The sequence below is a fragment of the Rhodococcus sp. YH3-3 genome (genome assembly GCF_001653035.1).
Lineage (GTDB): Bacteria > Actinomycetota > Actinomycetes > Mycobacteriales > Mycobacteriaceae > Rhodococcus_F > Rhodococcus_F qingshengii.
Window position 1 is genome coordinate 2,501,561 of the sequence record NZ_BCWH01000002.1, and the last position, 57,671, is coordinate 2,559,231.

The following is a 57,671-nucleotide window of genomic DNA, read 5'->3' on the forward strand; positions in this document are numbered from 1 at the left end:
GCCGTCGGCGCCGTTGGCTCCGTTGTCCTCGGCCCAATCGACGTCGAAGAAATGCGCGTACTCCGACGACTGCCCGTGCGTGAGAACGTCCCACCACCAAGCATTTTCGCGAGGTTTGGCGACACCGACATGGTTGGGGACCAGATCGACGATCAGGCCCATCCCACGTGATCGAACGGCGCGCGAGAGCTCCACCAGGGCCTCGCGGCCACCAAGTCCTTCGGACACGGTTGTCGGATCGGTGACGTCGTAGCCGTGCGTCGATCCGGACGTCGCAGTGAGGATGGGGGAGAGATAGAGATGTGAGACCCCCAATGCCTCGAAGTAGTCCACCTGTGCGGCCGCATCACGAAGAGTGAATGCATCCGGTCGCAACTGCAGTCGGTAGGTGCTGGTTATCGGGGCCATGTGCACGTCTCCCTCAAGCGGTTCTGCGAAGTACCGTCAATGCTCGCGCTTTTACATCCAATGTTGTTCCGGCTTTGATCACGGTATCGCTCTCACCGGTGGGGACCGAGGTGTCCAGTACGACGGTCCACTCCGACGCGTAGTCCGCGTTGGGGGTGGAGAATTCGAGATCTTCGTAGTGGGCGTTGAAGCAGAGAAGGAACGAATCTCCCGTGACGCGCTCGCCGCGGTAGTTCGGTTCCGGGATCGCGTCACCGTTGAGAAAGACAGCCAACGACTTGCCGAAACCGCTGTCCCAGTCGGCCGGAGTCATCTCTTCGCCAGACGGCGTGAGCCAGGCGATGTCGCGACTCTGGTCGCCGCTTCGAATAGGTCGCCCCTCGAAGAATCGACGACGCCGGAAGACCGGGTTCTTGGCGCGCAAGGCAATTGCGCGCTTGGTGAACTCGACGAGGTCGGCGTTGGTTTCCGCGAGAGTCCAATCCATCCATGACAGTTCCGAATCCTGGCAGTAAACGTTGTTGTTACCCTGCTGAGTTCGGCCCATCTCGTCGCCGTGAGCAAGCATCGGGGTGCCCTGGCTGAGCATCAGCGTAGCCAGTATGTTTCGGCTCTGACGTCCACGCAGTTCGAGGATTTCCGGGTCGTCGGTGGGGCCTTCGACCCCGCAGTTCCACGATCGGTTGTGCGATTCGCCGTCGTTGTTGTTCTCACCGTTGGCTTCGTTGTGCTTCTCGTTGTACGAGACGAGGTCGTGCAGGGTGAAACCGTCGTGAGCGATGACGAAGTTGATGCTCGCGCCAGGGCGACGTCCGGTGGCCTCGTAGAGATCAGAGGATCCGGTGAGACGGGAGGCGAACTCCCCCAGCGTTGCCGGCTCACCACGCCAGTAGTCGCGGACGGTGTCGCGGTATTTGCCGTTCCATTCGGTCCACAGGCCGGGGAAGTTGCCGACCTGGTAACCGCCTTCGCCGACGTCCCACGGTTCGGCGATCAGCTTCACCTGACTGACGATCGGATCCTGTTGCACGAGATCGAAGAAGGCCGAAAGGCGGTCCACGTCGTGCAGTTCACGGGCGAGTGTCGAGGCGAGGTCGAAGCGGAAACCGTCGACGTGCATCTCCGTGACCCAGTACCGCAGAGAGTCCATGATCAATTGCAGCGTATGCGGATGACGGGCGTTGAGGCTGTTGCCCGTTCCGGTGTAGTCCATGTAGTGCTCTTCGTCGCCGTCGACCAGGCGGTAGTAGGCGGCATTGTCGATTCCGCGGAAGCTGATGGTCGGCCCCATGTGATTGCCCTCGGCGGTGTGGTTGTAGACCACGTCGAGGATCACTTCGATACCCGCCTGGTGGAAGCTGCGCACCATGGCTTTGAATTCCGCTACGGCCGCATCGGGTTTCGTGGCCGAGGAGTAGTCGGTGTGTGGAGCGAGAAAGCCGAAGGTGTTGTAACCCCAGTAGTTTCGCAGACCTTGGTCGAGAAGCACCTGATCGTGCATGAACTGGTGGACCGGCATCAGTTCGATCGCCGTGACACCCAGATCGGTGAGGTGCTCGATGATCACCGGATGAGCGAGCCCCGCGTACGTGCCGCGCAATTCCTCCGGAACTCCGGGATGCGTCGCGGTCATACCCTTGACGTGCGCTTCGTAGATGACCGTCTCGTGATATGGACGCTTCGGCGAGTGGTCGGACGCCCAATCGAAGAACGGGTTGATGACGACGGTCGACATCGTATGGCCGAGCGAATCATGTTGGGGGAAAGGGATGGTGGCGGGTTCGTCGACGAGTGGTTCCGGCTCGAAGGGTTCGGGCTCGAGGATCTCGTCCGATTCCTGATCGCCCGTGGGCGAGTCGTCTTCGAGGCCCACCTCGTCCGATTCGGCTTCCGAACTCGTTTCGTCGGTAGCCTCTTGCGGCTCCACGGCGGGAGATTCGTCGTCTCCTGAAGGTTCGGGGTCCGCCGCCGATTCGACGTCGTACGAGAACAGCGAACGGTCTCCGTCGAAGTCTCCGTCGAACGCTTTTCCGTACGGGTCCAGCAGGAGCTTGCTCGGATCGCATCGCAGACCCGCAGCCGGATCGTACGGCCCGTGTACGCGGTAGCCGTATCGCTGGCCGGGGGATACCGACGGAAGGTACGCATGCCAGACGTAACCGTCGACCTCGTCCATCCGAATGCGGGTTTCGGTTCCGTCCTTGGCGATCAGGCACAGCTCGACGGCCTCGGCGACCTCGGAGAAGAGCGAGAAATTGGTCCCCGCGCCGTCGTAGGTGGCACCGAGTGGGTACGCACTGCCAGGCCATACCGGGATGGGAGTGGCTGAGGTCTCGCTCGGCGGTTGATCCATGAATCAGACCCTATCGGGTGCAGCCGATCGAATCTCGTCGACTGTCTACGGTGCCGATCACCGTTTCGCCTGGCTGCGGGCGGTTGCAAGCATTCCGGCTGTGATCTGTTCCACCTCTGCCTCCGAACACAGGTACGGAGGCATCGCGTATACGAGGTTGCGGAACGGCCGGAGCCAGACGCCGGCGTCGACGGCTGCATCGGTCGCGCTCTGCATGTCGACCGGCTGTTCGAGTTCGATCACTCCGATTCCGCCTTTGACGCGGACGTCGACGACCCCGGGAATTGTGACGGCTTCGGCGAGGCCTCGAGCGAGGCCACGTTCGAGGGTTGCGACGTCACGCCGCCAGTCCATCGCAAGCAGAAGTTCGGTCGACGCCACCGCGACGGCGCACGCGAGTGGATTGCCCATGAAGGTGGGGCCGTGCATCAGCCCGCCGCCCTCACCTGCAGTGATGGTCTCCGCGATCTCCGTGGTGCACAGCGTTGCCGCCAGACTCATGTACCCGCCGGTCAGTGCCTTGCCGACGCACATGACGTCGGGACTGACGCCGGCGTGATCGGCGGCGAACAATTCTCCGGTGCGTCCGAATCCGGTCGCGATCTCGTCGAAGACCAGGAGGACTTGGTACTTGTCGCAGAGGTTACGCAGGTCGATCAGGTACGCGGGATCGTGGAAACGCATTCCGCCGGCGCCTTGAACCACCGGTTCCACGATCACCGCTGCGAGGTCCTCGTGATGCTCGGCCAAGAGCGATTCCAACTCCTGCACGTATTCGGGGAGATAGCCCGCCGGGGGAGCCTGCGCGAAGACCTGAGGGCGCAGGACGTCGGTCCAGAGAGAATGCATGCCGCCGTCGGGATCGCAGACGCTCATGGGGGTGAAGGTGTCACCGTGGTATCCGCCGCGCCAGGTCATCAAACGATTCTTCGACGGCTTTCCGAGGCTCCGCCAGTACTGCAGGCACATCTTCACTGCGACTTCGACGGCCACCGAACCGGAGTCGGAGAGGAACACCTTGTCGAGGTGAGGTGGTGTGATGTCGACGAGCAGCCGCCCGAGGCGAGCGGCGGGTTCGTGCGTCAGTCCACCGAACATGACATGGCTCATCTTGCCGAGCTGCCGTGCGGCGGCGGTGTCGAGCACGGGATTGCGGTAGCCGTGAATGGCGGCCCACCACGAGCTCATCCCGTCGACCAATCGGCGGCCGTCGGAGAGCGTCAGGGTAGCCCCCTGCGCAGAGTCGACGATCAGCGGACGAGTCGACGCGGGAAACGATCCGTACGGATGCCAGAGGACATCGGCATCGATGGCGGAGACGTCATGGGGATCAAGTCCGGTTGTGAGCACGGATGCACCCTAACCATTGAGTTGAACGGTGTTCAAGTATGGTCGGAAAAGTGAACACCTCGCTGAATTGGCTGACGGCCGTCGAAGCGGACCGCAGGGCCGCTGGACTGCGTCGCGAACTCCGTCCTCGCACGGTCGACTCCCCGTTGATCGACCTGGCGTCGAACGATTACCTCGGACTCGTGCGGCACCCCGATGTGATCGAGGGTGCCGCGGCGGCTCTGCGCCGTTGGGGCGCGGGCGCCACGGGCTCGCGTCTGGTCACCGGCACCACCACCGAACACGAATTGCTCGAAGTCGAACTGGCCGAGTTCGTCGGGGCGGACTCCGGACTTGTCTTCTCCTCCGGTTACACAGCCAATCTCGGCGCGGTGACGGCGCTCTCGGGTCCAGGGTCGTTGATCGTCTCCGATGCGGGATCGCATGCCTCGCTGGTGGATGCCTGCCGCCTGTCACGTGCTCGGGTCGCCGTTGCTCCGCATTCGGACGTGGGCTTTCTCGCCGACACGTTGCGCAGCAGAGTGGAAGAGCGAGCGCTGGTCGTCACCGATTCGGTCTTCAGTGCCGACGGAGACCTCGCGCCACTGCGGCAGATGCATCAGGTGTGCCGCGAGTACGGGGCGATCCTGTTGGTCGACGAGGCGCATGGCATCGGTGTGCGCGGTGCCGGTGGACGTGGACTCGTCCACGAGTCGGGCCTGGCCGGTGAACCCGACGTCGTCGTGACGGCAACACTGTCCAAGTCGCTCGCCAGCCAGGGCGGAGTTGTGCTCGGTGACAACAAGATCCGCGCGCATCTCATCGACGCGGCAAGAACGTTCATCTTCGACACCGGTCTCGCACCGGCCGCCGTAGGCGCGGCCAGGGCTGCACTCGCCGTACTCCAGCGTGAGCCGACGCGAGCGCTCGACGTCCTGGCCCGGGCATCCGAGTTGGCGGACGTCACCGGTGCTCCGTCGCCTGAATCTGCTGTCGTCTCAGTCGTTCTCGGTGATCCGCAGCGGGCGTTCGATGCCGCGTCGGCGTGCCGGGATCAGGGGTTGCATGTCGGTTGCTTCCGCCCGCCGTCGGTTCCGGAAGGAACGTCACGGCTGCGTCTGACCGCACGAGCGACGCTGTCCGCATCCGAGATGGAGCAGATCGCTCTCGTACTGCGCGAAGTATTGGCCGGAGCCCGAGCATGAGCATTTTCCTGGTGACCGGAACGTCGACCGACGTCGGAAAAACAGTGGTGACAGCCGCATTGGCATCGGTGGCCTTGCAGTCGGGCAAGTCGGTTGCAGTGCTCAAACCGGCCCAGACCGGCGTCGACGTGGACGGTGCGGGTGATCTGGCCGAGATCGAGCGTCTGACCGGCGGCGGCGTGACGCTGGTCGAGTTGGCGCGGTATCCCGAACCTTTGGCGCCGGATACTGCTGCCCGTCGAAGTGGTCTGCCGTTGTTGGCGCTCGACGAAGTAGCCCGAGTTGCTCGCGACCTGGACACCACCCACGACTTGACCCTGATCGAAGGCGCCGGCGGCTTGCTGGTCCGCTTGGGCGTCGACGGGTTCACCGCTCGCGATCTTGCCGCGGCTCTGGCAGTGCCAGTGGTGCTGGTGGTTGCGTCCGGCCTGGGCACGCTCAATCACACCGCACTGACCGTGGAAGCCCTACGTGCATCCGGCGTGGACTGCGCCGGGTTGGTGATCGGTTCGTGGCCGCAGGAACCGGACCTCGCCGAGAGATGCAATCGCGAGGATCTGGTTTCGGTCAGCGGTGTTCCCCTTCTCGGGGTAATGCCTGCCGGAAGTGGAGGCGCGAGTGTCCGAGAGTTTGCTCGCACCGCTTCGATCACGCTCGGTGAACTTCATTTGACCAACTGACGACGTAACATCCGATTTGTCCGCATCGATAGCCAAGGCACAGTGGGGCGCCTTGGGTTTCGACGTCCCTCGCGTACGATTCCGGTCGGTATATTTCGACGGGTGTCTTGCGGCGACCCTGCATCCGGGGCGCCTTGGTCACCGACAGTGGTTGTCGAATTGTGAGTAGGTCAGTCGAATGTAGGTGGTGAGCACGGTCGAAAAGTCGTTGTCGTCATCGGCCGTACGTCGCGCACTGCTTATCGGCGTAGTCGTCTTCGTCTCGTGCCTGGTCGGAATTCTGAGCCGTCTGCCGGGCACGCTTGCAGTCTTCTGGCCGGCGAACGCGCTGCTACTCGGGATCCTCTTTCGGTCGCCGCGTTCCGCCACACTGCTCACCTGGATCTGCGTCGTAGTCGGTTATGTCGGAGCCGACCTGATCACCGGTGGGGCATGGGAGTCCACGGTGTGGCTCAACGCGGCCAACATCGTCGGGGTTGCGAGCGGCTTCTACGCCTTTCGCTGGGTCGACAGTGAGGACCGTCGACTGACCAGTATTCAGTCCGTCGGCTATCTCGTGTCGATGACTGTCGCCGCCGCGTCGATGGCGGCGCTCGTGGGCGGTATCGCGAACCGCGTGCTGTTCGGCGGGCAGTGGTGGGACGGCTGGTTGCTCTGGTTCTCGAGTGAGTTCGTCAACTACATGACCATCGTCCCCTTGGTGCTGACATTCCCTTCGCTTCGACGAGTGGATCGAGAACCGAAAGCTGTTGCCACGCTTGTGCGTCGATCATTCGTTCCGACGGCGCTGCTGGCCGTCTGCATCATCTTGGAGTGGGTGATAGGCGGTGCCGGAGCGATCGCGTTTGCCATGCCGGCGCTGGTGACTGCAGCCTTGCTCACCAATGTATTTGTCACGTCGGTGCTCACCGCTGTGTCAACTGCCTGGACGTTGGTACTGACGGCCGACGGCCATCTCGGATTGTCCAGCGAGGGCGTCTCGCCGGTCAGCGCGTCGGTCCAGATCGGATTGTCGCTGCTGGCGGTAGCGCCGATCGCGGTGGCCTGTGTGATCCTCGAGCGTCGCCGCGCCCTCGAGGCACTCACCCAGGCCGTCACCCACGACGATCTCACCGGTGCGTTGCGCCGGGACGAATTCTTGCGGCGAGGCGGCAGCGTGACGGGTGCGACCGATCCGCGTCGCCACTCTGGACGTCCGGTCAGCGTCCTGATGATGGATCTGGATCACTTCAAGATGGTGAACGACAACCTCGGTCATCGTGCCGGCGATACGGCGTTGGTGAGTTTTGCCGATCAGGTGCGGCGGCACCTCGATGACAAGCATCTCTTCGCCCGATTGGGCGGCGAGGAGTTCGTCGTACTGATGGCCGGCGTCGATCTCGAGGGTGCGACCGAAACAGCCGAGATGATTCGACGCGCGCAAGCGGAGAATTCGTCGGCAGTATTGGGCGACTTCGGGCCGACGGTCAGCATCGGTGTCGCGTGTTCACCCCACGGCGACGCAGCCCTGACGCAATTGGTCGATTGCGCTGACGAGGCGTTGTATCGAGCGAAGAAGTTGGACCGCAATCGAACCGTGGCGCTCACGGTCGGTAGCTGAAGAAATACGTGCGGACCCGCAGTTTGTTGCGGGTCCGCACGTGGTGGTGGAGTCGACCGATTCAGAACAGATTGATCAGGGCAGGAACACTGAACAGCGCTACGTAGTAACCCATGAAAAGAACTCCGCCGTGAATCTTGAACAGGCGCCCGAGAAGACCACCGACCAGGCCGACCGTCACGGTGATCAGAAGCCCGAGGATGCCGCCCTCCCAGATGCTGATGACCACGACCAGTCCCGTGAACACCGCGATCACAGCTTCGTGACTGATGTGCTTGACCACCGCTGACGCAGCGCGGTACGCGTAGTTCATGGCAAACGGGTATGCGATGACCGTCGCCGTGACCACTGCGAGCAGTCCGTAGAGCAGGAACTCCCACTGCGTCAGGTACGTGGAGAGATTGTTGATCACTCCGGTTTCCTGATTGGTCTCGAACACCGGTGGAGCGTTGAACAGAGGGGCTGCGGGGCCTGCCGCGAGCGGGCTGAGCGGAAGGCCGAAAGCGACGAGTGGGATGAGGGTTTCCGCGATGTAGGTGGATTCCGTCGTACCGTTCTTCGCCGAGACCATTGTGGTCAGTCGGTGATAGCCGTTCTTGATCCGCGCACCTACCAGCTCACCCATCAGAACAGTCATGGCGACCGGGCTGAAGACGAAGGTTGCGCTCGACACCGTGGAAGCGGCGGCGGTGTAACCGATCTGCTTGCGATCGAGGACCTTCAGAGGATTGGGGAAGTATCCCTTCCATCCTTTGATGTCCGGGGCCAATGCAACGGTTTTGGGTTCACTGCGTTCCATGTCCTTACGGCTCGACGGGCCCAAGGTCAATGCGAGGTCCGCGATCAGCGGCCCGACTGCGATCGCAAGGAAGTAGCTGATGTTCAGCGACACATCGTAATTCGACGTCAACGCGCGGGCGCCGAGGATCAAGATGACGAAGGGAACGAGGGCGACAACCCCGGCCCAGCGGCCTGGTGAGGCGTAGGCGATGCCGATGGCGGCGACCAGGAACAGCCACGGTGCTATCGACTGAACGGTGTCCGCGAACGGCGCGAGGATGGTCGCGAACAAAACGGCAACCGGCACAGCGACGAACGCCGAGATCACTGCTCCCGAGATCGCCTTGCGGAGTGCGATGTGCGGGATGCCGAGTGAGCGCATCATCTGCGCTTCCGGCAAGAGTGGAATCGCCATCGTGTCGCCGGGAATGCCCAGCAGCATCGTCGGCACCGCGTGCGTCATGTGTTTGGCGATCGCACCGGAGAGGAAGAACGTGAAGACCGCCGCCGGGGGAGCGCCGAGCAGAATCACGAGCAGAGTCAGCGGTGCGATCGTGGCGGTCTCGTCCGTGCCGGAGATCAATCCGATGAACGTGAACGCGACCGCACCGATGATGCCGAAGAGAACGGCAATCAGAATTTCGTTGGTCAGAACCGAACTCATGCGCGCCCACCGTCCTTCGGTGTGTTCGAGACCCGTGCGTGCTCGGCCTCGGCAGCGGCGAAGTGGTCGTACAGACCCAGCTCGCGAAGTTCCTGTCGGCTCTGCTCCGGAATGTCGGCGAGAGTGCCCAGACCCTGGCGCTGTTCACTCATCGTCGTGATGACACCGTCGATCGACTCCGCGTCGGCGGCGGCCAAGGCGACTATCCGCTTCGGCTTGATGAAGATTCCGCAGACCACGCCGGCGAGCAGGCAGGCCGCGATGCCGACCAGCAGGCTGTACGCCTGGGCCAACGACGGTTCGCTGACGACCCGTTCGAACAGTGCCTGGGCCGCGAGAAGGGCCGAGGCGCCGACGACACTGCCGACTGCAACGGAGATCGCGAGGTGTCGACCGTTGACGGTGTCACCCCAGACCTCGAGGTATGTCTGCTGCTCGGTCGGCTCGGTTGTGGTGGTCGGCGTCGTTGCCGGCTGCGGTGGTGACATCAGTCTTCTCCAGTGTCATGCATGGCGGGGTCGTACAGGGAGGGGCTTGCGAGATGAGGGCTTGCGTTGCGGGTGTCAGGTGCGTGCTGCGCGGAGGGCGGTGACAACTCGGGACGGGCTCGAGTGCCCGATCTGTTCGGCCATCCAGATGCTTGTATCGGTGAGCGAATCCAGGTCGATGCCGGTGTCGATCCCGAGGCCGTGGAGCATCCACACCAGATCCTCGGTCGCGAGATTTCCGGTCGCGCCCTTGGCATATGGGCACCGTCCGAGACCACCTGCGGAACTGTCGAATTCGGATACCCCAGCGGTCAACGACGCATAGACGTTCGACAGCGCCTGGCCGTAGGTGTCGTGAAAGTGCATGGCGATCTGCGATGTGGGGATGCCACGTTCTCGGAGGGCGCCGAGCAAAGCGAGCACATGGCCAGGTGTGCCGACGCCGATGGTGTCGCCGAGTGAGAGTGACGTGACACCGCTGTCGATCAGGGTCTTTGCGATGTCGGCGACACGCTCGACGGGCACGGAGCCTTCCCAGGGGTCGCCGAAGCACATGGAGATGTAGCCGCGGACGGGAAGTCCCAGGGCTCGGGCGGCCGTAGTGACCTCGGCAGCCGCGGCGATCGCGCCGTCCACCGTGGAATTGAGGTTGCGTTTCGCGAATTCCTTTGTGGCGCTGACGAATACTGCAACCTCGCTTGCTCCGGCGGCGACGGCCCGCTCGAGACCCTTGCGGTTCGGGACAAGAACGACCGTACGTACCGAGTCCGGCAGGTGCAGCCGACCCATCAATTCTTCCGCGTCCGCAAGTTGCGGGATCCATCGAGGTGAGACGAAACTCGTCAATTCGACAGTGCGGGAGCCGGCCGCGACCAGGCGTTCGATGAACTGGGCTTTCGTCTCGGTCGGGATCACCGCTGTTTCCGCTTGAAGTCCGTCGCGTGGCCCGACTTCGTAGATCCGGACCGAGGTCGGCAGCCCCGGCGCCGGCACTCGATGAGGCGCCGGCTTCCGCACCGGTGATCCTGCAACTGTTTCGGTCATTGTCGTCAGTTTCCGCCGCGGATCTCGGCGAGAACCTTCTCGGCATGCTCGACGCGAATGCTCTTGTCCGCGATCAGGCGTGCAACCACGGCGTCGATCTCGCTCTTCTGCGCTCCGGCGGTGGCAGCGATGTTGCGGGCGTGCAGCCCCATGTGTCCGCGCTGGACACCCTCACTGGCCAGAACGCGGACAGCAGCCAGGTTCTGCGCCAGGCCGACTGCCAGAATGATGCCGGCGAGTTCTTCGGCGCTCTCGACGCCGAGCATCTTGATTGCGGCCTGCGCTACCGGGTGCACCTTGGTGGCGCCGCCGACGAGGCCGACCGGCATGGGTAGCTCGAGGGTGCCGACGATGTTGCCGTCGGCATTCTTCTCGAAATGCGAGAGCGACGAGTAGATCCCGTCGGCGTTGACTGCATGGGAATGGCACCCGGCTTCGACTGCGCGCGTGTCGTTTCCGGTTGCCAACACCACGGCGCTGATGCCGTTCATGATGCCCTTGTTGTGTGTCGCGGCGCGGTAGGGATCCAGCTCCGCCAAGCGTGCGGCATGGATCAGGTTGTCCACTACCTCTGCACCGCCGATCAATTCGGCGTCGAACACGGCACGAACGCGCGTCAGCCGCAGATCTGCCTTGTTGGTGAGAATGCGAAGAACGACGTGCCCGCCGCCGATCTCGGCTACTCGATCCGCGATTGCCTCGGCCATCGTGTTGACGGCGTTGGCGCCCATGGCATCTCGTACGTCGACGTGAAGGTGAAGGACGACGTAGGTGGCCTTGTCCGAAGAAACGATGCGTACCGAAACGTCCTTCACGCCACCGCCGACGCTGACCAGTTTCGGGTCCTGTTCGTTGGCGAGTGCAATGATTTCTTCACGTGCCTCGAGGAGTCGGATACGGGCGGCTGCCGGATCCACGACGTCGACGAGTTGTATCTGGGCCTGCATGATCGGCGGGGTACTCGAGACGTGAAAGCCGCCGAGTCCGCGTGCGATGCGAGCAGCGTTGCTTGCGGCGGCGACTACCGACGGCTCCTCGGTGGCGAGCGGGATCAGGTAGTCCGTGCCGTTGATCGTGAAGTTGGTGGCCACGCCGACCGGGATGCCGATGACGCCGAGGACGTTCTCGACCATGCGATCGGCCTGATCGATGGTGAGGCCGTCGGCGGCGTCGTAGACCGCGATGTCTGCCTCGGTCAGGTCGGTCTGGCGGACGATCTCGGCGCGTCGTGCGGCGACGTCGTAGGACCGGAAATCGGCGATGCGGCTGTTGATGGACCGGTTGTTCATAGACACGTGGGGTCGTCCTCCTGAAGTGTTTCTGTGCTCCGCTTCACAGTAGGGAGGTCGATGCTTGCCAGGCCACGTGCTCACAACACATCGATCGGTCGAAATTGTAGTGTCATGCACCATCGGCGCTGTCGTTGATGCCGCTTCCGGCCTCTTCGGTTCCCACGTCCCGAAGTTCGTCGAGCCTCGTCGCCATGGACACCCGGAAAAAGTTCTCGTCTTCCCGCCACGATTGACCGAGGAGCGTACGGATGCGGTCGAGACGCTGAACGACGGTGTTGGGGTGATAGTTGAGTGCGCGGGCAGCCTTGGTCGGGCTCCCGTCGTTGCGTACCAGGGCACGAAGGGTCGCGGTGAGATCGGTGTCCTTGTCGCGGTCGTACGCGAGTACCGGGCCGATTACTTCGTCGATGAACTGATGAAGTGATTCCGGATTTTCGCCGAACAGAACGGTGTACGGCAGATATGACGCCGTCGTGACCGCGCCGTCGGTCTTGCCCAATGCCGTGAGTAGGCGGGCCGTGCGCAGCGCCGAGGTGAAGCGCGCCGGGAGCTCTTCGGGGCGTTCCGCCGTCGCCGGCGCAATGACTACTGCGTGCGGTCCTACCGAACCGGTGATCTGACGGTGAATGACCGTCGCCGCGGCTGCCGGGTTTCCCGAGCGCGAGACCACCGCGATCAATCCGGCATGCTGCGCCGCCAACCCCGCTACCGGCAGAGACTGCCCGATTGCGCGGAGCGCGGCGGTGCGGAGTTCCGGAGCGACCGACACCACGAGGACGGTGTCCAGTTCGCCGAGGGAGATGCCGAGGTTTCGGGTCCTACGTTCGAGATCGCGCCTGCGCTCGGGCGCAGTGCTCAGCAAGTCGGCGACCAGTTCGTCACGTGCACGCCGGTCCGCTGCTGCCGCCGCCGAGTGTTGCAACACGAGGATGGCAGTGACCTGAGCTGCCCGTTCCACGGTCCGGAGTTCGACGGGGCCGATCGGCGCGTCCGAACGATTCAGCAAGATGGCCCCGAGGAACGATTCTCCGGCGGTGACGGCGCTGACGAGTTGGATCACGGTCTCGCTGTTATCGGCGACAAACGTGCATCGGCCACTGCGGCGACTCTGGTCGATGGCATCGGACACGGCGCGAGGTAGCGACAACGGCACCGTCGTGATCTGCTCACCCGACGATGTGACGAGAGGGCGTAGCTCATTGTCGACGACGACGGTGCTGCGTTCGAGTGCGCTGCTGAGGGTTCGTGCAACCTGGGCGTAGCCACCGCCGCGGAGAACGGCGTGGATCAGATCCTGGTGGACGATGTTCGATTTGTCCCGCGCGGACACGTGCTCGCGCAGCTCGTCGAGTGCTCGCCCGGTCTCGGCGGCGGATTCCTCGGCGCGGTCCAGCGCCCGTGCGGTTTGCAGGACTACCGAGGCGTGATCAGCCAGCGCAGAGAGCAGGGCGATCTGATCTGCGGTAAATCGTCGTTCCCGGCGGTCGGCGGCAAACAGGACTCCGAGGATCTGGCCGTCGGAGAGCATCGGCACGCCGAGAATCGCCACCAGACCCTCGGCGACGATCGCGGCATCGACCACTTCGTCATGGCGCGACTGCGTGTAGTCGCTGTAGTTCTGAACCCATTGGGCTGCTCGAGATTCGGCAATCGCGCTGACCAGTCCCGCGCCGGCAGGAACTTGCAGATGCTGGAGTTCCGGCGAGACCGCGCCGGCCGTCTTTCGAACATTCAGGTCACGAGTGATCACGTCGAACTCGGACAGGTACGTGACGTCGGTGCCCATGATGTCGTGTGCGCGGTTGACCAGCCTCTGCAGCAGTGTGTCCACGTCGCGAACCTGCGCGAGCTCACGTGCACTCGAATAGAGAACCGCCAATTCGTTCTCGCGACGGCGAAGTCGCCGAAATTCCGACCGACTGGCCCGGATGAGGGCCGCGGTCTCCGCGACCTCCGTTGCGCCAAAGCCGAATTCGGCAAGTACCTGTTCGACATGTTCGTCGCCGACTGAATCGGACGTCACGTCGAACAGCGCGGCAATCACGTTGGGCGCTGAGTCGGAGTCTGAATCAGGGGCGGTCACACCGAACAAACTACAGACCGGTGGATCCACCGAATTCGTCGAGCGGTGTGGATATGTGATTGTTGTTTGTTTCCAATGCATTCCGAGTCGTGCTCGTGTCTCCCGTTTCCCGTCTCAGTCTGTTCACGTCCTTCTCGAGCGCGCTGACTTCTGTCTCGAGGGCACTGATCTTGCGGTTCAACGCTTGGATGCTCGCCATGCAGACGCCGTTCGCGTCGACGGCGGAGATCCGGCGGGCGTTGGATCCCAAGCCGAAAATCGCCGCAAAGTCTTGCGCCATCGGACCCAGGTGACGGACCGACTTGTGGTCGAATCCGTAACTCCACGTACTTATTCGGAGTGCCGTCAACCGGTCGAGCACGTCCTGCGCGCTCGTCGGAACATCTACGCCGGTATGCACGCCACGTCGATGCGCGGCCCGTGCGAACACCCACTGCGCGGGGTGTCGCATCGCGGCGTTCACCCGAATACCGACCCGAGTGCCCAAAAATTCAGTGCGCTCGCCCTCGTCAGGCGGTGAGTTCACGTCGTGCGGTTTTGACGGTCTTGTCGCTCAGCAGAATTCCCGCTCCTGCGCCGAGCAGTCCGAGGCCGATTCCGACAGCGGCGCTGCCGAGGCCCAAAGCAATTCCCAACATGATTCCTCCAAAAATTGTGCGGTGAATTGAGGGGCCAGGTGTCCGACGAAAGTGCTGCCGACCTGCTCCGCGCTCATCTTTCACATTGCTCCGCCGTGCGGGCGATGACAACCCGTCTGGACCGAATTTCTCGTGGAAAACACAGGCGTGCAACACTGGGTGAAGAACTGCTGAGTCATCGGCGTCTTGTCGGCGCCGTACGGGCGGCAGTAATTGAGTAGCCATCGACCGATCTCTAACGCAGGTTTATCTGCGCGCGGCAACGATGACCAGGCAAAAGGGTGGCATGTGAACGAATCGAGCAGTGGCTTGTTTTCCGACCTCAGCGCGTCGGAGCCCGTTGTCGACGCAAAAAGCGCCGAGCAACTGGCTGCCGAGCGTGAAACTGCGGCAGCAGAACGCTCCAACACCGACACCGCTGAACAGCGGCAGTCGCAGCTGTTCAGCGGTTAAGCGCGTCAGGACTCCTTGATCACCGACAGAACATTGCCGGCGGGATCGGTGAACCACGCGATGTCGGGGCCGTTGCCACGCATGATGCCTCGCGCATCCTGGGGGAATCCGTCGTATTTGAGAAACTCCACGCCACGTGCGGTCAGTTGGTCGACGGTTGTGTCGATGTCGTCGACGACGAAGTTGAGAATCGTGTAGGTCGCCGCTTCGTGATTCGGCTTCGGATAAACGAGGATCTCGGTTCCGCCGGCAAGATATAGGCGAATCAGTCCCATGTCTTCGTCGGTTACCTTCAACCCGAGTGTTTCGCCGTAGAACTTCTTTGCAGAGTCGATGTCTGTCACCGAAAATCCGCTGAATGCTTTCGTGTCTGTAAGCATGACTATCTCCGTTCCCAGCGGTTGCCGGACTAGGTGGTTTGGGAATCCGTCATTCCGGATTCCATCTCGGCCCTGGCTTCCTCGCTGAACTCGATGATCTGAACGTAGTTTCCGTCGGGGTCGATCGCAGTGGCGAACAAACTGCCCCCGCGGTCTTCGAGTGGAGCGTGCCAGTTTCCGCCGAGTGCATCGATGCGCTGTGCGATCGACCGGGCGTCGTCGGTTTCGACGTTGAGGAACATGCGACCCGGCTGGGGGTTGGTCTCGCCGACGTCGTCGCGTCTGTCGAGCATCACGTAGAAACCGTTGAAGTCGAGCACGTCGTAGCCGGGTTCGCCGGGAGTCCGGTCGACCTTCGGGGCGAACGCCTCGGCGTACCAGTCGCGCAAGCGTTCGGGGTCGGTGCTCGAGAGCAAAATGCTGCTGATGCTGGATCCGGACATGGGTCCTCCTGCTGTCGGTCGTTACTGTCGTCGGCAATCGAGGCTCTGGCCACATCACCTCCCAGATACAGACTTCCCGCAGCGGCGAAACTCATCGCGGCTCAGGTGTGTTCCGATACCAAGATCGCTGTCGTCCCTGGTTCGAGCGCCCGAAAGATGTGCTCCTCGTCGCCGGGATAAGCAAGATAGTCGCCCGGTCCGAGTTCGATCGGATTTGCAGTGGGCCCGACCTGCGCCCGTCCGGTGCCGATCACGACGTGTTCGGTGGTGCCGCGTGCATGCGGAGTCGAAATACGCGGCTCGCCCGGTTCGGCGACTATCCGATACAGATCGCGTCGTGCGTTCGGTGGGCTCGGCGCCAAGAGTGTCGCGATGTACGACGCGTTTGCCGACGCAATCGCGGGACCTTCTCCGGCTCGAATCAACTGAACGGTCTGTGCCTGAGAGTCGACGAGTTGTGAGAACGGCACGCCCAATGCGTTTCCGAGTGCCCACAGAGTTTCGAGGCTCGGATTTCCAAGTCCGGATTCGAGTTGGGAGAGTGTGGACTTGGCGATATCGGCGCGCCGGGCGACCTCCGAAAGGCTCAAGCCTGCTCGGGCACGTTCGCGTTTGAGTGCGACGGCGACCAGTTTCTGAGGAGTCTCCGCTGTATCCGTTTCATTACTGGGCATCGTTCGATTCTCCGATCGATCGTTCTACTTGACGAACGGTGTCACTTCGTTCAACATAGAATACATGCGTTCTTTATGGCGAACAGTTGATCGAGACACGGTTCGGGTGAGCGTGCTGATCTGTCTCTCCGTGGCCATCGTCGGTGTGTCCTACGGTGTGACGGCAGGATCGGCTGGATTCTCGTTGTGGCAGCTTTTGGCGTTGGCTGTACTCGTTCTGGGAGCGTCTTCGGAGTTCTTGTTCATCGGAATCATCGCAGCCGGAGGCAGTGCCACCGCTGCTGTTGTGGCGGGCTTGTTGATCAACTCCCGTAACTTCGCCTATGGGATGTCGGCAGGATCATTCCTCGGCAGGGATCGCTACAAAGATTCAGGCTGGCGCAGGGGCTCGGGCTGGCGCAAGTTGGTCGGCGCGCACCTGGTCAACGACGAAAGCGTCGCGGTCGCCATGGCGCAGGAATCGGTGGAGCGCAAGCGTGCGGCTTTTTGGTTCTGTGGAATCGGGATCGCGGTGTCGTGGCCGATCGGAGCTCTCCTGGGCGGGCTGCTCGGCAGCGTCGTCCGAGACCCCGGCGCGTTGGGATTGGATGCCGCGTTTCCGGTTGTCATTCTGGCCCTTGTCTTTCCTGCGCTGAAGGAGAAGGTGACGCTGCTTGCCGCCCTGATCGGTGCAGCAGTCGCGGTGGCCACGTCGCCGTTCCTGCCGCCCGGTACCGCTCCGCTCGTTGCGCTGCTGAGTATCGCGGTGACGATACCGTTCCGGGAGAAGGTTCGATGAATACCGCGTCGGTCTGGATCGGTATCGTCGTGTTCGCTTGCGGTTCTTACGCTTTGCGGGCAAGTGGCGTTCTGCTCCGCGCTCGGGTGAAGCTCTCCGGCTTCGCCGAGAAAACCCTCGATCGTGCTGTCGTGGTGCTGCTGCTCGCAGTGGTTGTGACATCGACGGTCTTCACCGGGCATGACGTTGCGGGGCCGGCGCGGATGCTCGGCGTGGTGGCCGGAGGCATCTGCGCCTGGTTCAAGGCGCCGTTGGTGGTCGTGGTGATTGTCGCGGCCGGCACTACTGCAGTACTCCGACTGTCAGGAGTGTCGTAGAGCCGATTCGATGGGCGTTGAATCGGGGATCGAATTCAGGCGAGTGCGAATGCCGTCGATGAACAGGTCCAGGCCGAACTGGAAGCGCACTGTCGGATCGCCGTCGAGGAGGTCCTCGTCGGAACCGCCGCCGATGACCTCGGGGGAGTCGGGGGAGATGGGAGCCCGGGTGAGTGCCCCCATCTCTTCCATCTGCGCTCGGGACTGCTCGTCCACGGTATGGCCGAGTACGTAATACAGCAGGGCATACGCCGCGAGTTGGGCGTGCTCGCGTGAGAGACCGGATTCTTGCCCGGCATGTACGAAATGCTCGCGCACCTTGCTGCTTGTCATCCGCGAGGCGAAGGTGGCGCTGACCAACTCGGCGCCGTCGCGGTGCGCCAGTAGGGCAGACCGAAGTCTGTGTGCCAGTTCGGAATACGCTTCTTGCCACGTGTCTGCGTCGACGGGGGCGTTGAGGTCTTCGAGGATCTTGTCGACAACCGCGCCCAGCAAGGTCTGTTTGTTCGGGAAGTGCCAGTACAGGGCGCCGGGTTGGACACCTAGTGAGGTTGCGAGCCTGCGCATCGTGAGGTCGGCAAGTCCGAACTCGTCGAGTATCGCCATGGCGCCGTCCAGCACGTCGCCGCGTCGCAACTGCACTTGTTGTTCCCCTCGTTTCGTCCCGCTGTGGAGCGCTTTCGATCGAATGTCGATCGGACCCGCCTTTGACAGTATTCCACCACGTCTCTAACGTGAACACCGTTCAACTTGTACGGTGTTCAATTTTGCTGGTTTCGAAGGAGACGTCTGTGACCCCGCCCCCGATTAGCACGGCCCCTGCGACGGTCGACATCCTCGACCAGGCGCGCGAGCAAGTTCTCGAAAGAGGAGTTGGCCTGACCGAAAGCCAGGTGCTCGACGTACTCCGACTCGACGACGACAGGCTCGAAGACCTGCTGGCTCTCGCCCACGATGTGCGTATGAAGTGGTGTGGACCGGAGGTCGAGGTCGAGGGCATCATCAGCCTGAAGACGGGCGGCTGCCCTGAGGACTGCCATTTCTGCTCGCAGTCCGGACTCTTCCAGTCGCCGGTTCGCGCGGCGTGGTTGGACATCCCGAGCTTGGTGGAAGCTGCCAAGCAGACTGCGAAGTCGGGCGCTACCGAGTTCTGCATCGTGGCCGCCGTCCGCGGACCCGACGCCCGGTTGCTCGCTCAGGTTGCCGCAGGCATCGAGGCGATCCGCAACGAGGTCGACATCCAGATCGCCTGCTCGCTCGGCATGCTCACCCAGGAGCAGGTCGACCAACTGGCCGCCATGGGTGTGCACCGGTACAACCACAACTTGGAAACTTCGAAGTCGCATTTCCCGAACGTCGTGACCACGCACTCGTGGGAAGAGCGGTGGAACACGCTTCGGATGGTTCGTGAAGCAGGCATGGAAGTGTGCTGCGGCGGAATCCTCGGCATGGGTGAATCGCTGGAGCAGCGCGCAGAATTCGCGGCCAACCTGGCTGAACTGGAGCCGGACGAGGTCCCGCTCAACTTCCTCAACCCGCGTCCGGGTACGCCGTTCGGTGATCTGGACGTGCTGCCCGCCAGCGAGGCGCTCAAGTCCGTGGCCGCTTTCCGTCTCGCGCTGCCTCGCACGATCTTGCGCTTCGCAGGTGGACGCGAGATCACTCTCGGCGACCTGGGTGCCAAGCAGGGCATCCTCGGCGGAATCAACGCCGTGATCGTCGGCAACTATCTGACGACCCTCGGACGTCCCGCCGAGAAGGATCTGGATTTGTTGGTGGATCTGCAGATGCCGATCAAAGCACTGAACGACACTCTGTGAGCACTCCGGTGACCGAGGAGCGGTACAACCCGTTCACCGGGCGTCGGATCGTCGACGGCGTCGACGATCCGACGCCGACTGCGGCGTCGATGGGGCTCGAGCCTCCTCGCTTCTGCGAGCAGTGCGGGCGCCGCATGATCGTTCAGGTCAGCCCTGACGGATGGTGGGCGAAATGCTCCCGACACGGTGTCGTCGACTCGATCGACGTCGCCCGCAGGTAGCGTCACTCTGTGTGATCTCTCTTCGGCAGATTCGTCTGCGCACCGCGATCGTGATCGCCGCAACCATTGCGGGCGTGAGCGTGCTCGTCGGTGTGCTGTGGGCGTTCTTGGCTCCGGCCGAGCACCTGTTGGTGGTGTCCGAGGGGCGCGGCGTCGCGTTGACGGGTGAGAGCCTTCATCAGTTCGACGCGAGCGCCGTGTTCATCTGGCTGGCACTGATCGTCGGTGTGCTGTCGGCGGTGGCGGCCTGGTTGGCACGCCTGAGTCGAGGTCCTTATGCCCTGGGCGGGTTGATAGTCGGTTCAGTGGCAGGTACCGGACTGATGGCACTCGTGGGTTCGGGCGTGACAAAACTGCGTTTCCCCACGGCCGACAATCCGGCGGTCGGGGAGATCATTGCGCGGGCCCCGAACGTCGGAACTTTGCTCGTGCTTCTGTTTCAGCCGCTCGCGGCGTGCGTCGTGACATTGGTTCTTGCAGTGCTCAATCCGTACGACGACCTCGGGGTGGGGGACCACCCGGAATCCGGGGATCCGGAATCTGGGGATCCGGCCACCGACACCGAACAGGCCGAAGTCGAGAGCCAGCCGAAACTTCCGTAACTGTTGCGTCGCTACGCCGCAGAGGTCGACGAGCGCTTGGTTTCGGCTTTCATTCGCACGTCACCCAACAGTCGCCCGGAAATCAGCGCGCCCAACCGGCGGGTTGCGAAGCGAGTGCTGATCGAGGACACCCAGTTCGGCAGTCCCGATACGACGGTCGGCGGCGCGTAGCGTCGATCCAGTGCTCGGAAAGCGGTGTCCACCACCTGAGTTGCCGTCTGCATTCGCCCGACCGCCGCGTCTTCGGAGCCGACTACGTCGAAGAACTCGGTGCGCGTCGGACCGGGGCACACCGCCAATACAGTCAATCCGCTGCCGCGAGCTTCGGCCCAGAGTGCTTCGGTGAAGTTGAGTACGAACGCCTTGGACGCGCCGTAGACGGCCATGCCCGGTGTCGGCTGGAACGACGCTGTGCTGGCGATGTTGACCAGTGCTCCGCGGCCGGTGAGAAGGTCGGGCAGGAATGTGTGTGTCAGCTCGACCAGCGTGGCGATGTTGAGCTGAATCTCGGACGTGACGCGCTCGAGATCTTCGTCCACGAATGCCCCGTGTGTTCCGAATCCGGCGTTGTTGATCAGCGAGTCGACGGTGATGCCACGGTTTGTCAGCTCCTGGTGCAGCGATGCACCGACGCCGGGTGCGGCCAGGTCGGCGGGCAGGACTGTCACGATGATGCCGTGGGCGCCACGGAGTTCGGTGGCGAGTGCCTCGAGGCGGTCGGCCCGCCTGGCGACCAGAACCAGGTTTGCGCCGCGAGCGGCAAAGCGATGAGCGAATTCCACTCCGAGCCCAGCGCTGGCTCCGGTGATGAGGACGGTGGTTCCGGCTACGTCGATGGCCATGGTGGCTCCTTCGGTTCGGGTGATCCCAAATGTAGGCACTGACACCATAGTTGTCAATGACAACATTTTGATATGGTGCCACCATGCCCGCCCACGAACAGCCGTATCATCACGGCAGCCTGCGACAGGAACTCCTGGCGTCGGCCGAAGCAACACTCGAACGAGATGGCGTCGACAAGTTGTCGCTGAGGCAACTCGCGCGTGAGGCGGGCGTGAGCCACGCGGCTCCGGGCAAGCACTTTCGTGATCGCCAGGCTTTGCTCGATGCCTTGGCCGAAAGTGGATTCCATCGGATGACCGGTGCGCTCGAGCGGGCAGTCGCGGATGCTCCACCGACCGCGAGGGCCCGGTTCTCCTCGCTCGCCAATGCCTACGTGGATTTTGCGCTGGAGCATCCGGGCCTGCTCTCTCTGATGTACAGCAACAAGCATGCGCCGGGCGCCGCCGAAACTGTCGTCAACGCGGGGCACGCGACGATGGACCTGACCGTCCGGCTCGTTTCGGAAGCTCAGGCCGCAGGTGACATTGCCGCCGGTGATCCGGAAAGTATTGCGCTGGTTGCCTTTGCGACGTTCCACGGCGTCGCGACGCTTGCTGCGGGCGGAATGTTGGGCGACGTGCCGGTGGGCGAGGTGGTGAACGCGGCCTCGACGGTCTTCTGGGCGGGCCTTTCCAGGGCAGTCTGAGGTGGGGCGCGCAATTCCCCAGAGTTCTCACAGAACCAGCACAAGGGAAGCACAAGATTGCGGACTTACATAGGAGTCAAGAAGTTTGATTCCGAGTGGAGGTTCGGCAATGAGTGTTTCAGAGATCGCCCCCAACAGGGGAGTTGTACTTGTCACGGACATCGGATTCGAGCACGGTGCGCGCACGGCCGCCGAGTTTCTCGACGCTGGTTGGAGCGTGGCAGTCACGGCGCGGACGGTCACCGAATTGGTTCGCGTCATGGCGGGAAAACCTGCCCATCGCTTCTTTGCGATTGTCGCCGATCCGACGGATCGTTGGCAGGCCGATCGGATTCTCGATCGGGTGACGACTCGGTTCGGTGTAATCAACCGGGTCATCGATCCGGCCGGCGCCGTGACCTCGGTGTGGTTGCAGCGCGGAAGTCTCGAAGCTGTTGCCTGACAGTGCGATCGGTGTCAGCTTGGCGGCCGTAGTGCGGCGAATTCGTCGGTGACCCGCAAGGTGGAGTCGGTGAAACGGTACAGGGCGGGTGGACGTCCACCCGACTTGCCGGACGGTGCGGTGTTGCCGGTGGGAGTCAGAACGCCTCGACGCCCCAGCACGCGTTGCAAGTTGGTGGCATCGACCTGGTAACCGAGGGCAGCGCAGTAGATTTCGCGCAGTGTCGACATCGCGAACTCTTCCGGGGCCAGCCCGAATGCGATGTTGGTGTACGAGAGTTTCGCGGCAAGTCGATTGCGCGCGTGCCGTACGACGGTTCCGTGGTCGAACGACATCTCCGGCAACTTCGAAACGGGGTGCCAGGCTGTGTCCGGTGGCAGTTGTGGGTCGGCGCTGAGGGGAACGAGTCCGAGGAAGGTCGACGCGATGCGGCGCGGACCCGGCACGCGCTGTGGATCACTGAAGACGGAGAGCTGTTCGAGGTGGGCGACCTTTCGTAGGTCGACCTTCTCGGCGAGGAGTCGTCGAGCGGAGGTCGTCAGGTCCTCGTCGTCGCGCAAAGTGCCCCCGGGCAGGGACCACGTGCCCTTCTGTGGGTTGAGTGCACGCTGCCACAGCAGTACGGCCAACTCTTCACGCCCTTGCGGGCAGTGATCGCCGTCACCTGCGGCGATGCTTGCGGGGAAGGTGCGAACTTGGAACACCGCTGCAAGCACTTCGTGGGTGGTGTTACTATTGGGCACGTTTTCGATCCTAAGTCGAAAACCTCGAATACGGAAATCCGGGCCAGCCCGTCCGGATTTGAACTGGGTGACGAGCCCGGGTTCACGGTGAAGGAGAACGCCATGACGACCACGACGTTATGGGAGGGATCGGCCTCGCAGATTCACGACGGCCCCGGCGGATACAACGGAGTCGAAGCGACCCCCGAGTGGGCCGCTGAGATCAAACGTCTGGCTCGCGAACGCGGCGCGACGATTCTTGCGCACAACTACCAGCTGCCTGCGATTCAGGACGTCGCCGATCATGTCGGTGACTCCCTGGCGCTGTCGCGAATCGCTGCCGAGGCGCCCGAGGACACGATTGTCTTCTGCGGTGTGCACTTCATGGCCGAGACCGCGAAGATCCTGTCGCCGTCCAAGACCGTGCTGATCCCGGACGAGAGAGCCGGCTGCTCTCTGGCCGACTCGATCAATGCCGAGCAGCTTCGTGAGTGGAAGGCCGACAACCCGAACGCGCTGGTGGTGTCGTACGTGAACACAACCGCAGAGGTGAAGGGTCTCACCGACATCTGCTGCACCTCGTCCAATGCCGTCGACGTGGTCAACTCGATCGATCCCGACCGCGAGGTTCTGTTCCTGCCGGACCAGTTCCTGGGAGCTCACGTCAAGCGCGTGACGGGCCGTACCAACATGCAGATCTGGGCCGGTGAGTGCCACGTGCACGCCGGCATCAACGGTGACGAGCTGACGGCCAAGTCCAAGTCGCACCCAGACGCCGAGCTGTTCGTGCACCCTGAATGTGGTTGCGCTACTTCGGCTCTGTACCTAGCCGGTGAAGGCGCGGTCCCCGCGGACAAGGTCAAGATTCTCTCCACCGGCGGAATGCTCGACGCTGCCCGCGTCACCAAGAGCAAGCAGGTTCTGGTCGCGACCGAGATCGGGATGCTGCACCAGTTGCGCAAGGCAGCGCCCGACGTCGATTTCCAGGCCGTCAACGACCGCGCGTCGTGCCCGTACATGAAGATGATCACGCCTGCCGCGTTGCTTCGCTGCCTTCTCGAGGGCAAGGACGAGGTCCACGTCGATCTCGAGATGGCCAAGCGTGCACAGAAGTCGGTGCAGCGCATGATCGAGATCGGTAATCCGGGCGGCGGCGAGTGACCAGCCCTGCCGGGCGTTTCGCCTGGGAGGCTCATGCCGACCTGGTCGTCGTGGGAGGCGGTGTCGCGGGCCTCACCGCTGCGCGCACCGCTTCTCTGCGGGGATTGAAAGTACTCACGGTCAGCAAGGGCGGTCCGACGGACACCGCGACTCAGTACGCGCAGGGCGGCATCGCGGTCGTCGACGATCTGAATACCGATTCCGTCGAGTCGCACGTTTCGGATACGTGTGAGGCCGGCGTCGGTTTGTGCGACGAGGAAGCTGTCTATTCCATCGTCGAAGCTGGTCACGACGCTGTTGCTGCGCTGGCCGCGTTGGGAGCGGTCTTCGATCGCGGGCGAGACGGCGAGGTGTCGCGCACCCGCGAGGGTGGGCACAGCACGCGTCGGATCATCCATGCCGGCGGCGACGCCACTGGCGCGGAAGTGCAGCGGGCTCTCAATGCTGCCGGGCTCCCCGTTCTGTTCGGTGCAGCGGCAGTCCAGGTGGTGACCAACCGGCGTGGGGTGTGCGGACTCATCGTCTCCTCGCCGGAAGGCCTCGGCGTGATCCATGCGCCCGCGGTGCTGCTCGCTACCGGCGGACTCGGTCAGCTGTATGCCTGCAGCACAAATCCGCCCGGAGCGACTGCCGACGGAATCGCGTTGGCACTCGAAGCCGGTGCGGCGATTGCGGACCTGGAGTTCGTTCAGTTCCATCCGACGGTGCTCTTCACTCCGGGCGGGGTAGGCCGCCGACCCCTGATCAGTGAGGCGGTCCGCGGCGAGGGCGCGATTCTTGTCGACACCAACGGTGATTCGGTCACCGCAGGTGTTCATCCGCTGGGTGATCTCGCCCCGCGTGACGTGGTCTCGAGGGCAATCGCAGCACGCCTACGCGATCTCGGCACTGATCACGTCTATCTCGACGCTCGCAAGCTCGACGGTTTCGATTCGAGATTCCCGACCATCACGGCGTCCTGCCTCGAAGCGGGCATCGATCCACGCACCCAATTAATTCCGGTCGCTCCGGCCGCGCACTATTCGTGCGGCGGAGTCGCCACCGACGTCCATGGACGAACGGGAGTGCCTGGTCTCTACGCAGCAGGCGAAGTGGCTCGCACGGGATTGCACGGCGCGAATCGTCTTGCGTCCAACAGCCTTCTCGAGGGTTTGGTAGTCGGGGAGCGTGCAGGAATCGCAGCTGCCGAGCGTCGCGAGGTTCATGCCGAAGTGGTCAACGTGGTGCGCAAGCCGATGCCGATCCTGCCGCGAGAGACCGTGCAGTCCGTCATGACGGCACACGCGTCGGTGGTTCGCGACGGAGGCGGTCTCCAGATTGCGCGAGCTGCGCTTGCCGACGCCGAACAGACAGTGGCGGTGGCTGCTCCGGACCTCGAAGACGCGGCGCTCACGTTGACCGCGACTGCATTGGTCGACGTGGCCGTGGCGCGAACCGAGAGCCGTGGCTGCCATACCCGCACCGACTATCCTGAAACAGATCCGAATCAGCGTCGCAGCACTCGGATCAAGATGGGTGCCGACGGAGCGCTCGAAATACCCGACATGTTGTTGACAGGAGTTCATTGATGACCGAGCAGAAGATCCTGCCCGCGCCGCTCGACCGTGACGAGCTGCTCACATTGGTCAGGCTCGCTCTGGACGAGGATCTGCGCTATGGACCCGACATCACTTCTACCGCAACGGTTCCCGCCGATGCGGTCGCGAAGGCGTCGGTCGTCTCACGCTCCTCGGGTACTGTCGCCGGCATCGACGTCGGACTGCTTGTTCTCGACGAGGTGATCGGCGCGGGTAACTACGAGGTCGTTGATCGGGTGGCCGACGGAACTCGGGTTGCGCCAGGTCAATCGGTGCTCACCGTTGTCGCGCCCACCCGCGGACTTCTCACGGCAGAGCGCACGATGCTCAACCTCGTCTGCCATCTCTCGGGAATCGCCACGGCGACATCACAGTGGGTCGACGCCATCGCCGGCACTCATGCCAAAGTGCGGGACAGCCGAAAGACGCTGCCCGGACTGCGTTCTCTGCAGAAATATGCAGTCCACGTGGGCGGAGGCGTCAACCACCGTATGGGATTGGGTGACGCGGCGTTGATCAAGGACAACCATGTTGCTGCTGCCGGTTCGGTGGTCGCAGCACTTCGTGCGGTCCGTGAGCTCGCCCCGGACATCGAGTGCGAAGTTGAGGTCGACAACCTCACTCAGCTCGATCAGGTGCTGGCGGAGAACGTGGAACTTGTTCTGCTGGACAACTTCCCGCTGTGGCAGACGCAGATCGCGGTCCAGCGCCGAGACGCTGTTGCTCCAGAAACCAAACTCGAGTCATCCGGTGGTCTCACCATCGACGTTGCCGCAGAGTACGCCCGAACCGGCGTCGACTACCTCGCTGTAGGTGCCCTGACACACTCGGTGACGGTCCTCGACCTCGGGCTCGACATGTAGATGCCGCTATTGCTCGGCGTCCAGCAGTTGTGGGACGGCCGAGCGAAGCGCGTTTGTCACGGTTGCGACCGCCGGGTGAGCGTCGGAGCCCGCTCGGTGTGCAATCTTCGTCCTTCGTCGAATGGGCATCGGCGTCAGGCGCACACCTAGCGGCGGATGGATTGCTCCGAGTTCAGGAACCAGCGAAACACCCTGTCCCGCAGCGACGAGGGCGAGAACGGTGGCGAACTCGTCGATGTGGTGTCGCACTTTCGGGGTGAATCCAGCTGCCTGGCATGCGCGAATAGTCATTGCATGACAAGCAGTTCCGGGAATTGCGGTAATCCAGGGACGTTCTACGCAGTCGGTCAGCGATGCGACAGCGTCGTGGGAATCTGACTCGATGTCACTCGAAGCGAGGTACACGGCTTCGCTGCACAGCGGCAATGTCGTCAGGCCCGGTTCGGTGGGGCGAGGGACGAAGTCGTAGTCGTGAATCAATGCCAAGTCCAGAGTCCCAGCTCGTAGGTCGTCGGCGACGTCCGCCGGGTCGATCTCCGAAACCATCGGTTCCAACCCGGGAAGCTCGCGAGACAGGGCGATCAATGCCGCCGGGAGGATCGCCCGTGCCGCGGTCGGGAACGTTCCGATGCGCAGCGGCCCCGCCAGTCCACGACGTGCGTCGACCAATTCACCTGACGCCTGCTCCAGGCGTTGCAGGATGGCTTCGGCATGACGTGCGAGGTTCTCACCGGCGGGTGTCAGCCGGACGCGACGGCCTGTTCGTTCCAGCAGCGGCACGCCGGCTTCACGTTCGAGGACGGCCAACTGCTGCGACACCGCGGAGGGACTGAACGACAGCGCCTCGGCAACGGCAACGATGGTTCCGCGCAGCGCTAGTTCGCGCAAGAGCTTCAGTCGACGAACATCGAGCATCAGCTCAGCTTACGCTCGACGATAGAAATGCGAACTAGACCTACAAGGTTTGTTCGGTGAGGCTGAGTTCTATGAATGTGACTCGAGTTGACCTGGCCGGAATCCATGTTCCACTGATCACGCCCTTCGAGAGCGACGGTCGTATTGCAACCGATGCACTCGAACAGCTTGCGCACCAGGTCCTCTCCGAGGGTGCGGTCGGACTCGTTGCGCTGGGGACTACAGCGGAAGCCGCAACACTCACCGAGCAGGAGAGAGTGACCGTTCTGGATATCTGTGCGAATGTGTGCCGTGCGAGAGGCGCGACGTTGATCGTCGGCGCGGGCAGTAACGACACGGCGGGCAGTGCGCAGGCGCTCGGGAGGCTGGCTCGGTGGCCTGAGGTCTCGGCGGCCTTGGTGCCGGTTCCCTCCTTCACGAGGCCGTCGAAAGCCGGTGTGGTGGCGCATTTCGCGCATCTGCAGTCGTCGAGCCCAGTGCCGCTGATCGTCTATCACGTGCCGTACCGAACTGCGTGCGATCTGGACAGCGGCACTATGCAGGAGGTGGGTACTTTGCCCGGGGTTGTTGGTGTGAAGTATGCCGCGGGCGGTATCGACGCAGCTGCCGTCGAACTCTTCGCGGATCTTCCAGGCGACTTCGCCGTACTGGCGGGGGATGATCTGTTTCTCGCGCCTCTTCTGGCCTTGGGTGCGGCCGGTGGCATCTTGGCGTCCGCTCATGTGTCGACCGCTGAGTTCGTCCGCTTGGTAAAAGCTTGGGACAGTGGCGATGTGGACGGCGCCCGTGACCTCGGGCGGAGTTTGTCGAAGCTGTCCGGAGCTCTGTTTTCCGAACCGAACCCGACTGTGATCAAGGGCGTATTGCATGCGTTGGGACAGATTCCGACTCCCAATGTGCGACTGCCGTTGCTACCTGCGGGTGACGAATCGGTAGCGCGGGCGCTCGAGGTCTACCACTCTTGACTCGAACGGGTGTTCGAGTATGATTTGGGGAGGGGATCGGGGGATTCAATGAGCGTCTTGTTGTCGGATGTGGTGTCTGGTTCTGCGGTGGGGTTACGCGGACGGTTGTGGCAGTTGTCTGCTGCCGAGTTGCGCGCTGCTGCGGTGTCGGCGAGTGCGGAGATTCTTCGTCTCGAAGCTGTGCGTGTGGCGGTGGTGGACGAGTTGTCGTTGCGCCCGGATGATCAGGTGATTGCGAGCCGCGGGGAGGGTGCGTGGTTGGCGGCTAACACGATGTTGCAGGTTCGGGACGGGAAGAAGATCGCCGCGTTGGGTGCGGCTTTGCGGCCGTTTCCGGGTGTGGCGGCTCGGTTCGATGGCGGGGACTGTTCGTTCGAGCATGCCGTGTTGATCGTGGCGTTCTGTGAATCACCACCTAAAGGCATGCCGGAGGAGGCGCTACCGAAGTGCATCGATTTGTTGTTGGCTGCGGCATCGGGGGTGGAGGCGACGACGACGAAAGTGCGGAACGTGATCGCGACCTTGGAGCGGTTGTTCGAATCGGATGAGATCCCGCCCGCAGAGGATGTCGATCTCAATGAGTTGCGGATCGCCTCGACATTGAACGGTCGAGTGGTGGTGCGTGGTGATTTCGATGCCCTGACCGGTGAAATGCTGTTGTCGGTCCTGTCGAATCTGACGATGCCGACCCCGGCACCGGATGGGACGCCGGATGCTCGGTCGGCGGCGAAACGCACGGCGGACGGGTTCACCGAACTGATCCGCCGCTATCTGGACTGCGCCAATACCGGTACCGATGGTGGTCAGCGTCCGCACGTGAACGTGCACATCAACGCTCGGGATCTGGCGGAGCATCGGGACTGCGCCGCAGCACCCTCCACTGCTGATGACGGAATGGCTGTGTCGGATCTTGATGTCGGGCACATGCCCTGGCTCGGACCGCTGTCGGTGTCGCAGACCAGGCTTCTCGGGTGTGATTGTTTCCTGTCGACCGTTCTGCTCGACGGTCACGGGGCACCGCTCGATGCGAAACCCGGGAAACGGTTGGTGACCGCTGAACAGCGAGTGGCGTTGATCGCCCGGGACAAGGGCTGCGCGTTCCCGGGTTGCACATGTGTGCCCGCGTGGACTGATGCGCACCATATTCGGCACTGGGCGAACGGTGGGCCGACGGTGATGAACAACCTGGTCCTGCTGTGCCGTTCACATCACCGGTTGATGCACCGGAAATCCGGGTTCGTCGGGAAGTGGGTGATCCGGATCGGTGTCGACAACAAACCGTGGTTCATCCCGCCGCCCTCGATCGACCCCGGCCAGCACCCGCGACCGGCGAACACCACATTCAAAACCTGACTGAGTGGTGACACCCGTTCAGGCGCACAACTTCACGCCGATAGGCTTCAACTCGGAGATACACCCGGGTTGGGGCCTGGAGGCCGTGTTGTTGTGAACGGCTGCAGATATGGGGGAGGTCATATGGTTGTCGACGTTGTGCAAGCGGTCGAGACCGATGGGCCGGAGATTCTGGCGCTGCGGCACGCGGCAGAAGACTGGTTGGCAGAACGCGGAATCATCCAGTGGCGCCCGCGTGAAGTGTCTGTCGAGCAGGTCGAGCAGCAGATTTCGAGAGGGGAGTTCTTTGTTGCGCGAGACCGGGAGCAGTCGAGGATTGTCGGCGCCCTGCGGTTGATCTGGTCGGACCCTGTGGTCTGGCCCGATTCGAACGAGCGTGCTGGTTACGTGCACGGATTGGTCATCGATCGAGAATTCTCGGGCACCTCGTTGGGCGAACGCTTACTCGTCTGGGCCCATCGACGGTCCGCGCAGGAGAACGCGCAGTACCTGCGGCTCGATTGTGTAGAAACCAACGTGCGGTTGCGCCGCTATTACCGAGACGCGGGTTTCGCCGAGGTAGGGCGTCGTGACTTCGGAGACGATGCCGACAACGGTTGGTTCAGCGTCGTGCTATTCGAGCGCTCCCTGACCTGAGCCATTCACAGCAACTTTCCAGCCGGCTCCCAGTGCCGCCAGGGTTGGAGACGCGATCGTTGGCAGGACAGTAACTCGTGAAGGGACTTCCTGATGACCGCCGTTCTGCATCCGGCCCCGCGTCAGCGGCCGGCACCAACTGCCCATCGCGCGGAGCCCTCGCCGTCGTGGTTCCGCACGCGCAGTACAGGATTGGCGCTGACGATCCTGTTGGCAGCAACGGCAGTCCTGTATTTGTGGAATCTGACCGCGAGTGGCTACGCCAACACCTTCTACGCTGCAGCGGCGCAGGCCGGCTCCCAGAATTGGAAAGCGTGGTTCTTCGGGTCCCTCGATACCTCGAATTTCATCACGGTCGACAAACCGCCCGCTTCATTGTGGGTCATGGGTGTGTCCGGGCGAATCTTCGGATTTTCGAGTGCCAGCCTTCTAGTTCCGCAGGCATTGATGGGCATCGGATCAGTTGCGCTCGTATACGCGGCCGTCAAACGAGTGGCGTCGCCCGCTGCGGGTTTGGTGGCGGGAGCTGTTTTGGCAGCTACGCCCGCTGCCGCCCTGATGTTCAAGTTCGACAATCCTGATGCACTGTTGGTTCTGCTCATGACTCTCGCCGGCTACTTCGTTATTCGCGCCATGTGCACGGCGATAGGTCGTCGAGCCGCTATGTGGGTGGCGCTCGCAGGAGTAGCGCTGGGGTTTGCCTTTCTCACCAAGATGCTGCAAGGGCTGATGGTGTTGCCTGCATTTGGTGCCGCGTATTTGATCGCCGGACAGGTGCGCTTGCGGACTCGCCTGGCCCACCTGGTCATCGGTGCTGCGTCCGTTGTCATATCGGCTGGGTGGTGGGTGTTGGCAGTGTGGCTGTGGCCCGCTGATTCTCGCCCGTACATCGGCGGATCGACCAACAACAGCGTCATGGACTTGGTAATGGGATACAACGGATTGGGTCGACTTTTCGGGAGCACCGGTGTCGGTGGCGGAATGGCCGGTGGCAGTGCGGGTTCGAGCTTCGGGGGGAGTACCGGACTGGAGCGGCTGTTCGGCAGCGAGATGGGTATCCAGATTTCCTGGCTGATACCTGCGGCACTGATCGCAGTGGTGTTCGGACTGCTCGCTCGGGGACGCGCACCGCGCACAGATCTTGTCCGTGCGTCGTTGATCCTTTGGGGTGGTTGGTTTCTCGTTACCGGCCTGATCTTCAGCTATATGTCCGGCACGATCCACCCCTATTACACAGTTGCGCTGGCGCCCGCCGTCGCGGGGATGATCGGGACCGGTGGATACGCTCTGTGGTTGGTCCGTGCCCGTTGGATCGGACGTTGCGGGTTGGCTGCGACGATGCTGGCCGCAGGAATCTGGAGCTGGGTGTTGTTGCACCGCAATGCCGACTGGCTGCCGATGCTGAAGTGGATTCTGTTGGCGGGCACTGTCGTCGGCGCGATTTTGGTTTTAGTGGGAGCCAAGGATCGATTCCGCAAGCTCGCTGTCGCTGGATTGATTCTTGGATCGTTGGCAGGGATAACCGGTTCTGCGTCTTACGCGATTGCCACTGCCGCAACAGCGCACGGCGGATCCATCCCGACGGCCGGACCAACCGGCGCCGTGTCCGACTCCGGAATGGGCGGGGGAGGAGGTATGGGTGGGGGCCCAGAGCTGCAAAACGGTGACGCTCCGCCGAATTCTTCTGACGCGACTGTAAATCCGGCGTCGAACGGGCAAGAACTGAGTAGCGGCAGTGAAAGTACTTCCGAGTTGACGGGAATGCTGGTCAATGCGGGCACCACGTGGTCGGCCGCGACCAACGGCTCGCAAAGCGCAGCAACCTACGAGTTGGCCAGCAATACCGCGGTGATGGCGATCGGCGGTTGGAGTTCCGATCCCGCACCGACATTGGATCAATTCATCCAGTACGTGGCAGACGGAAAAATTCACTACTACATTGCGGGTAGCCAGGGCGGAAGCCAGAGAGAGGGCCAAAGCGGGGACAGCACGTCGAGTGCCATCCAGGAATGGGTCGAAGCCAATTTCGCATCGACGACCGTGGGAAATTCCACGGTTTACGACCTCACTGGGTATGTCGGATAGTGACGTAGTTGTTGCCGTAGGCAATGATCGAGAAATGTCTGGGCGCACCGCACACGAGTCGAACCGTCGCCGCGAGCAATGGACCTGGCGTGACGGGCTGGTGATCGTCTCGATCGTCGCCTTGGGAACTGTTGTCGCGGCGGTGACGAACGAGGACACGGGCACGTCGATTCCCGGCTGCGATTCGGTGGCATCGCCGGGTCCGCCGGTGCGTATCAACTACGGTTTTGCCGGTGAGCCCGGTTATGACGACCCGGACTATCCATGGTTCTCGGGACCGAAGGCCACCGCCATGAGCGACGCACTACTCGAATCGCTGCCTTCCGATGTCGACGTTGTATTTGCGAGTCCATCGAAATCGCTCGAGTTTGCGCCGATCCAGAATTACCGGGGTGCCTCGTTTCCTGACGGGGTCGACCCGATCGAGTTCAGCGGTTCTACGTCGGCGAAGGGAACCTTGACTCGCGTCGGGCGGACTGCGGATATCTCGGTTCAGGTGCGTGCATGGGATCAGCCGGTGCCGCCGTGCTTGGAGGGTCTGGTGGATCGGCGGGAGCATCTCGAAAACGGAACAGTGCTCGACATCGCCGATTTCGAGGACAGAGCCGATTTCGAAGACAAAGACGGTTCGGAAGTCGGGGGCGAGCGCGGAGTCGTCGCGTATCTCGGTGATGGATCCCGGGTTGTTGCCAGCGTCGACACGTCGACCGGAACTTCGTCGGATGCTTCCCCGCTCTTGACGATGGACGAACTGATCGCGTTAGCGACCGCGCCGGGGCTTGCGGTGACTGCGCCGGTTCCAGACTCGACGCCGCCGCCGATGGCATCCTGCTACACCGATTCTGTGAATGCCGGTCCACCTGCGTCGCGCATGGATATCGACCGACTGAATCAGTTGCTCGATGCACGTTGGAAGGATCTCGGCGCGGCAGGCGTCACTTTGGAGCGCCCGCTCGGTTCGTTGGTTCCAGATGATTACGGACAGGGAGGAGTGTGCGAGCGGATCGTCGCCTCGACAGCGGACGGCAGCAGCGATGTCGAAATATCAGTTGGTACCGCTGTGCCGGAACCGGGTGACACACTGACGTTGCCAGGCTCCACCACCGTGACTCGCCTGGTCGATCCCGATGGCTCGGGCGATGACACGGTCCGGGTTGTTCACCCCTCCGGCGAAACAGTAGTGGTGACCCAGTTCGTGACATCGGCTGGCTCCACATCGGCGTCGCCTTTGACAATCGAACAGCTCGAGTTCATCGCAACCACTCCAGGGCTGGTGATTTCGGCTCGGTGACGGTGGTGCTGGCACAATAGTGGCGAATTGTTCGTACCCAGAGACGTCGGAGGCTCAACGAATGGGCGATGCCAGCCCTGCTCGCGGTGACGATTTCTCCACCTGGTTCATCGACCAGTTCTCCGTGTACTGGCAGTCCGGCGGTGGGGCCCGCATCGAAGGACGTATTGCGGGCTATCTGTTGATCAGCGAGTCGCCAGGGGTCAGCGCCGAAGAGTTGGCGCAGGCACTCGGAGCAAGTCGCGGATCGGTGTCCACCTACATTCGTCGGTTGATCGACCGGGGGTTCGTCAAGCTCACGCGCAAGCCTCGGGATCGGACTCACTACTACGTCATGGATTCCGACGTGTGGGGCGGATTCCTCGAAACAGAGCACGTGTATCTCGAGAATCAACGCAAGCTTGCGACCGAGGCCCTGCAGTACGCAAATCCCAACGGTCCCGCGTACATTCGTGTGCTCAACATGCGCGATTACATGGGGTGGATCATCGACAATCGCATGCTGAGCAGTGAGTGGATGCGATTCAAAGCTGAACGCGACGGCAAGAAACCCGCGTCCGAATAGGACGCGGGTTTCTCGATCGCACGATGCTGATCTACATCACTTGTTCAGCTTCGCGATTGCCTCGTCGATCATCGGCACGTAGCGCTCGAGCGACCAGGGCACGGTCAGAGGGTTGATCATCGAGGAACCGGTGACGAAGGGCTGTTCGGTCGGAGCGATGACAGTTCCCCGAGCCACAGCGGGGATTGCCTGGTAAGCGGGCTGCGCTTCGATCTCGGCCCGGTTGGCCGGGTCCGAGTAGAAGGTGAAGAGCAGGTCGGACTTGTCGAGGAGGTTTGCGTTCTCGAGGCCGATGACGGCGGAGTCTGTTCCTTCAGATTCCGTCAAGGTGTAGACGACGGGATCCACCTGCAGGCCAAGTGCGCGGACCATGGCCACACGCTGCTCTTCGGCGAAAAAGACGCCGAGGGTTCCTGGGCCCGTGTTGTAGATGAAGGAGAAGCTGACGTCGGCGTAGTTCGGATGTGCTGCAGTCGATTCCGCGAACTGCGACTTGATCTTGTCGATTTCGGCTGTCGCCTTCTCGGATTCGCCCATGGCTTTGCCGATGACGTTGATCTGGTCTTCCCACGTGATGGTCCAGGGGCTCTCGGCGTAGGCGACGGTCGGCGCGAACGCGTTGAGTGAGTCGAACTGCTGCTGTGTGATGCCGGACCAGGGGGCGAGGATCAGGTCGGGTTCGAGAGCGATGATCGCCTCGATGTTGAGATCGGTTCCGCCGGTGAACTGCTCTGGCAGTTCGCCGCCTTGCTTCGTGACCGCTTCGTGGACCCACGGCAGATACCCGGTGTCGTCGCTGCCCCATGCGTACTTTTCGACGCCGACGGGGATCGTGCCGAGCGCGATTACGGTCTCTGCCGACCCCATGCCGAGAGTCACGATTCGCTCGGGTTTTTCGGTGATGACGGCGTTTCCGAGCGCACTTTCGATGGTGACGGTTTCGAAGTCGCTGCTGCTCGATTCGGTTGCGGTGTCGTTGTTACTGCATCCGCCGATTACCAGGGCGGCAATGACCAATCCACTCAGCGCCACAGTTCGGCGAAGTGAGCGCACACGGGCGTATCGCATGGGGAACCTTCCGTTGTCGATGCGCCGAGGAGTGAGACTCCGACGGATCGCAGCCGACGGCCGGTTCCAGGCGCGTCAGGAAGCATAGGCTAGCCTTTGGCAAAGTTTCAAATCTGCTGAAAGTTCACGAGCCCGACAAACGGCGACATGCCAGGGGCCTCGTCGACGTTTGCCGGTCAAGCTCAGCAGCTAGGAACGTCGACGGTAATCTTCGGGTCGTCGACAAGCGGCTGGACCGGTACGCGAGCTTCGCCCTCGGCTGTGGGCTCGGTCAGATCGAACTTCAGCTCAACCGTCTGGCCTTGCGGAATGACGGCCCTGGTCATGTAGGCCGGGTGACCCTGTTCAGTTCCGTTGACGGCAAACGAAATCTGTCCACCCACGGAGACGGCATCGAGTTTGGCGCCGGCTGTCGCAAGCAGAGTGACTGCAGCCACATTGGTGCCATTGGGCAGTCGTCCGGGGTTGTCGACGATCCCGCTGACATATTCGGTCAGGTCGGCGTCGGGCGCGTTGTTGGTCAGTCGAACGGTGACCGTTGTCTTTCGGGTGTCGCCGGTGCACGTCTGGGCTGTGTAGTCGATTTCTCGTGTGAGGTAGTAGTCGAGCTTGTTGCCGGCTTGGTTGTTGATCACCACACCGGCATACGGAGCCGCATCATCGGGAATGGTGTGCCCGAGGACGGTGTCGGCAAGAACCGATTGTTCGTCGGGGTGAGAGCTCCACACGGCGATTCTGCCCTCGCTGACGCCCTTGCCCAGAGCTTCCAGCAGTGCGCTCGGCGACTTGATGTTCCCGGTCATCTTCTCCACGACACGAGCTGCGATTGTCTGCAGATACTGCTTTCGTGCCTTGTTGTCGGAAGGGAAGCGAGCGTACGCAGTCGACTCGGTCAGTTCCACGACGTTGTCGGCGGTGACCGACTCTCCGTCGGGCATCTTGATCGGTCCTACCGCTTCGAGGATGTAACTCAGGGCGATCGGATCGGTCGCTATCGCACCGTCGACCATCTCACCCCCGGACTCCTGTGACCACAGGGACTGCCAGATCTGCGCTGCGTAGGGAAAGTGCGAGCTGAGGTTGCTGTTGCGAGAATCGGTGGTCGGTCGACTGTTTCCGTACAGCTGGTTGAAGTCAGGACCAAGGTCTATCGGTTGATTGTCCAGTGTTAGTTCGGAGTTGGGGGAGAGTGTGTCCACCCGAGCGGCGCCGTTGTCGACTCGGACGATGCCGTATCCACCCAACAGGCCGCCGGTTCCTCGCGCTTCCGCATTGGTCTGGAAACCGATGAAGTAGTTGCGCGGTCCGTCGGTGCCGAGCATCGCCGGTGCGATGCGCGCCGCGGTGGCGGTGTTCGTCAGGAGGGTAGCTAGTTCGCTTGTCTGCGACTGTAATTCTGCTCTGGCATCGTTAACTCGGCCCAGGTACTTCGATTCGGGAACTTCCTGTGCCTGCGACGACAGCAATTCCGCGGCGATAGCTGTTTCGGCCAGTTTCGGTTCCGCTTCGCGTAACGGTGCGAGTGCCAAGCGCCCACCGGGCTGCACCAATTCCGTTGGTGCGAGTGAAGTTCCGGTAGTCACGGCAGGGCCGAGAACGTCACGCGTAAGCCCCTGAACGACCTCGGTCATCTGGCGCGTCGACTCGAACGGCGACCCGATGACGGGAATTGCGGCGGTGATGTTCCAGGGGAGTGAATGGGTGTTGTCGTATGCGGCCGATGCTTCGCGATCGGCTTCCGCCGCGGCAGACTCTGCGACTCCCGTATCTCCGGCCAGGAGAGCGCTCTTCGCCGACTGTGCGTGGTCGCGAGCCGCCTCCAGGTTGTCTTTCGCTTCGTATGCCGTGTACCCGAGCCATGCCACGAAACCGCCCACTACCAGCGTCGTTGCGGTGATCGCGACTGCCGTTCTACGGCTTCGGAGAAAAGCGGCCGCCCCCTTGGTTTCGCGCTCCGGGCCCCTCGGTGGGATGGTGTTGGAGCCGCTCGGTTCAGCCCCGGAATCGTCGTCGGACTTTGGTCCCACCGTGTCGTTGTTCATCCGCTGAAGCTCCTGACGTTTGAGTGCGTGAAAGCTGCGTCGACATGTCTAGCAGTGTTGGCCCAGTGGTGAAAACTTAGACGAGACAGTAGGGTTCGGTTCGGCCGTTCGTGGTGTTCGCTCCCATGGATTCACGTGATCAGCCACCGAACGTTCGTGAAAAACAAGGCTGGTGAAATGTGAGGTGACGGGTTGAGTGCTTTTCCGTTGTCTCGGGCTCAGCTCGCGCTGTGGTTCGCGCAGCAATTGAGTCCGTCAACTCCGTTCGTGGTGGCTCAGTACGTGGAACTACGCGGACCGGTTGACGTCGACGCGCTGATCGAGGCAACGAATACGGCATGTCATGAATTGGAGTCGCCGTTCGTTCGCCTCGTCGCTACCGATGCCGAGCCGGCACAGGTCGTCGATCATTCGATCGTCGACGATCTCGCATACCTCGACTTACGCAGCGACCGCGACCCGGTTCAGCGCGCGAACGAGTGGATGACAGCGGAATACTCACGGCCACTTGACGTGATGTCTGACCGCCTGATCTCGGCAACCTTGCTTCACCTGGCAGATGAGCACTACTACTGGTACTCGCACGCCCATCACCTCGTGCTCGACGGACATGCGGCGATGACACTCACCGCTCGGGTGGCCGAGCGCTATTCGCATCTGGTTCATGGCAAGACGCTGACTCCTTTCGGTGGTCTCGGGGTACGTGCACTGCATGACCTCGACGTCGATTACCGATCCTCGTCGCGGTATCGATCGGACGAGCAGTACTGGACGGAGATGTCCGAAGGCCTGCCCCGCCCGGTTCGCCTCGCCGACGGCGCCGGCCTGACGTCCATGCCGCAGCGCATGATGGTGCGGACACTGAATCCAACTCTTGCAAAACAGCTTTCGGATGTCGCGACCGAGTGGACTACCTCCGAGGTGGCGGTCCTCGTCGGTGCATTCGCGTCCTATCTCGGTCGCATGACTGATTCCGATGACGTAGTCCTCAGCTTGCCGGTGTCCGGCCGCACCACGGCGACGTCGAAACGTTCAGGTGGGATGCTGTCCAACATCGTGCCTGTTCGTGCGCAACTCGAACGGGATCTGTCGCCACGAGAACTGGTGCGTCAGATCTCGGTTCAAATGACCGGTGCGCTACGCCACCAGCGATTCCGCTACGAGGACATGGGCTTCCAGGAGGGTCAGGGCGGATCCCGTGAGGCGGCGGGCCCGGCCGTGAACGTCATGATGTTTCACGAAGCGATTCGGCTCGGTGACGTCGTCGGCGAATTTCACGTCCTCACATCCGGACCCACCGAAGACCTGTTCTTCAGCATTTATCCGTCGATCGCGGGGGAGAACGTTCGCCTTTCCTTCGAAGCCAATCCGCACCTCTACAGCGAACGTGACTTGGCGATGCATCATCGTCAGTTCGTTCGGCTACTCGAGGGGTTCCTCGACTCGGCTACCCGTGCGCTCGGTGACCTCCCCATCCTCTCGACGGATGAAGTGAAGGATCTGGTCCCTGCGCTAGGTCCGCGGACGGACGGATTCGCGACGCTCGATTCGGTCATCAGAGGCGGCGCAGGGCAGGGGAGTGCCGTCGCGATCCGCGAGCAAGGTGTGGACGTCACTTACGACCAGCTCGGCGCTCGCGCGGATGCACTCTGCGCCTTGCTCGTGGAGAACGGAGTCGGACGAGGCGACGTCGTCGGGATCCTCACCGGGCGCTCGACCGATTCCGTAGTTGCATTTCATGCAGTAGTGCGGGCTGGTGCTGCCCTTCTCTTCGTGGATCCTCAAACACCCTCCGAGCGTGTCGCTTTCATTCTCGACGACGCCGACGTGTCCGTTGTGGTCGGTGGCGAACTCGTGAACGTGCCGGCTTGGGTCTGCGTCGTCAACCCCAGGGAAGACGAGACCGTCGAAGGTCCGGTGGATCGACGCGTGGGGGCGGGTTCATCTATCGCCGACCTGTCTCTGGACGACACCGCCTACGTGGTCTACACCTCTGGTTCTACCGGGCGACCGAAGGGTGTCGCGGTCACGCACCGAGGCATTGTGCCGTTGCTGCGTTCTCACGCACGGCGTCTGAACATCGATAGTTCCTCCCGCGTCGCGCTCCTTGCAAACACATCGTTCGACGTGGCGATCCTCGAGATTCTGCTTGCACACGGCTGCGGCGCGACCGCAGTGATCGTTCCTCCCGGATTGATCGGCGGAGTGGACCTCGAAGACTATTTGCGGCTCGAAGGTGTCACGCACCTGAACTCGACGCCATCGGTTCCGTTGACGATGGATCCTCGGGCTTTGCCGGAACTTCGAGTCCTGAACGTCGGCGGCGAGCGACCGCCGGGAGCGCTAGTGGATGCGTGGTCGAGTCACGTCGACATCGTGAATTCGTACGGCCCCAGTGAAGCGACCGTCGCGGCATTCATGAGCGAGCCACTCGAGCCTGGCGGTGATACTCCGATCGGGCGTCCGATCGACGGCGTTGCCGCTGTGGTGTTGGATTCGTGGTTGCGTCCGACTCCGGTCGGCGCCGTGGGTGAGCTGTACGTGATGGGACCAGGACTGGCGCGCGGGTATCTTTCCGCGACGCTGACCTCGGAGCGTTTCGTAGCGGCGCCCTTTGGTGCCACTGGTGCCGGCGAGCGCATGTACCGCACCGGGGATGTCGTGCGATGGAACGATGCCGGTCAACTCGAGTTCTTGGGTCGCTCTGATCAACAAGTCAAGATCCGTGGAGTACGCGTCGAACTGGGCGAGATCGAGGCTGTGCTCCTGTCGACTCCCGGCGTTGCGCAAGCAGCGGTGGTCGAGCGATCCGGGTCGCTTGCGGCGTATGTGACCGTGGCCGAAGGTGCAGCTCATCCGTTGAGCCAGACGATGGTGCTCGATCATCTGGCTACCCGACTTCCTCGTTCCATGCTGCCGAGTTCGGTGACTATTTTGGCAGCATTGCCCGTCACGAGCCATGGAAAGACTGACCGTTCAGCGCTCCCTGAACCGGCGTCGTCCGCGCCGGCCGAGCAGCGCGCGGCGGTCAACCGTCCGATCGAGTACGACGAGGAATTGATTGCCTCGGTGATGGCCGAGGTCCTCGGCGTCGGAGTTCTCGGACCGCACTCCGACTTGTTCGCCTGGGGCGGTAGTTCACTCGACGCCGTGTATGTTGCCGCGCGAGTGAGTTCCGCTCTCGGAAGACGGGTTGGTGTCAGGGACGTGTTCGGTGCCCCGACGCCGGCGCGCCTGGCCCGGGTAATCCGTGCGGGGCGGGCGGAGTGGATGGTGGAACCCCAACGCATTTCGGACGACCTCGTCGTGGAAATCGCACCGGCGCAACAACGCCTGTGGTTACTCAACCGTCTGGATCCCCAGTCGTCGGCGTACAACATTGCGTTCGAGGTCGCGTTCAGTGGTGCTCTGGATATCGAGGCGATGAGGGCGGCGGTAGGTGACCTGACCGATCGCCATCTCGTCTTGCGTACTGTTTTCTCGTTCGACCAGAATCACGATGCGTGGCCGATCCAGGTTGCGACCGCGACTCCGGTGACTCTGATCGAGGTTGCGTCCGAGGATTACGAGGCTGCGTCAGCGGATTTGGTTGCGGCGGGTTTCGACCTGGCGACCGATGCGCCTCTTCGCTTGATCCTCGCCTCCGGCAGCGACGCCGACCACCGCATGACCGTGGTTGCCCATCACATCGCCCTGGACGGCCTTTCGTTCGCGACGATCGTCTCGGACCTCGTCGCGGCGTACGACGCTCGCGCCGACGGACGGTCGCCGATCTGGCCTTCGCCCGCTCTCGACTACCGCGACTATTCCGCTTGGCACAGAACCATTCTCGGTGATCCCGCGGATCCACAGAGCTTGGCAGGACGCCAGCTGGAATTCTGGTCCGACACACTCGCCGGTGTTGATCCGACTCTTGCGCTTCCCGTGGACAGATCCCGCCGGCCGGACCAACCGTCGTCGGCTCGGGACGTGACGTTCGAGTTGCCCTCACCCATCCATGCGGCGCTGAACGAGATCGCTCGCGCGCACGACTGCACAACCTTCATGGTGTTGCACGCCTGCCTTTCGATCGCACTGAGCAAGATCACCGGTGCGTCCGATGTGGTCATCGGGACCCCGACCTCCGGACGAACGCATCCTTCGTTCGACGGTGTCGTCGGTATGTTCGTCGGGACCGTCGCGCTGCGAACGCTCCTTCGCGGCGGAGACACGTTCGGTGAGTTCTTGACTCAGGTGCGCGAGGTTGATGTGGCGGCCCTGTCCAATGCCGACGTTCCGTTCGACTGGGTGGTCGACCGTGCGGTCGGTGGGGGCGTAGGTGAGAAGAATTCCTTCCTCAGAGTGGTTCTCGCTGTCGATCCGGTAGCGCCCGACTCCGCGATCGCGATGGGAACTTTGACGGCGCACGGCACTCCGCTACCTCCGGTCCACCCTCGCTTCGACCTCGAAGTGACTGTGCGCGAGGATCGTACGATTGACGGCGACGCGAGCGGTGTTCGCGGCACTTTCCGATATGCCGCCGATCTGTTCGATGCAGGCACCGTGCAGAGCTGGGTCGAGCGGCTTCGTCGAGTGTGTGGCTCGATTACCGAGAACTCGTCAATCATGCTGCGTGACATCGATGTTCTCAGTGTTGCGGAACGCGAAGAATTGTCGGCTCGGGTGCCGGCGCCGTCGATTGTCGCGCAGTCGCTGCCTGACCTCTTCGGGGCCGTCGCAGCCCGGCATCCGAATGCAATCGCGGTGTCGAGTGGCGATACTCGTTTCACCTATGAAGAGGTGCGAGTTCGTTCGGAGGGCCTTGCCGCTGTCTTGATCGATCGAGGAATTCGAGTCGGTGATCGCGTGGCGGTCGCCCTGCCTCGATCGGTCGACCTCGTCGTAGCCATCATCGCTGTCGTTCGCGCGGGCGCGACGTACGTACCGATCGACTTGCAGTATCCCGACGCTCGTATCCACTACGTACTTGCCGATGCAGGCCCGAAAGCGATTCTGTCGACGGACGAATCTGCTGGGCGGTTCGTTGGGTACGAGCAACTTGTCATCTTCGTGGACGAGACGACTGACGCTACGGCCGACTGGCCCGTTGCACAGTCGGAGTCCGCCGCCTACGTGATCTACACTTCCGGATCAACTGGAGCTCCCAAAGGCGTAGTGGTGTCTCAGGACAACGTGTTGGCGCTGCTCGCCTCGACCCGAGAGATCTTCGACTTCAACGCCGAAGACGTATGGACGATGTTTCATTCGTACGCATTCGACTTCTCGGTCTGGGAGATGTGGGGTTCGTTGACCACTGGCGGATCCCTCGTGATCGTGGACGGTGATGTCGCGCGCTCACCCGAAAGATTCGCGGATCTGATTGTGCGGGAACGAGTGACCGTTCTCAATCAGACCCCGGCCGCCTTCTATGCGTTGGCGGAAGTCACGCAGGAAATGCTGCTTCCGCTCCGGACGATTGTTTTCGGCGGTGATCGCCTCGACGCCGGGCGCGTGGAGGCTTGGTTCGATCGGCACCCGGACGTGCGGGGCGTCAACATGTTCGGAATCACCGAAACCACAGTCCATGTCACCAGTTTCGATCTTGTCCCCGGTGACGAGACTGTCTCGCCGATCGGGTCCCCACTACCAGGGTTGCGCAGCTACGTACTGGACGCGTCGTTGAAGCCCGTCCCTCCGGGATCTGTCGGCGAACTGTATGTTGCGGGTCCGCAGGTGGCCGAAGGCTACTTGGGTCGACCCGCGATGACGTCTTCGCGATTCGTGCCTGAACCCGGATTCGATGGATCACGGATGTACCGCAGCGGCGATCTGGTCCGTTGGCGAGCCGGCCGACTCGAATATGTTCGCCGCGCCGACGGTCAGATGGCACTGCGCGGTTACCGCATCGAACCGGGCGAGGTCGAATCCGCGCTGTTGGCTCACACGTCGGTGGAGCAGGCCGCGGTAGTGGTGAGAGAACTCGACGGCGGGCCGACTTTGGTCGGTTACATCACCCCGGGGAGCGGACACGACCTCGACGGCGTCTTGCGGACTGCTCGTTCGTTGCTGCCCGCGCACATGGTTCCGTCGGCTTTGATGGCGCTCGCGTCATTACCGGTCACGATCAACGGCAAAATCGACCGAGCATCGTTGCCGACCCCGGTGTCTCTCACGCAGCCGACTCGGCAGTCGCGAGACTTCTTCGAGCAGACAGTCGCAGCCATTCTGAGCGATTTGATGGAAGTTCCGCATGTCGATCCGGTCCGGAACCTCTTCGATCAAGGCGCCAATTCCTTGATCGCCACTCGTCTTTCGTCGCGTCTGAACTCCGCCCTGGGCTGTAACCTCGACGTCCGCGATGTGTTCGAGCACCCATCCGTCGATCAGCTCGCAGACATCGCTGCTGCGCGGATAGGTGTAGGGCGAACCGGCGCGGAGCACGCGTCTGACGTGTCCTTGGGGCCTCGTTCGGACAACACGGAAGTGCACCTGTCAGCTTCCCAGCATCGAATGTGGATTCTGAATCAGTTGGATACAGACTCCGCCGGATACAACATCCCGATCGTGCTGCGCTTGGCAGGCGAGCTGGACGTGGTTGCGGCCGAACTGGCAATTCGTGACGTGATCAATCGCCATCGCACTCTGCGGACCGTGTACCCGGTTGTCGGCGGCGGCCCGGTTCAGACGGTGCTCGACGCCGAGGATGCGCTTCCGGCCTTTCAGCTCGAGGCACTCGACGGCGGCGACGCCGAGAATTGTGTAGCAGAACTGGTGGGTTCGGGCTTCGATGTCACCGTTGATCCGCCCGTACGTGCGGCACTTCTCCAGGTTTCACCTGTCGAGCACATCCTGGCTGTCGTCGTCCATCACATTGCCGCCGACGCTCGATCACTCGAATTGTTGGTCCGCGACTTCACTGCGGCGTACATCGCCCGCTCGGCGCAGCACGCTCCGCAGTGGTCGCCGCTCGCGCTCGAATACTCCGATTACAGTGCATGGCAAAGGGAATCGGGGATTCCCGAGACGGTACGCAGCTACTGGATGCAGGCTCTCGAAGGACTTCCCGAGCAGGTGACGCTTCCCCTCGATCGTCCACGTTCGACGTTCGCCCGTGCGTCGAGCTGTCGGGTGGAGATCTCAGGTTCGGTACGAACGGGCCTTCAGACACTCGCACGATCGAACAACGCGACCATGTTCATGGTTGTACACGCCGCTCTCGCGGCGCTGTTGGCGAGGTACAACGGTAGCGATGACGTAGCTGTCGGCACTGTTGTGTCCGGACGCGTCACACCTGAACTCGACGAGCTGGTCGGCATGTTTGCCGGCACGATGGTTCTTCGAACCGAAGTCGATCCGTCGAACTCGTTCGGCCGGTTGGTCGAGCAGGTTCGTCAGCGTGACGTAGCGGCGTTCGCGCACGCAGAGATGCCCTTCGAATCGCTGGTCGATCTGATCGACCCACCGCGATCGCGTTCGCGACATCCGTTGTTCCAGGTGGCGCTCTCGTTCCGAACTGCTGAGACCGCCGCGTGGTCGATACCAGGGCTGGACATCACACAGATTGCTCCTGAAGTCAGGCACGCAAATTTCGATCTGCAGGTCAACGTCACGGACGAGGGGGTCGGGGGCGAACTCGGTCTCGAATTCGTCTACAACGCTGATCTATTCGATGATCTGACGGTATCGAGCTTTGCGGGCCGGTTCGAGCGCTTCCTGAATCAAGTGTCTGTCGACCCGAATGTCGCCGTAGGGCAAATCGACCTGTTGGACAGTGCGGAACGAGCTCTTCTCGTCCCCGCACACGGCGCGGTCGACCGGCCTGATCGATCTCGACTTTCCGGTACGACACTTGCCTCCATGCTGCGCTTCGGCGTCGAATCCGCCCCGGACGCTGTGGCGGTCGAGGGTGAGGGCAACACACTGACTTACCGGGAACTCGATGCCCAGTCGGATGTCGCAGCCGACGAGTTGCGCTCCCGGGGAGTTGGAGTCGACCAGGTCGCTGCTTGGACTGCAGATCGGTCGATTGCGTCGATCGTGCAACTGTGGGCAATCGCGAAGGTCGGTGCAGCTCCGGCATTGACGGACCCGGAACAGCCGCAGGCGCGAGTACGCGATGTCCTCGACACACTGGGCACCGGAGCGATCGGCGGCCGCAACGCTGGTGGTGAAGACGCTGGTGCTGAAGACGCTGGTGGTGAGAAAGTCACCGACTCGGTGCGCGAATATTCCGAGAACCTGGCGGCCTACGTAGTTTTCACGTCAGGAACGACCGGAACCCCCAAGGCTGTGGTCGTGACCAACGGCGGGCTCGGTGTGATCGCCGAAGACCGGCCCGGTCGATTCTCGGCTGGGCCAGGTTCTCGCGTATTCCATCGCGGAGCGCCAGGATTCGACATGACGTTGCTCGAGGTGCTCATCGCGAGTGCGTCCGGGGCCACGCTCGTTCTGGCGAAGAACGAAGAACTGTTCGGCTCGGGACTCGCATCAGCACTGAGGCGCGAGCGAATTACTCATCTGTGCGCCACACCTACTGTCGTCGCCTCGATCGGCGATCCTTCGCTGCCGGACCTTTCCACGGTGATGTTCGGGGGCGAGCGACTCGGCGGCGCGTTGGCGAAGCGCTGGCAAGCCGGACGCCGAGTCATCAACGGATACGGACCTGCCGAGTCGACGATGTATTCGCTTGCTACCGAACCACTGTCGATCGAACAACTGTCGGGTGACACTCACGACGGATCGATCGGGTATCCACTGGCCGGGGTCGACGCCGTCGTGCTCGATGATCGACTCGAACCGGTGCCGCCGGGAGTCGCCGGCGAACTGTATCTCTCAGGTCGAATGCTCGCTCGCGGTTACGCCGGCCAACCGGCCCGAACTGCGGAACGATTCGTGGCAACCGGTTCAGGCGCCCGGATGTACCGGACCGGCGACCTGGTGATGTGGAAGCCGGAAAGCCCCAAATCCGAGGGAAATACGTATCGCCTGCATTATCTCGGGCGAACCGACGTGCAGGTGAAGGTCAACGGTGTCCGGATCGAACCGGGTGAGATCGAGGCAGTCATTCAGTCTGTCGCGAACGTCGACTTCTGTGTCGTCGGGGTTCGGTCGGCCGAAGGTGGAAGTCCTCTGTTGGTCGCCTACGTGAGAAGTTCAGGTGCCGAAAGAGTTGACACTGGTCAACTTCGCGCTGCCGCCGCAGAAGTCCTTCCGACGTACATGGTTCCGCATGCCATCGTCGACATCGAGGGCGAGCTTCCGATGCGGAACGGCAAGGTCGACTTCGCCCGTCTCCCGTCTCCGACACTGGATGCTTCCCGTGCAGAGGGGCCGGCCACCGCCACCGAACGTGTTGTAGCCGGAGCTTTTGGTTCCGTCCTCGGTGGGAATGAGGACGACCGCGACGCAGACTTCTTCTCGCTCGGGGGCAACTCGCTGTCGGCCGCGGAGGTTACCTCGCTCTTGAGTAGTACTCTGGGGCTGGTTGTTCCGCTCAGGACCGTATTCGAGCATCCAACAGTTGCGGCGTTGGCAGCCCGGCTCGATTCGCTCGAGCAGAACGACTCGGTGACCGATCTTGTCCGACTGGAACCGCGCCGCGACCCCACGCCCGCACCCCTGTCACGAAACCAGCGTGCGATGTGGGTACTGAATCAGCGGAACACGGCGAGCGGCGCGTACAACCTGCCGATCTGCATCGAGATCGACGGTGAACTCGACGCGGCGGCGCTGCGTCAGGCAGCAACGGATCTTGTCGGTCGTCATGATGTCCTCAGAACCCGGTATCCGGGCACTCCACCGGTTCAGGTCGTGGATCCTCCGACCTCCGTGACAATGGAAACGCGGCTGGTCGCCGACATCGAGGTCGAGGTGCTGCTGCGAGAGTTCGGCTCGCGTGGTTTCGATGTAGCGGCAGACCTGCCGGTGCGCTGGATGCTGCTCCAGGTGTCACCGGTCAGGCACGCTCTGGCAGTGAGCTTTCATCACATCGCAGTCGACGGGGTGTCGATGCGAACGGTGGTCGGCGACCTGCTGACCGCGTACGGCAAGCGACGAGCTGGACTGGATTCGCAATGGTCTCCGTTGCCGATCCAGTACGGGGATTTTGCCGCGTGGGAGGCAGCACGTGACGTTTCCCCTGGCGTCGAGCAGTTCTGGCGCCGAACGCTGGACGGTGTGACATCTGTGTCTCCGCTGACGGTGGATCACTCCGATGGCGGGCCGGATACCATAGCGCAGCGAGTGAACTTCGTGATACCAGCCGTCATCACCTCGGCACTGCAGGCGCGAGCCGACCGATTGAAGGTCTCGCTGTTCGCGGTGGTTCATGCGGCGTTGTCGGTGGTGCTTGCCAAGCTGAGTGGAAATCCCGATGTCGTGATCGCGACAGCTGTCGACGGACGGCGGGCGCCTCAGCTCGACGGCGTGGTCGGCATGTTCGTGGATACGGTGCCTCTTCGCCTTCGGATCGACGGGGACGTGCCGATCGATCTTCTGTTGGGTGCAGCTTTCGATGCTGATGTGGCAGCGTTCGAAAACAGCTCTGTTCCTGCCGAGTTGGTTGGTGAGCTGCTCGGTGGACGAACTCCCCAGATTGCGCTGGGTCTGCAGAACTTCGCGATCCCTGCCGTGGAGGTTTCCGGCCTCACGATCGAGGCTCGCGAAATCGAGACCGCGACAACGAAGTTCCCCATGCATGTCTCGCTCGCACCCGCTGACGACGGTTCATTGACCGGAGCGCTCATCTATGCCGCGAGCGCATTCGATCCTTCGAGCGCCGACGCGGTTACCCGACAGCTGTCGAGAGTGCTCACCTCGATTGCCGAGGATGTACCAGTACTCGTTTCGGATCTCGTGGTGGGCGCGGCGCCCAGTTGGACTGCTGCCGAGGTCGATTCGTCCCGCACACTGACCGAGATCTTCGCCGCCACCGCGGCGCGATTCCCGAACAACATTGCTCTCGACGACGGACACCGCACGGTGACGTATGCCGAACTCGACTCTGCCTCGGATGCCCAAGCCTGGGAACTGGTGGCTCGGGGAGCAGGACCGGGTGCCGTGTACGAGATTCCGGCGGTGCGGACTATCGCGTACCTGGTCCGAATGTTGGCGATCTCGAAAACGGGAGCGGCATTCGTGCCGATCGACCCCGACCTGCCACCGGCACGTCTGAAGCAGCTGCGCACAGTCCTCTCCGATCGCAGCCCTGTTCCCGGTCGGCAGTATCCGGATTCAGTCGCGTACGTTGTTCACACGTCCGGGTCGACCGGTGAACCGAAAGGCGTTGCAGTCACCCACCGAGGACTGGGCCTGCTGACCGACGATGCTGTCCGCAAGTACGGCGTGACCTCGGACTCGGTTGTGCTGCACGGTTACAAACCGACGTTCGATGCAGCAATCCTCGAGATGATGTTGGCGATCGGCGCCGGGGCTACCTTGGCGGTCGCTCCTCGGGAGGCTTTCGGCGGAAGGGCACTCGAAGAATTCGTCGCAGAACGCGGCGTCACTCACATGTTGTCCACTCCAGCCGTACTCGACACGATGGCTCCAGAGCGGTTCGATTCGCTCGAGGTGGTGGCAGTCGGTGGCGATGTGCTCTCACCTTCCACCGCGCGTGCGTGGAGTCGCCGCGCGCGAATGCTCAATGCGTACGGACCGACGGAATGCACGGTGGTCACCACTGTCGCCGAGGTGGATCATCGGGTCACCATCGGAGTCCCGCTCGCCGGAATCGGTGCAGAGGTGCTCGATACGCGACTGCGTCCGGTGCCGTGGGCCGGGATCGGTGAGTTGTACGTCAGCGGGCCCGGGCTTGCGATGGGCTATGCCGGAGATCCTGCCGGCACCGCCACGTCGTTCATCGCAGCATCCGGCGGGCACCGCCGTTATCGGACCGGTGATCTGGTTCATCGCCGCACGGATGACAGGCTCGGATTCGTCGGACGCTCCGACCGTCAGATGAGCGTGCGAGGAATCCGCGTCGAGCCCGCCGAAATCGAATCAGCTCTGCGTCGGTGCACGGGCGTCGAGGCTGCGGCGGTTGTCCTCGTCGACGACATCGCCGTTGCGTGCGCGGTCGGCGATGGTGTGGAGGCGGATCAGCTGACAATCGAGTTGGCCGCGATGTTGCCTGCGTATCTGATGCCCGGCCGCGTGGTCGTATTGGAGTCGATCCCGCTCACGACGAACGGAAAACTGGACGCAGATGCGTTGCGGCGCCATGTGTTCGAGAGCCAGGCGCCCGATGCAGCAGTGACGGTTTCGGAGGAACTCGTCACCGCTGTCATGTCGGAACACGTGTCCGGAAGTTTCGGCGCTCTGCACAACCTGTTCGAATCAGGTGGTGATTCGTTGGCTGCGGCAGCGGTGGCAGGTCGACTCGCCTCGATCTTCGCGCGAGATGTGCCTGTTCGCGCCGTCTTCGACAATCCGTCGCCGCGAGCGATGTCTCAGTGGCTGTCGGCGAGCGCGTCCGATGGCAAACGCCGCGAACTGACTCGACGTGATCCCGGCAAGCCGGCCCCGCTGGCGCCCTCGCAACAACGACTCTGGCTGATCAATCAGCTTCAGCCGGAATCGACTGCGTACAACCTGACGTTTGCAGCGGTCCTGGCAGACGACATCGATCGTTCGGTCTTGAGCAGCGCGCTCGGCGACGTCGTCGATCACCATGCCGTATTGCGAACTGTCTGTGTTCCGGGTGAATTCGGTCCGCAACAACTTGAAATGGACTCTGTTGCATTCGATCTCACTGCGGTACACGTCGGCGATATCCGTGCGAGCGCTTCGGCATTCGCGACTGTGCCGTTCGATCTCGAACGAGATGTTCCGTTCCGTGTGCGTGTGTTCGCCGAAAAGGCAGGAGTCGACTCTGCAGGACTGACGGTCCTGGTCATCGTTGTTCACCACATCGCGATCGACGGAGCGTCGATGGGCCCGATCCTGACCGATTTCGTGGCAGCCTTCGAGGCCAGGTCGGCAGGTCTTCCCTGGGATCGCTCGTCGGGGGAGATCAGCTACGGCGACTACAGTTTCTGGGCGAGAGAGAGCTTGGGTGACCCCGAGGATTCTCTCAGCATGGCTCACCGGCAACTCGACTATTGGTCGGACGCACTTTGTGGCGTCGAGGATGTGTTGGCTCTACCCGTCGACAACCCCCGGAGTCCCGTGTCTTCACGATCCGAGGAGATGGTGACGGAAGTCCTCGACGGCGCCACCTACGACGCGTTGTCGGCGTTGGCTCGTTCGCATGGCGTCACGGTATTCATGGTCGTCCACAGCGTGATTGCCGTGCTGCTCGCTCGCGAGTGCGTCACGGACGACGTCGTGGTGGGAGCAGCTGTGAGTCTGCGGAACGATCCGGCGCTGCTGAGCGTCGCCGGAATGATGGTGGGTACTGTCGCATTGCGCACGAGGATCAACTCCACCGATCGCTTCGCTGCTGTTCTGGACGAGGTTCGCCGTGTCGATCTGGAAGCAATGGCGAACGCGGACGTCTCGTTCGACGACGTCGTTGCGAAGGTCGATCCGCCGCGCAGGATGAACGAGCATCCGCTGTTCACGGTCATGCTGGCGTACCGGCGAGCGCTGGAGTTGCCGCAGATCGACGGCATTACCGTCTTCGACATCGACAATTCAGGGGCGTCGACCGGTTACGACTTGACGTGGGACCTGGTCGACACCGGTGACAGTCTGACTATTCGATTGCTGTATGCGACGGACAAGTTCCGCGAGTCGACCGCGGAACTGTTCATGCAGCGGGTGAGACGTATCGCCGAATCAGTGACCGCGGAACCCGAGATTGTGATCGGGGAGATCGAACTGCTGTCCGGACTCGAACGCTCGGCGCTGACTGCTGCGAATCCTCGCCACGTCGAACCTCTGACGATTGCCGACATTTTCGAACGCGCTCTGCGTCAGGCGCCCGACGGCGTCGCGCTGGAAGAGAACGGCAGACGCTGGACTTACCGCGACCTGCACGAGGAGTCGTCGCACTGGACACGCGAGTTGGTGGTCCGAGGAATCGGACCCGACGACGTGGTGGCCGTTGCGCTCGGGCGCGGGCATCTGTGGATCGTTGCGTTGTGGGCAGTAGCGCGTGCAGGCGCAGCGTGGCTGTCGCTCGATCCGGCGCTGCCGACAGCGCGCCGGCAGACGATGGTCGAGGAATGCGGTTCGGTTGTCGGTTTGACAGCGGGAGGTGCATCCGAGAGTTTGCCCGAGTGCGTCGAGTGGGTGGCGATGGACGAATCCCGCACTGCTGGTGGCGCTGCCGAGGTATCGGCAAAGCCGGCTCACCCCGACAACCTCGCCTACGTCATCTACACGTCGGGTTCCACGGGAAGACCCAAGGGCGTGGAGGTTTCACACCGCGGAATCATGAACGTCTGCACCGCACACGCCGAGATCGCCGAGCTCGAGCGTGGCCCCCGAGTCCTGCAATTGGCGTCGTCGACCTTCGACGCGTCGGTGATCGAGATCCTTCTCGCGGCTGCAGGGTGTGGAACGCTGATTCTGACTCCCGACTTCGTCTACGGGGGAGAAGAACTCACGAATCTGCTGATAGCCGCCGACGTAACACATCTGATCGTGACGCCGACGGTCCTGGCGACAGTCGATCCGGATGCAGTGCAACCGTTGATCGTCGAATCGATGGGGGAGCTGCTCTCTGCGCGCCTTGCGTCGGCGTGGTCACCCCGACATCGCATCGTCAACGGATACGGACCGACCGAATCAACGATCGCGGCATCGATTTCCGCACGGATCACTGACGCGGACGTCACTGTCGGCACTCCAGTCCCTGGTACGACAGCATTTGTTCTCGATCAGAGGCTCCGACCGGTTCCGGATGGCGTTGCGGGAGAACTGTTCCTCGCCGGTGAGAATGTGGCACGGGGGTACGTCGCTTCCCCGGCTCTGACTTCCGAGCGCTTTGTTGCCAATCCTCATGCGGTGGGGACTCGGATGTATCGCACGGGTGACCTCGTGCGTCGTAGGCGTCACGACCGAGCGCTCGAGTACCTGGGTCGCAACGACGCGCAGGTGAAGGTGCGGGGTGTCCGCGTGGAACCGGCGGAGGTCGACGCGGCTCTGTCAAGCCATGGAGCAGTGGCCTTCTCGGTAACCGTTGTCTGTGACGACGGGCACGGATCCGCTGAGCTCCGTTCGTATGTGACGTTGGCGGAAAACGGTTCGGCGACGGAATCGGAGCTTCGCGGGTTCGTCTCCGGCCTGCTGCCGAAGCATCTGCTGCCTTCGTCGGTGACGATAGTGGGCGAGGTACCGTTGCTCGCTTCGGGGAAGATAGACGCAGCGGCACTTCCTGCTCCTTCACCGCAGCCAGGGTCGAGTGTGGATCGACCCATCTCGGATACCGAACGTCACGTGGCACAGGCATTCGAGGGCGTGACCGGCGCGAAATCGGTCGGCCGCTACGACGACTTCTTCGAGCTCGGCGGGACATCGATGGGTGCAGTTCGAGTGGCTACGCGCTTGCGTGAGAGCCTTAACAGGGAATTCCCGGTTCAATGGATTTTCACCGACCGAACTGTGGCGGAGCTTGCCTCTCGGATGGATCTCGTTCATGCCGATGTCTTCGAGGGTGATTCGCTTCGTTCGGATCCGCTGGACACGGTCGTCATGCTCGGCGGCGACCCCGATGACCAACGGCCGCCGTTGTTCTGTGTGCATCCGGTCAGCGGAATCGCCTGGTGCTACGCCGGACTCGTCGGTCAGCTGCGGGGTCGACGGGTGTACGGCATCCAGGCAACGGGAGCAGGTGAATTGCCAGGCACGGTGGCGGAGTTGGCGTCGGGGTACGTCGATGCCGTACGGACGGTGCAGCCATCGGGTGAATACCATCTACTCGGTTGGTCTGCCGGCGGAACGATCGCGCTCGAGATGGCGAGCCAACTCGAAGAGGCCGGCGATCTGGTCGGTTCGGTTGTCATGCTCGACGCGCTGTTACCGGAGATGATGCCATCGGTACAAGCGGCTCCGAAACCTTCCGAACTATTCGCGCAGATCGGGCTATCCGAGGTTGAAACTGACACTGCAGCAATGACTTTCACAGACGTTGCGACAGAGATCCGAAGGCAGACCGGTATGGATTTCCTTTCCGACACGGTACTCGAATCCGTAGTGGGTCGGGTGGAAAAACTGTCGCGAATCGTTCGGGACCACACGCCGAGGCACTATTTCGGGTCAGTGGAACTGTTTGTGGCGCAGCATGATCTGCCTGAACATCGTCACCTGGTCGAAAGGTGGTCCGAACTGGTGGGGCCGTTGCGGGCGTACCTGGTCGACTGCTCCCACTCGGAAATGTCGAGCACTGAGGTGTTGGCGGAGGTCGCCCAAGTTCTCGTCGGCTATCTCGAAGGTGTCGATTCGGATTCGAAGGATCGCAATCATACTGGGGTGCAGTAGATCTAACGGGCCGGGACTTTGGTCCGGAATTGTCACTCCCGTGGTCCCCTTGCTTCAGTTCCGCAAGTGGAATCGGTATCATTTCCCTTGTGGCAGTAAGCCATTCAGAAACTATCTCCGGAGGATCGTATGTTGGGTTCCCTTTTTTCCATCAGCTCTGAAATCGGTGTTCCGTCCGTCGACGCGCTCTTCGAGGCTGCTCGGACCATCATCGGCGCGCTCTTCGGCCTGAGCTGACACGTCGCAGCGACCTTCCCCCGCGGTGAAGAAAGTCCCTGTTCTCCGACAAGGAGGACAGGGACTTTCGTGCAGCCTGCCGGTGAGCGTTTGCGTGGCGGTGAGTGAGTGACCTACCGGCCGTTCTGTTGATACGCGATCGCTGTCAGCAATCCGACTTCGTCGTTCACGTCTGCGGTGCTGCTGAGCCCGATCTTGTGGGTCGACTGCCCGGGAGCTTTGGCCGGGACAAGAAGTTCGGATTCGGGGGCCTCGACAAAACGTAGTCCGAGGTCGACTCGGGCCTTGGTGGCCGCTGTGATGGCGGCGAATTGGCGAGCGCGAACGAAGGGCGTGTAGGTTCCGCGGCCTTCGACCCGAACATCGGTTCCGAGTTCGTCGATCAGACGTCGGGCTGCATCGAAGATCGGCCGCAGTGCCGCCTTCGGGCCGCTGTACTGCTGGTCGATGTATTGCTCGACGGTCGGCTCCACCCATCCGGACTGTTCGGCAGTCTCGAATGCAATTGCCCACTGCGAATTCTGCGGCACACCGTGCTCTGCTTTCAGCCACTTGCGCACTTCGTTCTGATCGAGCGGGTCGACCCCGGACGTCCGTACGGCCTCAACCCATTCTTCGAGGGTGCGCCCGGTACGGTCGCGCATGGACGAGGTGACTGCGGCCATCATGTCGGAGGGTTCCATGTGTCTGTTCTACCGGTTGTCACTGGTCTTCCGGTTGTCACTGGTCTTCCGGTTGTCGCTGCTCTCTCGGTTCTCACGGTGCACGGGTAGCTCGCTCAGTCGATGCCGAGCATCGTCTTGAACGCGCGCACGCCGGTCACTTCGACGGGATACGGCGGTGCGACAAAATCTTCGCGGCTGAGGGTGAAGAGACGACGCACGGTCATGCGACCGTCGGCAGCCAACTCCTCTACTGTGCCGTCTGCGAGGTACCCGACTTTGGTGGACACCGTGATCGAGGCGGGGTTGTCCGTGAATGCCGATGACACCACGCTTCGTGCACCCAAAGAGTCGAATGCGAATGCGCAGATTGCCTGTCGGGCGAGAGTGCCGACACCCCGGCCTTGGAACCCGCGTCCGATCCACGAGCCGGTTTCACCGGTACGACTGGTAGGAAAGTCCGTCGCGGCGAACGCCTGGCAGCCGACGATTTCTCCGTCGACGACAATGGCTGTTTCGAATTTCCAGTCGGTCATGGTCATCGCTCCGCGGACCGACCAGTGGTATTGGATGAATCTTCGCGACACTTCGTCGGGAGTGCCCACCGTCCAGGGGACGAGAAACGGCATCTGTTCGGCAGGGTGAATGCCGGCTCGGACCAGCGCAGTGAGTTCGGGGAAATGATCGTCGCGCACAGGGAGCAAGGTGATGGGCCCACACGTGATCGTGACTCCGTACGGAGGCCAGATCTCTCGCAGTGGGTCAACCATCGTCTTCAGACCTTCGTTTCGTGTGCGAATCGGGTCACAGTCTGGCATGCCAGGCACGTCCGAGTGAGCGACTTCTGGTCATCGGGATTCTTTTGCCCTCGCGGTACGGAGTCGTGACATTAGTGTGTGGACGGTGACTACAGACAAACCGGTACGTCTTCGTGAAGGTAGATCGCCTGACAGGCTTTCGCGTGGTGTGGTGGCCGGATACGCAGCGGGAAGTGTCGGTACGGGTGGATTCGGTGTTCTGCCAGGTCTGGTACTGGCGTACTACCTGACCGACACGCTCGGCGTTGCCGCGGCGCTCGCGTCGCTTGTGGTCATTGTCCCGAAAATCGCCGACGTCCTGATCGATCCGCTGATCGGGTCGATCAGCGACCGAAGCTCTCATCGAACCGGTACGCGAGTGCCACTCATGCTCGCAGGCGCTCTGGGACTGCCGTTGCTCTTCATTCTCACGTTCTCGGCCCCGGTGTCGGCCGGCCCCGGAGTCGGGGCGATGTGGGTGCTCGTCTTCTTCCTGCTCGCGGCGAGTGCCTACAGCCTCTTTCAGGTGCCGTACATCGCGTTGCCGACCGAGTTGACCGGCGATTACCACGAGCGCACCCGGTTGGTATCGGTTCGAATTGCGGTGTTGGCCCTGACAATTCTGGTCATCGGCGCCGGCGGACCCGAGCTACGCGACGCTGCCGGGGGCGGAGCACGCGGTTATCTGGTCATGGCGATCGGGGTGTCGGCGCTGATGTGCGGGGCAATGATCTGGGCAGTTCGCGGAGCCGCGCGCCACACGGTGACTCACGCGGACGCGCCGGTCGGCTCGTTGCTCTCGCAGTACCGGGACGGGTTCGACGCGATACGACGTACCCGCGCGTTCCGATTGCTGGTCATCGTCTTTGTGCTCCAAGCTCTTGCCACCGCTGTGATGTTGGCGGGTGCGCAATATCTAGCGACCTATGTGATGGGCAACGAAGGTGCGCTCACCGGTCTGTTCGTTGCACTCGTCGGACCAGCTCTCGTCGTCATGCCGCTGTGGTACCGGTTCTCGCATCGGTACGGAAAGCTTCGCGGTTACGTGGTGTCTTCGGTTCTGTTCGTCGTCGCCACGGCGTTGTTGACGCTTGCGGCTGTCGACGCGGGTTCGTGGATCTACGGTGCCGTCGCGCTTGCCGGCGTCGGCTACGCCGGCATGCAGGTGTTCCCGCTGGCGATGCTTCCGGACGTCATCGAGGACGACGCGCGAATCGGTGGGCGCCAACGCGGTGGTTCGCTCAGTGGTATCTGGACCGCCGCGGAAACCGCAGGCCTTGCCCTGGGACCCGCGGTGTTCTTGGGTGTACTCGCGGTGACCGGCTTCGTTTCGAAAACTGCGGGCGAGACTGTCGTGCAACCGGAATCGGCGCTGACCGGAATTGCCCTCGGCTTCTCGGTCGTGCCGGCGATCCTGGTTGCGATCAGCCTGGTCGTATTGCGGAATTACCGCACCGAACAAGAATCCACTCACGAGAACGAAAGGTGAACGATGAGTTCCACTCGGGCCGAGGAACTTCAGGGCAAGATCGTCGAGAGCGCAAACCTCGAGAAGAGGGCGGCCGACATCTTGAGTCGGTTGCGTTCGCTTCGCGAGCAGGACGCTCCGACGCACGGAGGCCGGGTTCTGTCGTACGTGTACGACAGCGGCCTCGCAGCGCTCGACGAGTTGGCAGCGGACGCAGCTCGATTGGTTCAGCCGGTCAACGGTCTCGACCCGACGGTGTTCCCGTCCACCGCGGTGATGGAGCGTGAGTTGGTTGCGTTCGCACGCGAGTTCCTCCATGGAGCTTCAGACCCAGCCTCAGATACAGACGCCGGAGGCGTAGTCGTCGGCAATGTCACCAGCGGCGGAACGGAGAGTTGTGTGTTGGCCGTCAAGGCAGCTCGCGACTTCCGTGGGCTCCCGCCGGGTGAGGGTTCGCTGGTTCTTCCGACCACCGCGCATGCCGCTTTCCACAAGGCAGCTCACCTGCTCGGACTGGAACTGATCCTGGTACCAGTAGATCCCACGTCGGGGCGCGTCGGCGCACAAGATATTGCGACGGCAGTTCGGAAAGACACGGTCTTGATCGTCGTCTCCGCGCCCAGCTACCCGTTCGCGGC

Annotated in this window: 44 protein-coding genes (2 of these 44 running past the window's edge); 23 read left to right on the plus strand and 21 right to left on the minus strand. The window is 62.5% G+C overall.

Going from position 1 to position 57,671, the window contains the following annotated elements:
- The 3 genes in view from treY to YH3_RS24705 are tightly spaced (at most 57 nt apart) and all read right to left on the minus strand, a layout consistent with a single transcriptional unit that may run on beyond the window.
- Positions 1–408, minus strand: the beginning of a protein-coding gene (treY, locus tag YH3_RS24695; RefSeq protein ID WP_064444160.1) for a malto-oligosyltrehalose synthase. 1,959 nt of this gene lie to the left of the window's left edge; 408 of the gene's 2,367 nt are visible here — the first part of the coding sequence; its start codon is at positions 406–408; its stop codon lies beyond the left edge, outside the window.
- Between the two features lie 13 nt (positions 409–421).
- Positions 422–2,761, minus strand: a complete 2,340-nt coding sequence (glgX, locus tag YH3_RS24700; RefSeq protein ID WP_003941662.1) for a glycogen debranching protein GlgX — start codon at positions 2,759–2,761, stop codon at positions 422–424.
- Positions 2,762–2,818: 57 nt separating this feature from the next.
- Positions 2,819–4,111, minus strand: a complete 1,293-nt coding sequence (locus YH3_RS24705; protein WP_030537108.1) for an adenosylmethionine--8-amino-7-oxononanoate transaminase — start codon at positions 4,109–4,111, stop codon at positions 2,819–2,821.
- A gap of 38 nt (positions 4,112–4,149) precedes the next feature.
- Between YH3_RS24705 and YH3_RS24710 the strand changes: the two genes are divergently transcribed.
- The 3 genes from YH3_RS24710 (at position 4,150) to YH3_RS24720 (ending at position 7,575) form a co-directional block, all read left to right on the plus strand.
- Complete coding sequence (locus tag YH3_RS24710; protein ID WP_007733119.1) at positions 4,150–5,295, plus strand: 8-amino-7-oxononanoate synthase; 1,146 nt, start codon at positions 4,150–4,152, stop codon at positions 5,293–5,295.
- Positions 5,292–5,975: a dethiobiotin synthase gene (bioD, locus tag YH3_RS24715; RefSeq protein WP_042925116.1), complete on the plus strand. Its 684-nt coding sequence runs from the start codon at positions 5,292–5,294 to the stop codon at positions 5,973–5,975. The genes YH3_RS24710 and bioD overlap by 4 nt, the downstream gene beginning before the upstream one ends.
- A 187-nt stretch (positions 5,976–6,162) precedes the next feature.
- Positions 6,163–7,575, plus strand: a complete 1,413-nt coding sequence (locus tag YH3_RS24720; protein WP_238592688.1) for a GGDEF domain-containing protein — start codon at positions 6,163–6,165, stop codon at positions 7,573–7,575.
- 61 nt (positions 7,576–7,636) lie between these two features.
- Here the strand turns inward: YH3_RS24720 and YH3_RS24725 are convergent, their stop codons facing one another.
- From YH3_RS24725 to YH3_RS37190, 7 genes are all read right to left on the minus strand, one after another.
- Positions 7,637–9,019, minus strand: coding sequence for a tripartite tricarboxylate transporter permease (locus YH3_RS24725; protein WP_003941745.1), 1,383 nt, complete (start codon positions 9,017–9,019; stop codon positions 7,637–7,639).
- The gene (locus tag YH3_RS24730; protein WP_003941716.1) at positions 9,016–9,507 is read right to left on the minus strand and encodes a hypothetical protein; all 492 of its coding nucleotides are present in this window, start codon (positions 9,505–9,507) and stop codon (positions 9,016–9,018) included. The genes YH3_RS24725 and YH3_RS24730 overlap by 4 nt, the downstream gene beginning before the upstream one ends.
- Positions 9,508–9,582: 75 nt before the next feature.
- Entirely contained in the window at positions 9,583–10,551 is a 969-nt protein-coding gene (locus YH3_RS24735) for a hydroxymethylglutaryl-CoA lyase (protein ID WP_082920636.1), read from the minus strand.
- A 5-nt stretch (positions 10,552–10,556) separates the two neighbouring features.
- Positions 10,557–11,840: a hydroxymethylglutaryl-CoA reductase, degradative gene (locus YH3_RS24740; RefSeq protein WP_064444162.1), complete on the minus strand. Its 1,284-nt coding sequence runs from the start codon at positions 11,838–11,840 to the stop codon at positions 10,557–10,559.
- A 112-nt stretch (positions 11,841–11,952) separates the two neighbouring features.
- Positions 11,953–13,926: a GAF domain-containing protein gene (locus YH3_RS24745; protein WP_064444273.1), complete on the minus strand. Its 1,974-nt coding sequence runs from the start codon at positions 13,924–13,926 to the stop codon at positions 11,953–11,955.
- A 10-nt stretch (positions 13,927–13,936) separates the two neighbouring features.
- Positions 13,937–14,452 (minus strand): tail fiber domain-containing protein, encoded by a 516-nt coding sequence (locus YH3_RS24750; RefSeq protein ID WP_030537101.1) that lies wholly within the window; start codon positions 14,450–14,452, stop codon positions 13,937–13,939.
- Entirely contained in the window at positions 14,436–14,564 is a 129-nt protein-coding gene (locus YH3_RS37190; protein WP_003941742.1) for a hypothetical protein, read from the minus strand. The genes YH3_RS24750 and YH3_RS37190 overlap by 17 nt, the downstream gene beginning before the upstream one ends.
- Positions 14,565–14,852: 288 nt before the next feature.
- Between YH3_RS37190 and YH3_RS36190 the strand changes: the two genes are divergently transcribed.
- Complete coding sequence (locus tag YH3_RS36190) at positions 14,853–15,017, plus strand: hypothetical protein (protein WP_003941708.1); 165 nt, start codon at positions 14,853–14,855, stop codon at positions 15,015–15,017.
- A gap of 5 nt (positions 15,018–15,022) precedes the next feature.
- Here the strand turns inward: YH3_RS36190 and YH3_RS24755 are convergent, their stop codons facing one another.
- The 3 genes from YH3_RS24755 to YH3_RS24765 all read right to left on the minus strand — a co-directional run bounded on the left by YH3_RS24755 (position 15,023) and on the right by YH3_RS24765 (position 16,514).
- The gene (locus YH3_RS24755; protein ID WP_064444163.1) at positions 15,023–15,397 is read right to left on the minus strand and encodes a VOC family protein; all 375 of its coding nucleotides are present in this window, start codon (positions 15,395–15,397) and stop codon (positions 15,023–15,025) included.
- Positions 15,398–15,426: 29 nt separating this feature from the next.
- Positions 15,427–15,840: a VOC family protein gene (locus YH3_RS24760; protein WP_003941719.1), complete on the minus strand. Its 414-nt coding sequence runs from the start codon at positions 15,838–15,840 to the stop codon at positions 15,427–15,429.
- 101 nt (positions 15,841–15,941) lie between these two features.
- Positions 15,942–16,514, minus strand: a complete 573-nt coding sequence (locus tag YH3_RS24765; RefSeq protein ID WP_047270126.1) for a helix-turn-helix domain-containing protein — start codon at positions 16,512–16,514, stop codon at positions 15,942–15,944.
- A gap of 64 nt (positions 16,515–16,578) precedes the next feature.
- Between YH3_RS24765 and YH3_RS24770 the strand changes: the two genes are divergently transcribed.
- On the plus strand, positions 16,579–17,292 hold the full coding sequence (locus tag YH3_RS24770) for an AzlC family ABC transporter permease (protein ID WP_064444274.1): 714 nt from the start codon (positions 16,579–16,581) through the stop codon (positions 17,290–17,292).
- On the plus strand, positions 17,289–17,609 hold the full coding sequence (locus tag YH3_RS24775; RefSeq protein ID WP_007733089.1) for an AzlD domain-containing protein: 321 nt from the start codon (positions 17,289–17,291) through the stop codon (positions 17,607–17,609). The genes YH3_RS24770 and YH3_RS24775 overlap by 4 nt, the downstream gene beginning before the upstream one ends.
- Here YH3_RS24775 and YH3_RS24780 read toward each other — a convergent pair.
- The gene (locus YH3_RS24780) at positions 17,595–18,251 is read right to left on the minus strand and encodes a TetR/AcrR family transcriptional regulator C-terminal domain-containing protein (RefSeq protein WP_064444164.1); all 657 of its coding nucleotides are present in this window, start codon (positions 18,249–18,251) and stop codon (positions 17,595–17,597) included. The two genes, YH3_RS24775 and YH3_RS24780, sit on opposite strands and share 15 nt — an antisense overlap.
- A gap of 164 nt (positions 18,252–18,415) precedes the next feature.
- On the opposite strand from YH3_RS24780, the gene bioB reads away from it, so the two are divergent.
- From bioB to YH3_RS24795, 3 genes are read left to right on the plus strand one after another with little or no spacing between them, the layout of a single operon-like run.
- Entirely contained in the window at positions 18,416–19,429 is a 1,014-nt protein-coding gene (gene bioB, locus YH3_RS24785; protein ID WP_024487821.1) for a biotin synthase BioB, read from the plus strand.
- Positions 19,426–19,650 (plus strand): hypothetical protein, encoded by a 225-nt coding sequence (locus tag YH3_RS24790; protein WP_003941741.1) that lies wholly within the window; start codon positions 19,426–19,428, stop codon positions 19,648–19,650. The genes bioB and YH3_RS24790 overlap by 4 nt, the downstream gene beginning before the upstream one ends.
- An 11-nt stretch (positions 19,651–19,661) precedes the next feature.
- Positions 19,662–20,252 (plus strand): DUF2567 domain-containing protein, encoded by a 591-nt coding sequence (locus YH3_RS24795; protein ID WP_007733080.1) that lies wholly within the window; start codon positions 19,662–19,664, stop codon positions 20,250–20,252.
- An 11-nt stretch (positions 20,253–20,263) separates the two neighbouring features.
- Here YH3_RS24795 and YH3_RS24800 read toward each other — a convergent pair whose 3' ends face one another.
- Positions 20,264–21,094: an SDR family oxidoreductase gene (locus tag YH3_RS24800; RefSeq protein WP_007733078.1), complete on the minus strand. Its 831-nt coding sequence runs from the start codon at positions 21,092–21,094 to the stop codon at positions 20,264–20,266.
- Between the two features lie 83 nt (positions 21,095–21,177).
- On the opposite strand from YH3_RS24800, the gene YH3_RS24805 reads away from it, so the two are divergent.
- Both YH3_RS24805 and YH3_RS24810 read left to right on the plus strand, forming a co-directional pair.
- The gene (locus YH3_RS24805) at positions 21,178–21,780 is read left to right on the plus strand and encodes a TetR/AcrR family transcriptional regulator (protein ID WP_007733070.1); all 603 of its coding nucleotides are present in this window, start codon (positions 21,178–21,180) and stop codon (positions 21,778–21,780) included.
- Positions 21,781–21,889: 109 nt separating this feature from the next.
- The gene (locus YH3_RS24810) at positions 21,890–22,222 is read left to right on the plus strand and encodes a hypothetical protein (RefSeq protein ID WP_003941794.1); all 333 of its coding nucleotides are present in this window, start codon (positions 21,890–21,892) and stop codon (positions 22,220–22,222) included.
- A gap of 14 nt (positions 22,223–22,236) precedes the next feature.
- Here the strand turns inward: YH3_RS24810 and YH3_RS24815 are convergent, their stop codons facing one another.
- Entirely contained in the window at positions 22,237–22,965 is a 729-nt protein-coding gene (locus YH3_RS24815) for an NUDIX domain-containing protein (protein ID WP_007733069.1), read from the minus strand.
- 102 nt (positions 22,966–23,067) lie between these two features.
- Here YH3_RS24815 and nadA point away from each other — a divergent pair, with 102 nt between their 5' ends.
- Genes nadA through nadC form a run of 3 tightly spaced genes read left to right on the plus strand, consistent with a single transcriptional unit; the run spans position 23,068 to position 26,545 of the window.
- Positions 23,068–24,105, plus strand: a complete 1,038-nt coding sequence (nadA, locus tag YH3_RS24820; RefSeq protein ID WP_003941702.1) for a quinolinate synthase NadA — start codon at positions 23,068–23,070, stop codon at positions 24,103–24,105.
- The gene (locus YH3_RS24825) at positions 24,102–25,673 is read left to right on the plus strand and encodes an L-aspartate oxidase (protein ID WP_003941771.1); all 1,572 of its coding nucleotides are present in this window, start codon (positions 24,102–24,104) and stop codon (positions 25,671–25,673) included. The genes nadA and YH3_RS24825 overlap by 4 nt, the downstream gene beginning before the upstream one ends.
- A complete protein-coding gene (nadC, locus tag YH3_RS24830) occupies positions 25,673–26,545 on the plus strand; it encodes a carboxylating nicotinate-nucleotide diphosphorylase (protein WP_003941805.1) in 873 nt (290 codons plus the stop codon). Before YH3_RS24825 ends, nadC begins: the two co-directional genes overlap by 1 nt.
- 6 nt (positions 26,546–26,551) lie before the next feature.
- Here nadC and YH3_RS24835 read toward each other — a convergent pair whose 3' ends face one another.
- A complete protein-coding gene (locus YH3_RS24835) occupies positions 26,552–27,460 on the minus strand; it encodes a LysR family transcriptional regulator (protein WP_064444165.1) in 909 nt (302 codons plus the stop codon).
- Between the two features lie 71 nt (positions 27,461–27,531).
- Between YH3_RS24835 and YH3_RS24840 the strand changes: the two genes are divergently transcribed.
- From YH3_RS24840 to YH3_RS24865, 6 genes are all read left to right on the plus strand, one after another.
- Positions 27,532–28,425, plus strand: coding sequence for a dihydrodipicolinate synthase family protein (locus YH3_RS24840; RefSeq protein ID WP_064444166.1), 894 nt, complete (start codon positions 27,532–27,534; stop codon positions 28,423–28,425).
- A 48-nt stretch (positions 28,426–28,473) separates the two neighbouring features.
- Positions 28,474–29,778, plus strand: coding sequence for an HNH endonuclease signature motif containing protein (locus YH3_RS24845; RefSeq protein WP_064444167.1), 1,305 nt, complete (start codon positions 28,474–28,476; stop codon positions 29,776–29,778).
- A gap of 123 nt (positions 29,779–29,901) precedes the next feature.
- Positions 29,902–30,414 (plus strand): GNAT family N-acetyltransferase, encoded by a 513-nt coding sequence (locus YH3_RS24850; protein WP_007732288.1) that lies wholly within the window; start codon positions 29,902–29,904, stop codon positions 30,412–30,414.
- A gap of 93 nt (positions 30,415–30,507) precedes the next feature.
- Positions 30,508–32,499 carry a glycosyltransferase family 39 protein gene (locus tag YH3_RS24855; RefSeq protein WP_082920639.1) on the plus strand — a complete coding sequence of 664 codons (1,992 nt, stop codon included), beginning with the start codon at positions 30,508–30,510 and terminating at the stop codon, positions 32,497–32,499.
- Between the two features lie 34 nt (positions 32,500–32,533).
- A complete protein-coding gene (locus YH3_RS24860) occupies positions 32,534–33,790 on the plus strand; it encodes a hypothetical protein (RefSeq protein WP_064444168.1) in 1,257 nt (418 codons plus the stop codon).
- Positions 33,791–33,851: 61 nt separating this feature from the next.
- Positions 33,852–34,355, plus strand: a complete 504-nt coding sequence (locus YH3_RS24865; protein WP_003942377.1) for a GbsR/MarR family transcriptional regulator — start codon at positions 33,852–33,854, stop codon at positions 34,353–34,355.
- A 36-nt stretch (positions 34,356–34,391) separates the two neighbouring features.
- On the opposite strand, the gene YH3_RS24870 is transcribed toward YH3_RS24865, so the two are convergent.
- Positions 34,392–35,423, minus strand: a complete 1,032-nt coding sequence (locus YH3_RS24870) for an iron-siderophore ABC transporter substrate-binding protein (RefSeq protein ID WP_007732282.1) — start codon at positions 35,421–35,423, stop codon at positions 34,392–34,394.
- A gap of 182 nt (positions 35,424–35,605) precedes the next feature.
- Positions 35,606–37,465 carry a DUF4012 domain-containing protein gene (locus YH3_RS24875; protein ID WP_064444169.1) on the minus strand — a complete coding sequence of 620 codons (1,860 nt, stop codon included), beginning with the start codon at positions 37,463–37,465 and terminating at the stop codon, positions 35,606–35,608.
- Between the two features lie 192 nt (positions 37,466–37,657).
- Between YH3_RS24875 and YH3_RS24880 the strand changes: the two genes are divergently transcribed.
- A complete protein-coding gene (locus tag YH3_RS24880; RefSeq protein WP_064444170.1) occupies positions 37,658–53,869 on the plus strand; it encodes a non-ribosomal peptide synthetase in 16,212 nt (5,403 codons plus the stop codon).
- A 350-nt stretch (positions 53,870–54,219) separates the two neighbouring features.
- Here the strand turns inward: YH3_RS24880 and YH3_RS24885 are convergent, their stop codons facing one another.
- Positions 54,220–54,789 carry a DUF5655 domain-containing protein gene (locus tag YH3_RS24885; RefSeq protein ID WP_064444171.1) on the minus strand — a complete coding sequence of 190 codons (570 nt, stop codon included), beginning with the start codon at positions 54,787–54,789 and terminating at the stop codon, positions 54,220–54,222.
- Between the two features lie 95 nt (positions 54,790–54,884).
- Complete coding sequence (locus YH3_RS24890; protein ID WP_193777187.1) at positions 54,885–55,538, minus strand: GNAT family N-acetyltransferase; 654 nt, start codon at positions 55,536–55,538, stop codon at positions 54,885–54,887.
- A 124-nt stretch (positions 55,539–55,662) separates the two neighbouring features.
- On the opposite strand from YH3_RS24890, the gene YH3_RS24895 reads away from it, so the two are divergent.
- Positions 55,663–57,054: an MFS transporter gene (locus YH3_RS24895; RefSeq protein WP_180279626.1), complete on the plus strand. Its 1,392-nt coding sequence runs from the start codon at positions 55,663–55,665 to the stop codon at positions 57,052–57,054.
- 3 nt (positions 57,055–57,057) lie between these two features.
- Positions 57,058–57,671, plus strand: the 5' end (the start) of a protein-coding gene (locus YH3_RS24900; protein ID WP_007732275.1) for an aminotransferase class V-fold PLP-dependent enzyme. The gene runs 943 nt beyond the window's last position; 614 of the gene's 1,557 nt are visible here — the first part of the coding sequence; it begins with the start codon at positions 57,058–57,060; the stop codon falls past the right edge of the window.

Coding starts and splice junctions, on each gene's coding strand:
- glgX (WP_003941662.1), bottom strand. CDS start 2,761: ATGGATCAACCGCCGAGCGAGACCTCAGCCACTCCCATCCCGGTATGG.
- YH3_RS24710 (WP_007733119.1), top strand. CDS start 4,150: ATGGTCGGAAAAGTGAACACCTCGCTGAATTGGCTGACGGCCGTCGAA.
- bioD (WP_042925116.1), top strand. CDS start 5,292: ATGAGCATTTTCCTGGTGACCGGAACGTCGACCGACGTCGGAAAAACA.
- YH3_RS24725 (WP_003941745.1), bottom strand. CDS start 9,019: ATGAGTTCGGTTCTGACCAACGAAATTCTGATTGCCGTTCTCTTCGGC.
- YH3_RS24730 (WP_003941716.1), bottom strand. CDS start 9,507: ATGTCACCACCGCAGCCGGCAACGACGCCGACCACCACAACCGAGCCG.
- YH3_RS24735 (WP_082920636.1), bottom strand. CDS start 10,551: ATGACCGAAACAGTTGCAGGATCACCGGTGCGGAAGCCGGCGCCTCAT.
- YH3_RS24740 (WP_064444162.1), bottom strand. CDS start 11,840: ATGAACAACCGGTCCATCAACAGCCGCATCGCCGATTTCCGGTCCTAC.
- YH3_RS37190 (WP_003941742.1), bottom strand. CDS start 14,564: ATGTTGGGAATTGCTTTGGGCCTCGGCAGCGCCGCTGTCGGAATCGGC.
- YH3_RS24755 (WP_064444163.1), bottom strand. CDS start 15,397: ATGCTTACAGACACGAAAGCATTCAGCGGATTTTCGGTGACAGACATC.
- YH3_RS24760 (WP_003941719.1), bottom strand. CDS start 15,840: ATGTCCGGATCCAGCATCAGCAGCATTTTGCTCTCGAGCACCGACCCC.
- YH3_RS24765 (WP_047270126.1), bottom strand. CDS start 16,514: ATGCCCAGTAATGAAACGGATACAGCGGAGACTCCTCAGAAACTGGTC.
- YH3_RS24770 (WP_064444274.1), top strand. CDS start 16,579: ATGCGTTCTTTATGGCGAACAGTTGATCGAGACACGGTTCGGGTGAGC.
- YH3_RS24775 (WP_007733089.1), top strand. CDS start 17,289: ATGAATACCGCGTCGGTCTGGATCGGTATCGTCGTGTTCGCTTGCGGT.
- YH3_RS24800 (WP_007733078.1), bottom strand. CDS start 21,094: ATGGCCATCGACGTAGCCGGAACCACCGTCCTCATCACCGGAGCCAGC.
- YH3_RS24805 (WP_007733070.1), top strand. CDS start 21,178: ATGCCCGCCCACGAACAGCCGTATCATCACGGCAGCCTGCGACAGGAA.
- YH3_RS24810 (WP_003941794.1), top strand. CDS start 21,890: ATGAGTGTTTCAGAGATCGCCCCCAACAGGGGAGTTGTACTTGTCACG.
- nadA (WP_003941702.1), top strand. CDS start 23,068: ATGACGACCACGACGTTATGGGAGGGATCGGCCTCGCAGATTCACGAC.
- nadC (WP_003941805.1), top strand. CDS start 25,673: ATGACCGAGCAGAAGATCCTGCCCGCGCCGCTCGACCGTGACGAGCTG.
- YH3_RS24835 (WP_064444165.1), bottom strand. CDS start 27,460: ATGCTCGATGTTCGTCGACTGAAGCTCTTGCGCGAACTAGCGCTGCGC.
- YH3_RS24840 (WP_064444166.1), top strand. CDS start 27,532: ATGAATGTGACTCGAGTTGACCTGGCCGGAATCCATGTTCCACTGATC.
- YH3_RS24845 (WP_064444167.1), top strand. CDS start 28,474: ATGAGCGTCTTGTTGTCGGATGTGGTGTCTGGTTCTGCGGTGGGGTTA.
- YH3_RS24850 (WP_007732288.1), top strand. CDS start 29,902: ATGGTTGTCGACGTTGTGCAAGCGGTCGAGACCGATGGGCCGGAGATT.
- YH3_RS24855 (WP_082920639.1), top strand. CDS start 30,508: ATGACCGCCGTTCTGCATCCGGCCCCGCGTCAGCGGCCGGCACCAACT.
- YH3_RS24860 (WP_064444168.1), top strand. CDS start 32,534: ATGTCTGGGCGCACCGCACACGAGTCGAACCGTCGCCGCGAGCAATGG.
- YH3_RS24865 (WP_003942377.1), top strand. CDS start 33,852: ATGGGCGATGCCAGCCCTGCTCGCGGTGACGATTTCTCCACCTGGTTC.
- YH3_RS24870 (WP_007732282.1), bottom strand. CDS start 35,423: ATGCGATACGCCCGTGTGCGCTCACTTCGCCGAACTGTGGCGCTGAGT.
- YH3_RS24875 (WP_064444169.1), bottom strand. CDS start 37,465: ATGAACAACGACACGGTGGGACCAAAGTCCGACGACGATTCCGGGGCT.
- YH3_RS24885 (WP_064444171.1), bottom strand. CDS start 54,789: ATGGAACCCTCCGACATGATGGCCGCAGTCACCTCGTCCATGCGCGAC.
- YH3_RS24890 (WP_193777187.1), bottom strand. CDS start 55,538: ATGGTTGACCCACTGCGAGAGATCTGGCCTCCGTACGGAGTCACGATC.